This is a genomic window from Enterococcus hirae ATCC 9790 (assembly GCF_000271405.2).
In the GTDB taxonomy this organism is placed as follows: Bacteria; Bacillota; Bacilli; order Lactobacillales; family Enterococcaceae; genus Enterococcus_B; species Enterococcus_B hirae.
Window position 1 is genome coordinate 760,515 of sequence record NC_018081.1, and the last position, 57,671, is coordinate 818,185.

54 protein-coding genes, 3 pseudogenes and 1 riboswitch (2 of these 58 cut by a window edge) are annotated in these 57,671 nt (G+C 36.5%); of the genes and pseudogenes, 18 read left to right on the forward strand and 39 right to left on the reverse strand.

The features are described 5' to 3' along the window. Positions 1 to 443, forward strand: the 3' portion of a protein-coding gene (def, locus tag EHR_RS03665) for a peptide deformylase (RefSeq protein WP_010720354.1). 121 nt of this gene lie to the left of the window's left edge; only the last 443 of its 564 coding nucleotides appear in the window; its start codon lies beyond the left edge, outside the window; it ends in the stop codon at positions 441 to 443. A gap of 209 nt (positions 444 to 652) precedes the next feature. Here the strand turns inward: def and EHR_RS03670 are convergent, their stop codons facing one another. The 4 genes from EHR_RS03670 to EHR_RS03685 all read right to left on the reverse strand — a co-directional run bounded on the left by EHR_RS03670 (position 653) and on the right by EHR_RS03685 (position 6,065). Next, positions 653 to 3,235, reverse strand: a complete 2,583-nt coding sequence (locus EHR_RS03670; RefSeq protein WP_237727780.1) for a hypothetical protein — start codon at positions 3,233 to 3,235, stop codon at positions 653 to 655. Between the two features lie 749 nt (positions 3,236 to 3,984). Then, positions 3,985 to 4,506, reverse strand: coding sequence for a transcription repressor NadR (locus EHR_RS03675; protein ID WP_010720360.1), 522 nt, complete (start codon positions 4,504 to 4,506; stop codon positions 3,985 to 3,987). Further along, positions 4,499 to 5,350: a chorismate mutase gene (locus EHR_RS03680; RefSeq protein WP_010736845.1), complete on the reverse strand. Its 852-nt coding sequence runs from the start codon at positions 5,348 to 5,350 to the stop codon at positions 4,499 to 4,501. The genes EHR_RS03675 and EHR_RS03680 overlap by 8 nt, the downstream gene beginning before the upstream one ends. Beyond that, entirely contained in the window at positions 5,340 to 6,065 is a 726-nt protein-coding gene (locus tag EHR_RS03685) for an NAD-dependent protein deacylase (protein ID WP_010736844.1), read from the reverse strand. Before EHR_RS03685 ends, EHR_RS03680 begins: the two co-directional genes overlap by 11 nt. 221 nt (positions 6,066 to 6,286) lie before the next feature. On the opposite strand from EHR_RS03685, the gene EHR_RS03690 reads away from it, so the two are divergent. From EHR_RS03690 to brnQ, 5 genes are all read left to right on the forward strand, one after another. Continuing rightward, positions 6,287 to 6,589, forward strand: coding sequence for a hypothetical protein (locus EHR_RS03690; protein WP_010736843.1), 303 nt, complete (start codon positions 6,287 to 6,289; stop codon positions 6,587 to 6,589). Positions 6,590 to 6,920: 331 nt separating this feature from the next. Continuing rightward, a riboswitch (Lysine riboswitch) is annotated at positions 6,921 to 7,095 on the forward strand. A gap of 249 nt (positions 7,096 to 7,344) precedes the next feature. Then, complete coding sequence (locus tag EHR_RS03695) at positions 7,345 to 8,940, forward strand: ABC transporter permease subunit (protein WP_010720364.1); 1,596 nt, start codon at positions 7,345 to 7,347, stop codon at positions 8,938 to 8,940. A gap of 12 nt (positions 8,941 to 8,952) precedes the next feature. Then, positions 8,953 to 9,693, forward strand: a complete 741-nt coding sequence (locus EHR_RS03700; protein WP_010720365.1) for an amino acid ABC transporter ATP-binding protein — start codon at positions 8,953 to 8,955, stop codon at positions 9,691 to 9,693. 271 nt (positions 9,694 to 9,964) lie between these two features. Next, positions 9,965 to 11,320 carry an amino acid permease gene (locus EHR_RS03705; protein WP_010736842.1) on the forward strand — a complete coding sequence of 452 codons (1,356 nt, stop codon included), beginning with the start codon at positions 9,965 to 9,967 and terminating at the stop codon, positions 11,318 to 11,320. 407 nt (positions 11,321 to 11,727) lie between these two features. Next, positions 11,728 to 13,083 carry a branched-chain amino acid transport system II carrier protein gene (brnQ, locus tag EHR_RS03710; protein ID WP_010736841.1) on the forward strand — a complete coding sequence of 452 codons (1,356 nt, stop codon included), beginning with the start codon at positions 11,728 to 11,730 and terminating at the stop codon, positions 13,081 to 13,083. 606 nt (positions 13,084 to 13,689) lie between these two features. Here brnQ and EHR_RS03715 read toward each other — a convergent pair. The 8 genes from EHR_RS03715 to treR form a co-directional block, all read right to left on the reverse strand. Continuing rightward, a complete protein-coding gene (locus EHR_RS03715; protein ID WP_010736840.1) occupies positions 13,690 to 14,025 on the reverse strand; it encodes a hypothetical protein in 336 nt (111 codons plus the stop codon). 160 nt (positions 14,026 to 14,185) lie between these two features. Beyond that, positions 14,186 to 14,560 (reverse strand): hypothetical protein, encoded by a 375-nt coding sequence (locus EHR_RS03720; protein ID WP_010720369.1) that lies wholly within the window; start codon positions 14,558 to 14,560, stop codon positions 14,186 to 14,188. Between the two features lie 136 nt (positions 14,561 to 14,696). Next, entirely contained in the window at positions 14,697 to 15,161 is a 465-nt protein-coding gene (locus EHR_RS03725; protein WP_010720370.1) for a low molecular weight protein-tyrosine-phosphatase, read from the reverse strand. Positions 15,162 to 15,174: 13 nt separating this feature from the next. Beyond that, positions 15,175 to 15,756 (reverse strand): TetR/AcrR family transcriptional regulator, encoded by a 582-nt coding sequence (locus EHR_RS03730; RefSeq protein ID WP_010736839.1) that lies wholly within the window; start codon positions 15,754 to 15,756, stop codon positions 15,175 to 15,177. 92 nt (positions 15,757 to 15,848) lie between these two features. Next, entirely contained in the window at positions 15,849 to 16,850 is a 1,002-nt protein-coding gene (gene ruvB, locus EHR_RS03735; RefSeq protein WP_010736838.1) for a Holliday junction branch migration DNA helicase RuvB, read from the reverse strand. A 12-nt stretch (positions 16,851 to 16,862) separates the two neighbouring features. After that, positions 16,863 to 17,465: a Holliday junction branch migration protein RuvA gene (gene ruvA, locus EHR_RS03740; RefSeq protein WP_010736837.1), complete on the reverse strand. Its 603-nt coding sequence runs from the start codon at positions 17,463 to 17,465 to the stop codon at positions 16,863 to 16,865. Positions 17,466 to 17,772: 307 nt separating this feature from the next. Continuing rightward, the gene (gene msrB / locus EHR_RS03745) at positions 17,773 to 18,216 is read right to left on the reverse strand and encodes a peptide-methionine (R)-S-oxide reductase MsrB (RefSeq protein WP_010736836.1); all 444 of its coding nucleotides are present in this window, start codon (positions 18,214 to 18,216) and stop codon (positions 17,773 to 17,775) included. A 77-nt stretch (positions 18,217 to 18,293) separates the two neighbouring features. Next, positions 18,294 to 19,007 carry a trehalose operon repressor gene (treR, locus tag EHR_RS03750; protein WP_010736835.1) on the reverse strand — a complete coding sequence of 238 codons (714 nt, stop codon included), beginning with the start codon at positions 19,005 to 19,007 and terminating at the stop codon, positions 18,294 to 18,296. Positions 19,008 to 19,240: 233 nt separating this feature from the next. Between treR and treP the strand changes: the two genes are divergently transcribed. The 4 genes and pseudogenes from treP to EHR_RS13745 all read left to right on the forward strand — a co-directional run bounded on the left by treP (position 19,241) and on the right by EHR_RS13745 (position 22,684). Further along, positions 19,241 to 21,226 (forward strand): PTS system trehalose-specific EIIBC component, encoded by a 1,986-nt coding sequence (gene treP, locus EHR_RS03755; RefSeq protein WP_010736834.1) that lies wholly within the window; start codon positions 19,241 to 19,243, stop codon positions 21,224 to 21,226. A 442-nt stretch (positions 21,227 to 21,668) separates the two neighbouring features. After that, positions 21,669 to 21,813 (forward strand): annotated as a pseudogene (pepG1, locus tag EHR_RS13735) (type I toxin-antitoxin system toxin PepG1). A gap of 317 nt (positions 21,814 to 22,130) precedes the next feature. Then, positions 22,131 to 22,250 carry a putative holin-like toxin gene (locus EHR_RS13740; RefSeq protein WP_080292483.1) on the forward strand — a complete coding sequence of 40 codons (120 nt, stop codon included), beginning with the start codon at positions 22,131 to 22,133 and terminating at the stop codon, positions 22,248 to 22,250. Between the two features lie 314 nt (positions 22,251 to 22,564). Then, positions 22,565 to 22,684: a putative holin-like toxin gene (locus EHR_RS13745; RefSeq protein WP_071859338.1), complete on the forward strand. Its 120-nt coding sequence runs from the start codon at positions 22,565 to 22,567 to the stop codon at positions 22,682 to 22,684. A 213-nt stretch (positions 22,685 to 22,897) separates the two neighbouring features. On the opposite strand, the gene EHR_RS03760 is transcribed toward EHR_RS13745, so the two are convergent. The 7 genes and pseudogenes from EHR_RS03760 to EHR_RS03790 all read right to left on the reverse strand — a co-directional run bounded on the left by EHR_RS03760 (position 22,898) and on the right by EHR_RS03790 (position 31,036). Continuing rightward, positions 22,898 to 23,464, reverse strand: a complete 567-nt coding sequence (locus EHR_RS03760) for a Maf family protein (RefSeq protein WP_014834351.1) — start codon at positions 23,462 to 23,464, stop codon at positions 22,898 to 22,900. Between the two features lie 28 nt (positions 23,465 to 23,492). Then, the gene (mutL, locus tag EHR_RS03765; protein WP_014834352.1) at positions 23,493 to 25,592 is read right to left on the reverse strand and encodes a DNA mismatch repair endonuclease MutL; all 2,100 of its coding nucleotides are present in this window, start codon (positions 25,590 to 25,592) and stop codon (positions 23,493 to 23,495) included. A 63-nt stretch (positions 25,593 to 25,655) separates the two neighbouring features. Then, complete coding sequence (gene mutS, locus EHR_RS03770; protein WP_010736831.1) at positions 25,656 to 28,268, reverse strand: DNA mismatch repair protein MutS; 2,613 nt, start codon at positions 28,266 to 28,268, stop codon at positions 25,656 to 25,658. Continuing rightward, positions 28,252 to 28,626 (reverse strand): YlbF family regulator, encoded by a 375-nt coding sequence (locus tag EHR_RS03775; RefSeq protein WP_010736830.1) that lies wholly within the window; start codon positions 28,624 to 28,626, stop codon positions 28,252 to 28,254. Before EHR_RS03775 ends, mutS begins: the two co-directional genes overlap by 17 nt. A gap of 15 nt (positions 28,627 to 28,641) precedes the next feature. Further along, positions 28,642 to 29,439 carry a TIGR00282 family metallophosphoesterase gene (locus EHR_RS03780; RefSeq protein ID WP_010720381.1) on the reverse strand — a complete coding sequence of 266 codons (798 nt, stop codon included), beginning with the start codon at positions 29,437 to 29,439 and terminating at the stop codon, positions 28,642 to 28,644. Between the two features lie 167 nt (positions 29,440 to 29,606). Continuing rightward, on the reverse strand, positions 29,607 to 30,380 hold the full coding sequence (locus EHR_RS03785; RefSeq protein WP_010720382.1) for a Cof-type HAD-IIB family hydrolase: 774 nt from the start codon (positions 30,378 to 30,380) through the stop codon (positions 29,607 to 29,609). Positions 30,381 to 30,401: 21 nt separating this feature from the next. Next, positions 30,402 to 31,036: pseudogene (locus EHR_RS03790) on the reverse strand (DNA alkylation repair protein). Between the two features lie 447 nt (positions 31,037 to 31,483). Between EHR_RS03790 and rpsD the strand changes: the two are divergent. The 3 genes and pseudogenes from rpsD to EHR_RS03805 all read left to right on the forward strand — a co-directional run. Then, positions 31,484 to 32,095 carry a 30S ribosomal protein S4 gene (gene rpsD, locus EHR_RS03795; protein WP_010720384.1) on the forward strand — a complete coding sequence of 204 codons (612 nt, stop codon included), beginning with the start codon at positions 31,484 to 31,486 and terminating at the stop codon, positions 32,093 to 32,095. 324 nt (positions 32,096 to 32,419) lie between these two features. Next, entirely contained in the window at positions 32,420 to 32,968 is a 549-nt protein-coding gene (locus EHR_RS03800) for a biotin transporter BioY (protein WP_010736828.1), read from the forward strand. Positions 32,969 to 33,214: 246 nt separating this feature from the next. Continuing rightward, a pseudogene (locus EHR_RS03805) lies at positions 33,215 to 33,367 on the forward strand (transposase); the annotation flags it as partial. Between the two features lie 327 nt (positions 33,368 to 33,694). Here EHR_RS03805 and EHR_RS03810 read toward each other — a convergent pair. The 6 genes from EHR_RS03810 to EHR_RS03835 form a co-directional block, all read right to left on the reverse strand. Then, positions 33,695 to 34,204 (reverse strand): QueT transporter family protein, encoded by a 510-nt coding sequence (locus tag EHR_RS03810; RefSeq protein WP_010720387.1) that lies wholly within the window; start codon positions 34,202 to 34,204, stop codon positions 33,695 to 33,697. Positions 34,205 to 34,396: 192 nt separating this feature from the next. Further along, positions 34,397 to 35,158 (reverse strand): 3-oxoacyl-ACP reductase, encoded by a 762-nt coding sequence (locus tag EHR_RS03815; protein ID WP_010736826.1) that lies wholly within the window; start codon positions 35,156 to 35,158, stop codon positions 34,397 to 34,399. Further along, positions 35,155 to 35,376, reverse strand: a complete 222-nt coding sequence (locus EHR_RS03820) for a DUF2829 domain-containing protein (RefSeq protein ID WP_010720389.1) — start codon at positions 35,374 to 35,376, stop codon at positions 35,155 to 35,157. The genes EHR_RS03815 and EHR_RS03820 overlap by 4 nt, the downstream gene beginning before the upstream one ends. Then, positions 35,366 to 36,901: a helix-turn-helix domain-containing protein gene (locus tag EHR_RS03825; RefSeq protein ID WP_010736825.1), complete on the reverse strand. Its 1,536-nt coding sequence runs from the start codon at positions 36,899 to 36,901 to the stop codon at positions 35,366 to 35,368. Before EHR_RS03825 ends, EHR_RS03820 begins: the two co-directional genes overlap by 11 nt. A 63-nt stretch (positions 36,902 to 36,964) precedes the next feature. After that, a complete protein-coding gene (locus tag EHR_RS03830) occupies positions 36,965 to 37,666 on the reverse strand; it encodes an LrgB family protein (RefSeq protein ID WP_010720391.1) in 702 nt (233 codons plus the stop codon). Then, entirely contained in the window at positions 37,659 to 38,075 is a 417-nt protein-coding gene (locus EHR_RS03835) for a CidA/LrgA family protein (protein WP_010720392.1), read from the reverse strand. The genes EHR_RS03830 and EHR_RS03835 overlap by 8 nt, the downstream gene beginning before the upstream one ends. Before the next feature lie 312 nt (positions 38,076 to 38,387). Between EHR_RS03835 and EHR_RS03840 the strand changes: the two genes are divergently transcribed. The 3 genes from EHR_RS03840 (at position 38,388) to EHR_RS03850 (ending at position 40,411) form a co-directional block, all read left to right on the forward strand. Further along, a complete protein-coding gene (locus tag EHR_RS03840; RefSeq protein WP_010720393.1) occupies positions 38,388 to 39,122 on the forward strand; it encodes an MIP/aquaporin family protein in 735 nt (244 codons plus the stop codon). Between the two features lie 153 nt (positions 39,123 to 39,275). Then, positions 39,276 to 39,971, forward strand: coding sequence for a hypothetical protein (locus EHR_RS03845; RefSeq protein WP_014834355.1), 696 nt, complete (start codon positions 39,276 to 39,278; stop codon positions 39,969 to 39,971). Between the two features lie 26 nt (positions 39,972 to 39,997). After that, entirely contained in the window at positions 39,998 to 40,411 is a 414-nt protein-coding gene (locus EHR_RS03850; protein ID WP_014834356.1) for a hypothetical protein, read from the forward strand. A 158-nt stretch (positions 40,412 to 40,569) separates the two neighbouring features. On the opposite strand, the gene EHR_RS03855 is transcribed toward EHR_RS03850, so the two are convergent. The 3 genes from EHR_RS03855 to EHR_RS03865 all read right to left on the reverse strand — a co-directional run bounded on the left by EHR_RS03855 (position 40,570) and on the right by EHR_RS03865 (position 42,493). Then, the gene (locus EHR_RS03855) at positions 40,570 to 41,469 is read right to left on the reverse strand and encodes a metallophosphoesterase (protein ID WP_010736823.1); all 900 of its coding nucleotides are present in this window, start codon (positions 41,467 to 41,469) and stop codon (positions 40,570 to 40,572) included. Positions 41,470 to 41,494: 25 nt separating this feature from the next. Beyond that, positions 41,495 to 41,851 carry an iron-sulfur cluster biosynthesis family protein gene (locus EHR_RS03860; protein ID WP_010736822.1) on the reverse strand — a complete coding sequence of 119 codons (357 nt, stop codon included), beginning with the start codon at positions 41,849 to 41,851 and terminating at the stop codon, positions 41,495 to 41,497. Between the two features lie 72 nt (positions 41,852 to 41,923). Then, positions 41,924 to 42,493 carry a GNAT family N-acetyltransferase gene (locus tag EHR_RS03865; RefSeq protein WP_010720398.1) on the reverse strand — a complete coding sequence of 190 codons (570 nt, stop codon included), beginning with the start codon at positions 42,491 to 42,493 and terminating at the stop codon, positions 41,924 to 41,926. Between the two features lie 237 nt (positions 42,494 to 42,730). Here EHR_RS03865 and EHR_RS03870 point away from each other — a divergent pair, with 237 nt between their 5' ends. Continuing rightward, entirely contained in the window at positions 42,731 to 43,027 is a 297-nt protein-coding gene (locus EHR_RS03870) for a hypothetical protein (protein ID WP_010736821.1), read from the forward strand. 576 nt (positions 43,028 to 43,603) lie between these two features. Here the strand turns inward: EHR_RS03870 and EHR_RS03875 are convergent. The 5 genes from EHR_RS03875 to EHR_RS03895 form a co-directional block, all read right to left on the reverse strand. Then, a complete protein-coding gene (locus EHR_RS03875; RefSeq protein ID WP_014834358.1) occupies positions 43,604 to 44,557 on the reverse strand; it encodes a hypothetical protein in 954 nt (317 codons plus the stop codon). A gap of 277 nt (positions 44,558 to 44,834) precedes the next feature. Next, positions 44,835 to 45,788: a siderophore ABC transporter substrate-binding protein gene (locus EHR_RS03880; RefSeq protein ID WP_010736819.1), complete on the reverse strand. Its 954-nt coding sequence runs from the start codon at positions 45,786 to 45,788 to the stop codon at positions 44,835 to 44,837. 21 nt (positions 45,789 to 45,809) lie between these two features. Beyond that, positions 45,810 to 46,565, reverse strand: coding sequence for an iron ABC transporter ATP-binding protein (locus tag EHR_RS03885; RefSeq protein WP_010736818.1), 756 nt, complete (start codon positions 46,563 to 46,565; stop codon positions 45,810 to 45,812). After that, positions 46,562 to 47,518: an iron chelate uptake ABC transporter family permease subunit gene (locus tag EHR_RS03890; RefSeq protein WP_010736817.1), complete on the reverse strand. Its 957-nt coding sequence runs from the start codon at positions 47,516 to 47,518 to the stop codon at positions 46,562 to 46,564. The genes EHR_RS03885 and EHR_RS03890 overlap by 4 nt, the downstream gene beginning before the upstream one ends. Next, positions 47,511 to 48,461 (reverse strand): ABC transporter permease, encoded by a 951-nt coding sequence (locus EHR_RS03895; RefSeq protein WP_010736816.1) that lies wholly within the window; start codon positions 48,459 to 48,461, stop codon positions 47,511 to 47,513. The genes EHR_RS03890 and EHR_RS03895 overlap by 8 nt, the downstream gene beginning before the upstream one ends. A gap of 145 nt (positions 48,462 to 48,606) precedes the next feature. Here EHR_RS03895 and EHR_RS03900 point away from each other — a divergent pair, with 145 nt between their 5' ends. After that, positions 48,607 to 49,053, forward strand: coding sequence for a YueI family protein (locus tag EHR_RS03900; protein WP_010720405.1), 447 nt, complete (start codon positions 48,607 to 48,609; stop codon positions 49,051 to 49,053). A gap of 311 nt (positions 49,054 to 49,364) precedes the next feature. Here EHR_RS03900 and EHR_RS03905 read toward each other — a convergent pair whose 3' ends face one another. From EHR_RS03905 to ftsY, 6 genes are all read right to left on the reverse strand, one after another. Then, complete coding sequence (locus EHR_RS03905; RefSeq protein ID WP_010736815.1) at positions 49,365 to 51,716, reverse strand: BspA family leucine-rich repeat surface protein; 2,352 nt, start codon at positions 51,714 to 51,716, stop codon at positions 49,365 to 49,367. Between the two features lie 20 nt (positions 51,717 to 51,736). Beyond that, positions 51,737 to 51,943: a hypothetical protein gene (locus EHR_RS03910; RefSeq protein ID WP_010736814.1), complete on the reverse strand. Its 207-nt coding sequence runs from the start codon at positions 51,941 to 51,943 to the stop codon at positions 51,737 to 51,739. A 152-nt stretch (positions 51,944 to 52,095) separates the two neighbouring features. Next, positions 52,096 to 53,109: a DUF3324 domain-containing protein gene (locus tag EHR_RS03915; protein WP_010736813.1), complete on the reverse strand. Its 1,014-nt coding sequence runs from the start codon at positions 53,107 to 53,109 to the stop codon at positions 52,096 to 52,098. Between the two features lie 109 nt (positions 53,110 to 53,218). Next, complete coding sequence (locus EHR_RS03920; protein WP_010736812.1) at positions 53,219 to 53,932, reverse strand: hypothetical protein; 714 nt, start codon at positions 53,930 to 53,932, stop codon at positions 53,219 to 53,221. 310 nt (positions 53,933 to 54,242) lie between these two features. After that, on the reverse strand, positions 54,243 to 56,522 hold the full coding sequence (gshAB, locus tag EHR_RS03925) for a bifunctional glutamate--cysteine ligase GshA/glutathione synthetase GshB (RefSeq protein WP_010736811.1): 2,280 nt from the start codon (positions 56,520 to 56,522) through the stop codon (positions 54,243 to 54,245). Between the two features lie 261 nt (positions 56,523 to 56,783). Beyond that, positions 56,784 to 57,671 carry the 3' portion of a signal recognition particle-docking protein FtsY gene (ftsY, locus tag EHR_RS03935; RefSeq protein ID WP_010736810.1) on the reverse strand. The gene runs 114 nt beyond the window's last position, so the window shows 888 of its 1,002 coding nt (coding positions 115–1,002); its start codon lies off the right edge, out of view — the gene reads right to left on this strand; its stop codon occupies positions 56,784 to 56,786.

A 57,671-nucleotide genomic window follows, 5' to 3' on the forward strand; every position in this document is an offset into this window, starting at 1 on the left:
TGAAAAATAGCCAAGATCCAATCAAAGCGGAAGAATTAAACTTACGTGGAGGGGTTGGTTTAGCTGCTCCTCAACTAGACATTTCTAAACGCATCATTGCTGTACACGTGCCAAGCCCTGATCCAGAAGTAACAGAACCCACGCTAAGTACGGTAATGTATAATCCAAAAATCCTTAGTCACTCAGTTCAAGATGCTTGCCTTGGCGAAGGAGAAGGCTGTTTATCTGTTGACCGAGAAGTACCTGGCTACGTAGTCCGCCACGCTAAGATCACGGTTTCTTATACAGATATGAATGGCGAGAAACATAAAATCCGCTTGAAAAATTATGAGGCAATCGTTGTCCAACACGAAATTGATCATATCAACGGCGTGATGTTCTACGACCATATCAACGAAAAGAATCCATTTGCCCTTAAAGAAGGCGTATTGGTGATTGAATAAAAATGATTGAAAGTTGTATTTCAATCTAAATGACTCGTAAGAAATTGAACTAAAAAGCAGCATCTTCGAAAAAACAAGTAGCGATTTTCGAAGATGCTGCTTTTTAGCGTGGAGAGACCCACTCCTTTTTTATATTACTAAGAATCAGCGAGGCTATACTTTAAACTGATTAAAAAAACGGATTGGGAATGTTCTGCTTTCTTGATTCATTAGTGATCCCTTCCACTCTGTACTCTACCCGTCTTTTCCTTTGGATCTTTTTGTCGAACGGTTCTCATCCACAAACTAGCTAAACGTTCTTTCAACTTTCTCTTCTTACGTGGACTTTCTGGTTCTCTAAATTTTTTAGAAAGGTAGGCGCCATTCTTTACATAAAATAGGAAATTGTGTGTCTTCTCTAGTTCCTCTGTTAGAGAATTTGACTTACATTGTAATTTCTCCATTCGGTCATTTTGTTTCTCCGGGAGTTGGTTTAACATAAACTCCTTTTTCTCTATTCGATCATTTGATTTCTCTAATGCATTGATTCTTGCTTTAAGTTCAGCAATTTCTCGCTCGAGATTCTTCTTTTCCCCCATTGCTTGGTTTATTCGGTTGGTTGTTTTTAACGAACGTTCTATTTCATCGATCATTTCCATCCATTTGTCTAACTGTTTTTCTCCATTCTGTTGCGCATAGCATTGATTCTCTCGCTGAGCACGAAGTTGCTGAGTCAAGATTTTTAATTGATCTTTGCGTTCTCCTATTGGCTCATCTTCTTGCATTAATTGATTTTTAGTAATTTCTGTCTCTAATTCAGAATTTGATACTTTTAATTTATTGATCCCAACTTTAATTTTTTCAATTTGACCTTCTATTTTTTTTAATATATGTACTATTTCTGGAGTATTTTTGCATTTTATATTTTCAATTATTGTTTCTGCTTCAGATCGTAACGCAAGATCTTTCTCGCATCTTTTTCTAGCCATCAAATTAAAGAGCGTGGTATTATTACTCGGCAATTGTTTTATTTTATCCTCAACTGTATTTTTATCATATAGATCAGGTTGTATCAGAACAGCCTGCGACTTGTATATTTCCACCACGAAACTTTTCCACTTCTCTAATTCTTTTTTTGCAGAATATGGGTCCCGCCAGTCATATTCAGAAGAGTTTAATTTGATTTCTTGTAGTTTTGTTTGTATTTTAACTATTCGTTCTGCTAGTGCTCGTAAAAACGCATTTATTTCTGAAACAGGTCGTTGATTTATCTCAGATTGTAGCTTATCTGCTTGTGCTCTAAATTCTAGATCCTCTTGACAAATGGTAAGATTTTTTTTTAAGAGATTCTTTGTACGCTCACTTCTATCGAAAAACGATCCCCAGTGGTCATCGATCCAACTGATCGTTTGTTCAACGGTGCTTTGTTCGTATAAAAAGGGGAATTCTGCTATGTTTTTTTTCCGCTTTTCCAACATTTCAATACTCTTTAATTCAGATAGTAAACTTTTCTTGCATCTCATCCAAAAACTAATCTGTTGTTCCAGTGCGTTATCTCCAAAATTTTTTGTCTTTAATTCATTGATACGCTGTTCTGCTATATTTGCATATTCAGCAAGCTTTTCTTTCGATAGATAACTAAGCTCTTTCTGTACATAATTTTTCATAGATAAACGTTGAGATTGTTCTTTTATTAGCTTAGATTGAGCATCCTTCCATTTATTTAGGAGACTTTTTACAGTCTGATTTTTATTTAAAGAGCCATTTAACATTGATATTTGTAAGCTAGCTTCCTTTAATTTTACGTTGATTTCATCATCCGAAAAGCAAATCACATTTTCTGACAGTTTATTAACTGCTACTGCTTCTTCGCGCCAAGCTTTTTCCCGTTGCCGTTTATTTAATTCGTTTTCGATCTTTCTCTTCGTATCTTTCCATAAATGACTTTTATTCTCAATTAATTCATTTTCGTTATAATAACTGTAATAATCTATGTAATCTTTCGATAGCTTTAACAGCTTAGCTAATTCAGAAGCAGGGATTGAAGACCGATTTTCAGAAAATTGATTTAAGTCTGCTAAACTTTGTTGCTCAACTTTGCGATGAAGTACTTCAAGCTGTTGTGTTAGTTGAGAAAACTCATTAGTAACAGTTGTAACCATCTTTTGATCTTTTAAATGAGGGAATCGTTCACTTAAGATAGTTAATTTAAATTTTACACTAGTTGTTAATTGCAGAAGTTCAACTGGCGAAACATCTTGACTTAAAAAATGACTATCAATGATTGAAGGTTCTTGCTCAATTTCTGGTCCCAACAAAGTATAGGGTTTCTCCTGTGGGAGGACGTGTAACTGATGGTCGTGATCAAAAGTGAATACTCGTCCGTTTAGTCCTGAATCATTCTGTAGATTGTAAAAACCATCCTCTAGCTCATGAGGAATAAGTAGTTGGGTGTTTTGATTATGCCGAACCAATATTACAGCCACTTCTTCTATCCAAGCATCTAGCCCATCAAAGAAATCGTCACATAAAAGATGTTCAAATTTTGTACTAACTTGCTGAAACTCTTTTCCTAATGTCAGACCATTTTCCTCAAAAGGAACATACAGCGAAAAATTCTTAAGAAAGTCTTGACGAACGTAGGGATTATCTAACACCAAACTATGGTCATATATAAAATTCTCAATCATATTTTTATAATCGTTTATATTTTCCGCTTCTTTTAAATTCAAGCTGGATTCTGGATCATAGAAAAGTGTGGTTTTACCATTAGAAAGAATATTTTCAAGTGACGTTTTTTCTTTCCACGGCAAATTAAGTGAACATTCTCCTTGACGATTGAACACACTCATTCGTTCTTTTAACTCTTCTCGTGCAAGATATAACTGATGTACGGGCATTTCATCGTTAGGAGTATACGCTTTTATTTTAGGATCATAATAACAAAGTAGTTGGACATCAGGAGTTCGTTTAACTACTTCTAAAGCTATTTTCCCCATTTTATCCGTTATTGCTTTTTCTAAACTATCTTTAGACAAATTATGAACGCTGAGACTTCCCTGATCCCACATACTATTGAAAGAAAAATCTTCAGAATTTCGTGTCACCTCTTGAATGGCGTTCCACAAACGTTTTTCTTTTGCAGCTGGAGGTAAATGATCCAAAAAATTCCTGAAAAATTGTTGTCTACGGGTATGATCCATTAGTTTGTCTTGATTGGCAAATAGCACCTCTGCTAAATCCTTCGAATAATCATTTGTGGATTCCACCACCTCAAAGTCACCTTTAATCACTGTTTTTTCAGACTGATAAATCCATCCTATCATGCGCTTCAACTCCTATATTTTATTTATGTCACGAATGCTTCTGTAAGAAGTAGTATCAAAAAATAAATTCAGCTACAAAACTTCCTATTGTCCCATTTTACTTAGAAAATGAAACTAGTTTCTTCCTTCTTTTTCAAAAAATAAAATAACTGGTACGATTCATAAATGGACAAATCATACCAGTTATTTATTATTTAATGTTCTTAAATATTCATCCCAGACTACTCTGCTCTTCATTAGCCTTCGTAGAGAATTCCTGCTTTTATCAACTGTTGCTTAATCGTTCTCAACACATTAGTATCTGGATAACGGATGGTATGCAGATGAATCCCATCGGTCAGCTCAGATAACAACGTAGCATTACTTTTTTTATAGCGTTTCATAAACAATTCAATTTCTTGAGTTGTTTGGATATGAAGCATGCCTGTCAACTCACCATATAAGGGATGTTCTACAATGACATCTAAAACTTCGCCACCAGCTTCAACGATCAAGCGCAACTCTTCTTCTGTTTGCTCACGACCATGTTGGACAGCAATCTTGCTCACTAAGCCGTTCTGTGTTTCATTGGTTTCAAGAACGTAACCTCTTGCCGTTGCAATAATAGCCGCGCCTGATGCTCTTAACAATGCAATGTCTCCGACGATAATTTGACGGCTCACTTGAAACCGTGAAGCGAATTTGCTGGCACTGACCGGTTTTTCTTCATTTGCCAGGGTATGCAGGATTTCTTTACGCCGTGCTTCTCCATCAATCATCCACTTTCTCCCCATTTAATTCATTTTGATAGTCACGAGAATGTTTCATCAGATCGATATATGTCGCTGTGATCGTTTCTTTATATTTCGTATTTTCTAACCGACTAGCGATTTTTTCTAATACTTCTTGCTCCCTTTTTTCGTCATAGACTGCTTTTTTCGATGCTTGTTTGGTTTCGCCAATTTTCGTTACCGTGTCCATACGTTTTTCTAGTAATTTGACGATTTGTTGATCAATCTGATCGATTGTTTGACGTAAGTCTTCAAGTTTTTCTGGTTGTTGATCTTCTAATATTTTTTTGATTACTCGAGCAGGATTACCTGCAATCACTACATTATCAGGAAAAGATTTAGTTACAACAGAACCCGCTCCAACTACGACATTGTTTCCTAACGTAACACCTGGCGTAATGATCACACCACCACCAAGCCAGACATTATGACCAATTTTGATTGGTTTCGCATATTCTAAGCCACTATTTCTTTTCACTGGATGAAGTGGATGAGTGGCTGTATAAAGTTGAACATTTGGCGCAAACATGCAATTGTCGCCGATTTCGATCGTACTTACATCTAAAAATGTACAGTTGTAGTTCGCATAGAAGTTTTCACCTACACGAATATTGTAACCATAATCAAAATTGATCGTTGGCTCCATGTAGATTTTTTCTCCCGTTTTTCCAAAGGTTTCTTTTAGTAATTGAGAACGTAGCTCTGCTGTTTCTGCTTGGTTGATGATCGTACTTTGGCTTCTTGCGTATTGACGATCCGCTACTAATTCCGGATCATTAGCAAAATATAATTCGCCAGCAATCATTTTTTCTTTTTCTGTTCTAATGGTCATAATTTGCTCCTTTTGATAATTTTTCAAATACTATAGCACCGTCCGTTTGCAGAAAATCATATTCTTGGTCTAACTGGATTGGCTCTTGGTTGATTACTAAGATTTGAGACTTCGTATTACGAAATTGGATTAAGTCACAAAACGGGTGTACTTGAAAACTCGTTCCGACGATGACGATCAACTCTGCTTGTTGAACAGCCGATGTTGCTCGCTCTATGACTTCATCATTAAATCCTTCCCCATACAACACGATATCTGGTCGAATTTGTCCCCCACATGTTGCATGTTGATCTGTTTGTAAATAGGTTTCCCAAGAAACGGTGTTCCCACATTTCCTACAATAGCAATGATAAAGATTTCCGTGAAAATTCACAAGTTTTGGACTTCCCGCTTTTTCATGTAATCCATCGATATTTTGGGAAACTACCCAAACTTGCTTTTTTGAGGCTAACTTTGCCATTTCTAAGTGAATAATATTTGGTCTTGCTGTTGGATGATAGATTTTTTTCACAAATGAATAAAATTTTTGTGGCTCATTGTTCATTGCTTCATGACTTAGAAGGTATTCGGGTTGTTCCAATCCATGATAGATTCCTTTTAACGATCGATAGTCGGGAATACCAGAAGGCGTTGATACCCCAGCGCCAGTTAGGAAAGTGATTTTTGAACTAGTGGCTATTGTTGCTACCGCTTCTTCAACGGTTACTTTTTTCATTTCCTTTCACCTCTCTCTTATTATACATCTATCTTTCGTTTATTGATTGATCGTACTTTTTATTCAAACGATTTCATTTTTTGAGAAACATCTCACAATATAGACTGACAAACCAATGAAAACGTGCTACAATACTGCTAGATTCTTCGGTATGATCATCACTATTGCTATCTAATAGTACGATAAACCAAGCATATAGAACAAAAGTGAGGTGAGTTGGTATGGTACCATCCATTATTTACTGGGGCGTGATTTTAGCTTGTATCGCCTGGTTAGCATTAAGTATTTATTTTTCAATTTTTTACCTTGCTCGTAAAGAAAATGGAAATCTTTGGGCATTTGCATTTTTCAATGTACTTGCTGCGATCGTTTTAGCGATTACCTTAGTTATTTTCCGAACATGGGGTTGGGGAATCACTCAATATTCAAGTCTGATTTATCTAATATTGGCTATTTATGGCGTAACGATTATTCTTCAAGCAATCTTAGGTCGTGAAAAAAAAGTAGTTAGTAAAACAGCATAATAAACAGAAAGCCAGGATCGAAAATGATTGATCGGGTCAGCTATTGCTAAGCAGCTCATCTTTTCGACTGCTTTACTTTATATTTATATAATGAGTAGGAATTAGGACACTTAAATAGATTCGTGTCCTAATTTTTATTTATTTAATGAATAATTATTCTTTTACAACTCTCGCTCTTTTTGAATATCATTTTTCTTATTTTTTGTATAATTATAGAAATTTTCTATAGCTATCAATACTTCACAAGAAAACTTCTGTTATAGATTGACAAAGTGCTTTGTCTATCGTAAACTATTTTTTGTATAAATAACTGAATACGAGATACCTCAATCAATGAGGTAGAGGTCGCGAGAATCATTAACCCTGTGGAGTGAAGCAAACACCGTGAAGCAGGACTAGGGAAGATCGCCGAAATGTACTCTTCTTTGCTTGAAGTTTACGTTGGGACACAAGTTAAGAGCTTGTGGACTGTCTTAGCAGTGATGCTAAGTTGCGCTATGTTTTGTGAGAGGTTTATCACTTTTGTGAAATGTTAGCGACCCTTTTATATTCTTGAAGCGGTCGTTTTTTATTTCTCCTGATAAGCTACTGCAACGCATTTGTTTAACCGCTCGTAAAAAAATTATGCGTAAACAGTTAATTTGATAAGTACGTCTATCTGACAGTAAAATTAAGTTAGCTGAAGCGGAACTTCGCCCGTTTCATTCCTGATGAAATCGTCGAGCCGTATGTGTAAAAAGAAAAGGAGAAAGATTATGAAAAAAAGTTCAGTTACACTTACCCTATTGATGGCATTTATTTTTTCATTCTTCACTGTAGGAAGTTTCGTGAATGCCGATGAGAAAACACCAACAGATGAGTTCCGTGTAGGTATGGAAGCGGGGTATGCCCCTTTCAACTGGTCACAGCAAACAGATGCCAACAACGCTGTACCGATCCAAGGTCAAAAAAGCTATGCTGGTGGTTATGACGTCCAAATTGCCAAAAAAGTTGCGGATGGATTAGGGAAAAAATTAGTCATCATGCAAACCAAATGGGATGGATTAGCCCCTGCGTTACAATCTGGCAAAATCGATGCGATCATTGCTGGGATGAGCCCCACAGCAGAACGTAAAAAAGAAATTGATTTTACCGATCCTTATTATGAATCACAACTTGTTGTAGTCGTCAAAAAAGATAGTAAATATGCCAATGCAAAAAGTTTGGCGGATCTATCAAATGCTAAGATTACTGCTCAATTGAATACTTTCCATTATAATGTCATCGATCAAATTCCTGATGTGCAAAAGCAACAAGCAATGGATAACTTCTCTGCGATGCGTACCGCTCTTGCTTCAGGTATGATTGATGGTTATGTCAGCGAACGACCTGAAGGGGTAACAGCAACTAGCGTCAATAAAGATTTAAAAATGTTAGAATTTACTGGTCAGAATGGTTTTCAAACAAATCCTGAAGATGTCCAAATCGCTATTGGAATGCGTAAAGGTGACCCAGATATCCAAAAAGTTAACCAAATTCTTAGCGGTATCTCTCAAAAAGAACGTACAGAAATTATGGATCAAGCAATCAAAGATCAACCCGCTTCAACAAATACAGAGGGAGAAAAAGCTGGTTTGTTCACTGATTTCAAAACGATTTGGGATCAATATGGGAATATGTTCCTTCGTGGTGCAGGACTTACGTTATTTATTGCATTGATTGGGACAGTTATTGGAACTACCTTAGGCTTGTTGATCGGTGTTTTCCGTTCTATTCCTGAGTCTGACAATGCCGTGACACGTTTCTTCCAAAAGTTAGCAAATTTACTACTATCGATTTATATTGAAATATTCCGTGGAACACCAATGATGGTTCAAGCTATGGTCGTCTTTTACGGATTAGCATTAGCCTTTGGAATCTCCCTTGATCGTACAATTGCTGCCTTATTCATTGTATCGATCAATACTGGGGCTTATATGACTGAAATCGTCCGTGGTGGTATTTTCGCTGTCGATGAAGGACAATTTGAAGCAGCGCAAGCAATTGGTATGACACATGGACAAACAATGCGAAAAGTAGTTGTTCCTCAGGTCTTACGTAACATCTTACCTGCGACCGGGAATGAATTTGTTATCAATATCAAAGATACAGCAGTCTTAAGTGTTATTGGTGTAGCTGATCTATTCTTCCAAGGGAACTCTGCTGCAGGAGCAAACTTCCAATTCTTCCAAACATTTACAATCGTAGGTATCATTTACTTGGTTATGACCTTTACGATTACCAGAATCTTGCGTGTAGTGGAGAAAAAAATCGATGGTCCTTCAGCCTATACAAAAATTGAAGAAGTTGACAACGCCAACTTGCAGGAATAAGGAGGAAGAATCATGAGTGAAGAAATCATTAAAATCAATCATTTAAGAAAAAGCTTCGGTGAAAATGAAGTATTAAAAGACATCAGCATGGATATCCATAAAGGTGAAGTTGTAACCATCATTGGTTCTTCTGGCTCTGGTAAATCAACTTTCTTACGCTGCATCAACCTTTTAGAAAAACCTACTGGTGGCGAAATTATGTATAATGGTGAAAATATTCTTGCGCCAAAATATAACTTGCCTAAATATCGAACAAATGTCGGAATGGTATTCCAATCGTTCAATCTTTTCAATAACATGAATGTCTTAGAAAACTGTATGTCTGGTCAGACGACTGTCTTAAAAAGAAACAAAGACGAAGCTCGTAAAGTCGCTCTTGAAAATCTAGAAAAAGTTGGAATGGAACGTTATATTGAAGCCAAACCTTCTCAATTATCAGGTGGTCAAAAACAACGTGTGGCAATCGCTAGAGCCCTCTCAATGGATCCAGATGTAATGTTATTTGATGAACCAACATCAGCACTTGATCCTGAGATGGTCGGAGAAGTATTGAATACCATTCAAGACCTAGCTCACACTGGTTTAACGATGATTATCGTGACACATGAAATGGAATTTGCAAAAGATGTTTCTGATCGTGTCATCTTCATGGATAAAGGTGTTGTTGCTGAAGAAGGAACCTCTGATGATATTTTTGTTCATCCAAAAGAAGAACGTACCAAAGAGTTTTTATCACGTATCTTAAAAAAATAGAAGAAAGCCTTTATCCGAAACGACAGGTTCGTTTTGATAAAGGCTTTTCCTTTTTTGGGAAATGATTCACTATTTTCTCATGTTTATCTGCAATTTATTTGAACATCATTCATTAATTCATCAGTCGATCAATCCTCTCTTCTTAGATTGATTGGTCTGATTGCATTTGTTTGAAAATGAATTTTTGAATATTTTCTGAATTAAGTTGTAATTTTTAGAAAATTCTATTAATATAGAAATTATCAAATTTTTTAGTTAGGATGATTAAACAATGGTTGAAGAGCAACAAGAACTACAGCGTGGACTTAAGAATAGACACGTTCAATTGATTTCGATCGGTGGTGCGATCGGAACAGGTCTTTTCTTAGGAGCAGGAAAAACGATTCAATTAGCTGGTCCCTCTATTTTACTGGCTTATCTTATTACCGGGTGCGTTTGCTTCTTTATTATGCGTGCCTTAGGTGAACTTTTATTATCTAATACAAATAATCATTCATTTCTTGATTTTGTTGCAGAATATCTTGGAAAAAAAGTTGCTTTCGTAACAGGTTGGACTTATTGGTTTTGTTGGGTTGCGATCGCCATGGCGGATTTGACAGCGATCGGGATGTATGTCCGTTACTGGGTTCCAGGAGTCCCACAATGGCTTCCTGAATTGATCGCTCTGATTTTACTGCTTGGTTTAAACATGGTGGCTGTTTCATTATTTGGTGAATTAGAATTTTGGTTTGCTTTGATCAAAGTCGTTTCCATTATTGCATTTATTATCGTTGGTATTTACATGATTCTTACCCATTACAAAACAAGTGCTGGACCTGCTAGTATCACCAATCTCTGGTCACATGGCGGCTTTTTCCCAACTGGTACGAAAGGATTCATTCTTTCCTTTCAGATGGTCACATTTGCCTTTACAGGAATCGAATTAGTCGGTTTGGTTGCTGGTGAGACCAAAAACCCTGAGAAAGTCTTACCCGAAGCTATCAATAATATTCCTATTCGAATCATTCTTTTTTACCTTGGTTCTTTGTTCGTTATCATGTCTATCTATCCTTGGAATAGCTTAGATGCGAACAACAGCCCATTTGTCGAAGTGTTTTCAGAAATTGGGATCACCGTAGCCGCTTCTTTGATTAATTTAGTCGTATTGAGTGCTGCGGCTTCTGCTTGTAACAGCGCGATCTACAGTACAGGACGTATGTTACGCTCTCTTTCACAAGAAGGTAGCGCGCCTAAAAAATTCCGTCAGTTGACTTCTCACCGTGTACCAGGAAATGCGTTAGTTTTTTCAACTATTGTGATTTTTATTTCCGTTATCCTAAATTATGTGATGCCTAGTGAAGTATTTACACTCGTCAGCAGTATTGCGACTACTTGCTTTTTATTTATCTGGGGAATACTCGTTTACACTCACTTAAAATATCGTAAAAGTATGTTAGGTAAAAAAGAGCATACGTTCAAAATGCCTTTTTATCCTTATAGTAATTTTCTTGTTTTTGCCTACATGATTTTCATTTGTCTAGTTTTATTTCTTGGCAAAGACACACGTATTGCCTTACTCTTAACTCCTGTTTGGTTTATTGGGTTATTGATCATTTATCGAATGAAATACGAGAAACAATCACTTTGAAATACAGACAACAATCCATACTAAAAAAAAATAGATTGATAAAAGTATGTTAGGACTCTCTTTTTTATAAGCCGCAAAAAATCTTTAGAATATGAGATTGAGACAAAAGTGTTTCGCATCAAGAATAAGAAGGAATTTCCGAAGATGCCACTTTTGTCTCACCATTTATTCGGTTTTAGAGCTTCTAGAAGCGACTGAGGCAAGTTTTGGCTCAGCCTCCAGATTTTTTGGTCAATTACTTATAGAACATCTCCCCTTCAATTACTCTCTCACAGAACCACTCAGGATATAATGATTATTTCAACTCAAGATCAATACTTTATACTCATTATTTGATTAGAAAAACATTGCTAAACTACGTTATTTTTGTTACTTTAAAAAAGTATAAATAAGTAAAGGAGAAATCTATGACAAAAAAATTGACGTTCAAAGAAAGTATGTTTATCGGTTCAATGTTATTCGGTTTATTTTTTGGTGCTGGTAATTTGATTTTTCCCGTTCACATGGGACAAGAATCTGGCTCTGCCGTTTTCTGGGCCAATCTTGGCTTCTTAGTAACTGGGATCGGACTACCTTTTTTAGGTGTAATTGCCATCGGTGTTTCAAAAACATCAGGGGTTTATGAATTAGCAGAACGGATCGGCAAAAAATATGCTTTGGTTTTTACTGTTTTGCTTTACCTCGTCATCGGACCGTTTTTCGCCTTACCAAGATTAGCAACTACCTCTTTTGAAATTGGTTTAGCTCCATTTATCCAAGCCAAGCAACAACATGTATTTTTAGTTATTTTTAGTATTTTATTTTTCTTCACTGCTTGGTGGTTATCCAGACGGCCTACTAAAATCCTTGATTATGTAGGAAAATTCCTTAATCCTGCCTTTTTGATTTTACTAGGAATCTTGTTGGTACTTGCTTTTATTCATCCATTGGGTGCAATCGATCAAGCTACTGTCCAACCTAGTTATCAAGAACATGCTTTCTTTACTGGTTTTACTCAAGGATACAATACATTAGATGCACTTGCTGCCTTAGCATTTGGTATCCTTATTGTTACTACGATTCGCAATATGGGTGTAACAAAGCCTTCTGAGATTGCTAAGGATACGATCAAATCTGGTGCAATCAGTATCGTTTTGATGGGAATCATCTACACATTACTTGCTTATGTGGGAACAATGAGTCTCGGTGGATTTGCTTTAAGTTCAAATGGCGGGATCGCCTTAGCGCAAATCGCAGATCATTATTTAGGAACTTATGGCAGCATCTTGCTCGCTCTTATTGTGATCCTTGCTTGCTTAAAAACAGGGATTGGACTAATCACTGCTTTCGCAGAAACCTTTACCGATCTGTTTCCTAAAAGAAATTACATTGTATTTGTGACACTAGCTAGTGCACTTGCTTGTTTGGTCGCTACTGTGGGATTGACAAATATCATCCAAATTTCATTACCTGTCTTGATGTTTATTTATCCTTTAGCAATGACCTTGATCTTACTCGTTCTTGTGGGTCCATTGTTTAAACAACGTCCTGCTGTTTACCGCATGACCACTTATTTTACACTAATTGCTTCAATTTTAGACGGTTTAAATGCTTGCCCAGACGGAATCAAGCAAACCAGCTTTGTCAAAACGTTGTTAGACTTCGCAACGAATTATCTGCCATTCTTTAAATTAGGAATGGGTTGGATCGTCCCAGCATTGATTGGTTTAGTAATTGGCTTGATTTGGAGTATGGTTAAAAAAGAAACACCTGTTGTAGAGTAACGGCATCTAGAACGATCATTCTTCTAAAATAAGGAACGGTGTGCTATCATCACTTCTGTGAAATGAACAGAGCATATTTGAAGTAACTTTCCATTATTAGATTGCATCTAACAGTGGAAAAGTGCTTCAAATATGCTCTATTTATATATACAAGAAGGAACCTGTGTATTTTACTTCTATTTTCGGCTCTGAATTTTTTACTAAGTCATTAGAATCAACAGATAACTGACAAAATTACTTTTTGAATGAATCCATTGGATGTATTTAATTATTTAGTCAAATGGCTAGCAGAAATATATTTTCCTAAAAAAATTACCAACTTCCAAAAACTTTCGTCACAAAAAATTCACAACTCCTGAGTAATATATAAGCATACCAACAAACAACCCTAACAACACTTTTTCATTTTTAACTCCTTATCCTGCTAGCTCCCCGGCTAGCAGGACTTTTTTATTGAACTAGAAATGGCTGAGACAAACCTGAAAAATAGTTTTGTCTCAACCATTTTGTGTTTTAGTTTATCTATAACCAACTAGCCAGCTTTTGTCATTCCTGGTAGTCTTACCAATTTTTCAAAGTATCATTCTTGGTTTTCGTTTTATTGTATCAAAAAAACTGCCAATTCATCCAAGTAGGATTATGAAAACCTGTAAAGTAATAGAGGCAGAAATAAATTACCCAAACACTGCCAACTAAGACATCGATTCGTTTTCCAACTTTAGATTTTACTGATTCTCCCAAGCCAACAAACACCATCATCAGACCAATCAAAAATAAATTTAATGCGTTTGTATAATAGTTATCCAAATCTGGAAATAGGACGAACACTATATTTAAAGAAACAACGATTGCAGCTGCAGAAAGGAATAAAGAATCAAATATATTCCATCCGGCTATCTTCCAATTTTTGGTCATATAATTAATCAAACGATTCTTTGGCATCCATAACACCTCTCTATTGATTGATAAAATCCATCTATCCTCATGACTTAATTATGTACTGCTCTAATATTGATTTTAAGTTTTCTCTTCGCCAACATCATATGACAAAAAGCAAAAAGCGACGGAAAATGAAGAATCTATTCCATCGCTGTTTTTGCTTCTATTTAGATAACCGCTCTTGATCTCCTGCTGGAGAAAGACTGGTGATTTTTTCGATTTGATCAATTGGAACCATTCGTATTTGTTGTTCCTTGTTTTGTAGGCGAATCATGACTACTTCTTTTTCAACATTTTTTGTAGCTACCCAGCCTGAAATCGTTTCGTACTTATTACTTTTTCGATTGGCTCTTACTTGTAAAATCACTAAACTATGTTGAGTAGCTGCTTTTTGCAGCTCTAAAACAAACTTTCCTTGCAAACGTACATTCTCTGCTATTTTTTCAGTGTCATTTACAAAAGAATCAAAAAGCTGATACGACGTATGCGTGACTAACTTGGTCAATTTCTTCATTGGTGATACTGTTTCTTCGTTCATTGAATGCACTCCTCCTTTAGCTAAGAAAGTGTTACTTAATTAACTATATTCTACCTAAGATTTAACGAAATAACAAGAATATTATCTATACTGAGCAACAAAAAGAAAGCGTTACCTATATAAATATATCGTTATTTTATTTATCTTTTTTCCATTCTTGCATCCAATACTTGAGCCCTTCAGTCAATAATTGGTAAGTTTCGTCAAAGTTATCGGTATAGTATGGATCAGGAACATTTTGTGTTTCTTTTCCAGGAACCCGACTTAAAAATAAATGGATCTTATGTTGTGCGTCGGTCGGTGCCATCCGTTGTAAATCCTCTACGTTAGATTGATCCATGCCAATGATCCAATCAAATCGTTGAAAATCTTCTTCTGTGATTTGGCGTGCAATCATTTGACTCGTATCCACGTTCTCATTTTCTAAAATTTTCTTTGTTCCTTTATGAGGTGAACGCCCCACTTCATAAGTGCTTGTCGCTGCAGAATCAATCAAAAATCGATCAGATTGTCCGTCTTCAGCTACCATTTTCTTCAACAAACCTTCTGCCATTGGTGAACGGCAAATATTTCCTAGACATACAAATAAAACTTTCGTCATGTTTGCTCTCCTTCTAATCATTTGTTTCCAGCTCTTCTTTTGCATACAACCGATAGGAATATAATTCTGTATCTTTGGCTAAGCGGAACAATTGGACGGCGATTTCTAGAGGCGTCTCTTCGTAATCATGTGTAATCCAATTGATTAGAACCCCACTACATCCATAAGAAAAAAAWCGAGCATAAAACAATTTGTCCGCTTTTGATAACTGCTTTTCTTCATCCATTTGATCAAAAATCTTAATAAATGATTGCTGGATAACAGCAGTAAACTCTTTTTGTAGTATTTCTTGGTCAGAGGTAACAGTGTTCGCATAAAATTCTTTTTGTGTAGCAATTGCCTTCAACATTTTTAATGCTTGCTCTTCCCAGTTGTCTAAAGAAAGAGAATGAGGATCTAAATAGCATAAACAATCTTCGTAATACACCCATCGCAACAAATCGTATTTATCTGTAAAATGGTAGTAAAATGTTTGGCGATTGATGCCTGCCTCATGGGCGATTTTCTGTACACTGATCTTTTGAAAAGACTGCTTTTGACATAAATCAATCAATACGTTTTTAATCAATTGCTTAGTATGCGGTGTATCGCCCATCTCATCATCTCCTATCTTCTTTACAAAGACTTCTAGTTCTACGATTTTCTTGAAAAAGTATTTATATGGACAGTCGATTCAAGTATCCTTTTTTATACTTGATAATCATATCCAAAATGTTCATAGGCATATGGTGTGGCGATCCTTCCACGAGGTGTCCGTTTCAAGAAACCTTTTTGGATCAAAAAAGGTTCATACATATCTTCAACAGTTTCTCTTTCTTCACCAATATTGACAGATAACGTACTCAATCCAACCGGTCCGCCACCATATAATTCAATCATCGTACGTAATAGTTTCTGATCGACATAATCCAAACCTGCCTGATCGACTTGTAACAACGTTAATGCTTGATTGGCAATGGTTTGATTGATCTTGCCATCTCCCTGTACTTGTGCAAAATCACGTACCCTTTTTAATAAGCGGTTAGCGATCCGTGGTGTTCCTCTTGAACGTCTAGCAATTTCCAGTGCACCTTCTTCAATGATCTCTGTTTGAAAAATATCAGCAGAACGAATCACGATTTCTCTTAAATCAGCTTCTTCATAATATTCCATATGAGAAATGATCCCAAATCGATCACGAAGTGGCGCTGAAAGCATACCTGCACGAGTTGTTGCGCCAATTAATGTAAAAGGTGGTAAAGGAAAATGAACAGGATGAGCAGTTGGTCCTTGTCCAACCATTATATCAACGTAAAAATCTTCCATGGCAGAATAAAGCATCTCTTCTGCTACACGAGGTAATCGATGAATTTCGTCAATAAATAAAACATCGCCAGCTTCTAACTCATTTAAAATAGCAACCAGATCTCCTGGTCGCTCGATTGCGGGACCACTAGTTGTTCGTATATTGACTGCCATTTCATTCGCAATCACCATTGCCATTGTCGTTTTCCCTAATCCCGGCGGACCATATAACAAAACGTGATCCAACGGCTCTTCCCTGTGACGGGCAGCTTCAATATATATTTTGAGTTCCTGTTTCACTTTCTTTTGACCAATATATTGGGAAAGTAACCGTGGGCGGAGGGTCTTCTCTAAACTTAATTCATTCTCGCCCGTTTCAGGGGATAATAACTGTTCATCGGTCATCATTTTCCCTCCTTATTTTTTCATCATTAATTTTAAAGCTTGGCGTAAGTATTCATCTGTTGTGAGATTTTCTACTTCTTTTAGTTGTTTCTCGACCCGCTTGACCTCTTTATCACTATATCCAAGTGCTGATAAAGCTTCCATTGCTTCTGATAATGCCGTCGCATCTTGTGCTGTACTTTCATCAAATAAATTGAAGGGCGTATCGATACTTAATTCGCCAAATTTTCCTTTTAAATCTAAAATCATTTGTTGAGCTGTTTTTTTACCCACACCAGGGAATTTGGTCAGATAAGTCACATCCCCTGTTTCAACCGCTTGAATCAATCCTGAATGATCATCACTAGCCATAATCGCTAAGGCACTTTTTGGTCCAATTCCTGAAACACTAACTAACCTTAAAAATAATTGCTTTTCTTCTAAAGAATCAAATCCGTACAGAAGATGTGCATCTTCTCGAATGACCTGATGGACGTAAAGTTTGATTTCTTTGTTTAGCTTACTACTATAACGATAGGGATTGCCTAATGCAATTTGATAACCGATCCCATTTGTTTCGATTACTAAATAATAAGGATTGATAAAGGTTACTACACCTGTAAAATATTCATACATCTGTTATCCTCTTTCTTTCACACACATATGTTCGCATATTTTCTTCCATTGTAGCATACTTTTTCTTTTGAAAAAAGAGAACAGAAGATCGAGCTACGCTTCTCCTTTTTAACGTAAGTTTATCAAGGTTTTTAGGATAAACATTTTTTGCAAGAGATTTTAATTTGAACGATCAGAGTTTCAGCACTTTCCTCAAAACAAAGGATCAATATTCAGGAAACAACGCTTCAATAAAGATAAATAAGAAAAAACCTTGAAACAATCAAAAATTGTCTCAAGATTTTTTACCCAAAAATAAAGCTCTTCCTTATTCAACTTGTGATAGATATTCTCCATATCCTTGTTCTTCCATTTCTTCATATGGAATAAACTTTAAAGCCGCAGAATTGATGCAATAACGTAGTCCGCCTTTTTCAGCAGGACCATCATTGAATACATGCCCTAAATGAGAATCTGCTTGACTGCTTCGCACTTCCACTCGGTGCATACCATGAGAAAAGTCGGCCTTTTCTTTAATATCTTTTCTAGTGATTGGTTTACTGAACGCCGGCCAGCCACATCCCGCATCGTATTTTTCGGCTGAGCTAAACAATGGCTCCCCACTGACAATATCGACATAGATCCCTTTTTCATAGAAATCATCATATTTCCCACTAAATGGTCTTTCTGTTGCGTTTTCTTGCGTCACAGCATATGAAATTGGAGATAATTCCTCTTTTAAATCACGCTCATTTTTCTTGAAATCGTCCACTAAAAACGCCTCCTTTTTCTTTTAATCATAACGACAAAAGTATCAGAAGCAAACATTCTGCTCATAGTAATAATTGCTTAGACTTTACGACGTCTAGCAAACTCGACGAAACGAAATTTATCTAAACGGTGAATTGATTCTGTATACTCGAAACACCTTGTATCTTCGAGGTGAACCAGTCCTCTTACTACCACGACATAGCGATCTCCATGTAGATCCATCATCTCTTCGATTTCAGGAGTTACTTCTTCAACGGTAATTTCTTTCTGGGCGTAAGCAATCGTTAGTTGCAATTCATTTTCAAAGTATTCGTAGATCGAGCCAGCAGCTTGTGTTGCTGTTAAAGTTGGTACCACATTTTTTAATAAATAATCACGATCTAATATGACCACTTCTCCATTGATTTTCCTTTGACGAATCAAATGCCAAACCGGCGTTTTTTTCTTCCAGCCTGTTATTTCACTCAATGATTGGTCCACTTCTGTTTCTTCGATTAATTGAACGATGGTTTCACTTGGGATTCGTTGTGTTTCCTGTAATTCTTTGTAGCTTGTTAATCCTGCAATTGGAAAATCAAATCGATTGCGGTCTAAAACAATCGAACCCTTTCCTTGTTTCTTTTGGATATAACCTTCAGTCGTTAACAAGTTAAGCGCTTTTCGAATTGTTTCTCGTGAAACACCATAAATTTGAATCAGCTGATTTTCACTAGGGAGCAAAGTATGCGGAGGATATTGTTGATCCAAAATTTTTTGCTCTAAATCTAAAAAAATTCCATTAAATTTATTCATTACATTTCCTCCACTTAATATTCAATTTCTTTTATTCGCATATAAACTATACTACAGCTTTTTTGTTATTTCAATCGCCCCCTCTTTTCACATATCCCTACACTAAGCCAAGTGTAACGATTACATTTTTTCATTTTTCGCTTGTAAAACGCTTGCAATAGTAGGAAGAAACAAGTATAGTATGGATAAGATAACTTGTGTATACAAGTTTAAAAAGAAAGGGGTTTATTCCTATGGCAAAGTACCAAGCAGATGCTGAGAAACTGTTAAAGGAAATTGGTGGAAAGGAAAATATTGCTGCAGTTAGTCATTGTGCCACTCGGATGCGCTTTGTCTTAAATGATCCAAAAAAAGCCAATGAAGAAGCAATCGAAGATATTCCTAGTGTGAAAGGGATGTTTACCAATGCTGGGCAATTCCAAGTCATTATTGGTAACGATGTTTCAACCTTTTACAACGACTTCGTTGCTGTATCAGGTGTTGAAGGCGTATCCAAGGAGCAAAGTAAAGTTGCTGCTAAACAAAATCTCCACCCTGTCCAACGAGCAATCGCTGTTTTGGCAGAAATTTTTACACCATTGATTCCAGCCATTATCGTAGGGGGACTGATTTTAGGTTTCCGGAACGTATTAGAAGGAATCCAATTTGAAAGTCTTGGTGGAACAATTGTTGAACACTCTCAATTTTGGAACGGCGTAAACGGCTTTTTATGGCTACCTGGCGAAGCAATTTTCCATTTCTTACCAGTTGGTATCACTTGGAGTATCGCGAAAAAAATGGGCACTACACAAATATTAGGAATTGTTTTAGGGATTACGTTAGTTTCACCGCAATTATTAAATGCCTATAGTGTCGCATCAACAGCTGCGGCTGATATTCCATTTTGGGATTTTGGTTTTGCTCAAGTTGATATGATTGGTTATCAGGCACAAGTCATTCCAGCGATGCTTGCTGGATTTATGTTAGCTTATCTTGAAATTTTCTTCCGTAAATATATTCCACAGTCGATTTCTATGATATTTGTTCCATTGTTCTCTCTACTCCCAACAGTCTTAGCTGCCCATGTCATCTTAGGGCCTGTGGGTTGGACAATCGGTAGTTGGATCTCAAATATTGTTAATACTGGCTTGACTTCTTCAATCAGTTGGTTATTTAGTGCCGTCTTTGGTTTCTTATATGCACCTTTAGTAATCACCGGCTTACACCATATGACGAATGCAATTGATATGCAATTGATTGCCGATTTCGGCTCTACGAATCTTTGGCCAATGATTGCTTTATCAAATATCGCACAAGGTTCGGCAGTTCTTGCGATCATCTTCTTACATCGCGGAAATAAAAAAGAAGAACAAATCTCGATTCCAGCAATGATTTCTTGTTATCTAGGGGTAACTGAACCTGCAATGTTTGGGATTAATCTAAAATATGTTTACCCATTTGTTGCCGCAATGGTTGGTTCAGGTTTAGCTGGAATGTTTGCCAACTTGATGAATGTACGTGCTAATGCAATTGGTGTTGGTGGACTACCTGGTATTCTAGCCATCCAAGCAGAAACTTGGGTTCCGTTCATCATTTCTATGATCATTGCAGTTATTGTTCCATTTGGTTTAACCGTAATCTTCAGACGTCAAGGGATCTTAAATAAAATCGATCCTGCTGTACCCGTAGAAGACACAACTGGCTTACAACTACAAACAGCTGATGGAAACAACGTTTCACCACAAAAATTTGAAGCTGCCAATGCAACAGCAGTTTCTACTCCGACAGAAGAGTTATTCGCTGTAGCAGATGGACAAATCAAGGAAATCACCGAAGTAGCAGATCCTGTTTTTGCTCAAAAAATGATGGGTGAAGGTTATGCTGTACTACCTTCCAACGAAAAAGTTTATGCTCCAGTCGCTGGTAAAGTAACAAATATTTTTGATACACAACATGCGATTGGTCTTTTAACTAATGAAGGTCTGGAAGTTCTCGTTCATATGGGTCTAGATACTGTCGAATTGAATGGGCTGCCTTTTACGATCCATGTAAAAGAAGGCGATTCAGTTACGCCAAAAACACAACTAGCCGACATGGACCTCACAGCAATTGAGCAGGCTGGGAAGAAAACGGACATCTTAGTTGTATTAACAAATAATGAAAAAGTTGCTGCCTTAACATTAGATCAAACAGGTCTCGTTCGTCATAGCGAAAAAATTGGAAAAGCGCAACTAAAATAAAAAATACTACTATATGAAAAATAACCTGAAAAAATTCTTTTAGTGAATTTTTTCAGGTTATTTTTCACTCTTTAAGCGTTGGTACTTTCATCAACACTTTAGTCAGTTTGATCGTCACTATGCTTAAAAACGACAAAAAGAAATAGCCGTCACTTTAACCGAAGTCTGGCTATTTCTCTTTGAAATATCTGATTAAACGGTCACCGTCTTTCGCGGTGCTGTCCAGGGGAGTTGTTAGCGCAACCCCTCTTTCATTTTCATTATACCAATTACTTCAGGTATTTACAACTTTCGCAAAGATAGAATTCCTCTTAAAAACCTTAACTAAAAATAACACTTTTATGTTTTAAAAAACACGTTTCTCGTGGCGATAATATGCTACAATAAATTCGACAGTAAAGTGGATCGACGGTGGCAACTTCTCACAAAGGTGGTGGTGCTTATGGGAATAAGTACTAAAATCTATGAAAGGAGTTCACTTTTTGTCCGCATATGAGATCGTTCAAACCATACTTGGCTTTGGTACGTTCACCATCGCTTTAGTCAGTTTGATCGTCACTATGCTTAAAAACGACAAAAAGAAATAGCCGTCACTTTAGCGAGTATAGCTATTTCTTTTTGAACTATTAAACTAATTCGCCACCGTCTTTCGCGGTGCTGTCTAGAGGAGTTGTTGACGCAACTCCTCTTTCGTTTTCATTATACCAATTACTTCAGGTATTTACAACTTTCGCAAAGATAGAATCCCTCTTAAAAAACCCTAAATAAAAATAACATTTTTATGTTTTAAAAAACACATTTCTCGTGGCGATAATATGCTACAATAAACTCGACAGTAAAGTGGATCGACGGTGGCAACTTCTCACAAAGGTGGTGGTGCTTATGGGAATAAGTACTAAAAACTATGAAAGGAGTTCACTTTTTGTCCGCATATGAGATCGTTCAAACCATGCTTGGCTTTGGTACTTTCACCATCGCTTTAGTCAGTTTGATCGTTACTATGCTTAAAAACGACAAAAAATAGCCGTCACTTTAGCAGGAGACTGGCTATTTTTTGTAAAATAAAAATTCGCCACCGTCTTTTGCGGTGCTGTCCAGGGGAGTTGTTGGACGCAACTCCTCTTTCGTTTTCATTATACCAATTACTTCAGGTATTTACAACTTTCGCAAAGATAGAATCCCTCTTAAAAAACCCTAAATAAAAATAACATTTTTATGTTTTAAAAAACACATTTCTCGTGGCGATAATATGCTACAATAAACTCGACAGTAAAGTGGATCGACGGTGGCAACTTCTCACAAAGGTGGTGGTGCTTATGGGAATAAGTACTAAAATCTATGAAAGGAGTTCGCTTTTTGTCCGCATATGAGATCGTTCAAACGATGCTTGGCTTTGGTACTTTCACCATCGCTTTAGTCAGTTTGATCGTCACTATGCTTAAAAACGACAAAGAATAGCCGTCACTTTAGCGGGAGACTGGCTATTCTTATTCTTTGTCGAATATTTAAATTCAACCGCCACCGTCTTTCGCGGTGCTGTCTAGAGGAGTTGTTAGCGCAACTCCTCTTTCGTCTTGATTATACCAATCACTCATACACTTTGCAATTCTAAATATGACTGAAAGTAGTGGACACAAACTTGAACGTTCCTATCTCAATTTCTGATTTCCGTCAACTGCAGCTACATAAATTTTTTAAACCTTGGTAAACTGCACCGATTGGAAATCCAACAATACTGTAATAGTCGCCTTGGATCTCTTTAACAAATGCACCTGCAAAACTTTGAATACCATACGCACCTGCTTTATCCATATAATCACCGGTTGCTAAATAGGCTTCGATATCCTTAGTTGTCAAAGGATAAAAGGTCACCTTAGCTTGTGCTAAGATTTTTTCTTCTTGGTCACCTTTCGTCAGCACCACGGCTGTATATACTTCATGCGTTTTCCCACTAAGTTTTTGAAGGATAGCTTTTGCCTCTTGTTCATCCGCTGGTTTACCGATGATCTCATCATTGAAAACAACTGTCGTGTCACTTGCAATCACCAATACATCATTATCGTATTGATGTTTGACTACTTTTGCCTTTTCAGTTGCCATTCGCTCAACATAATTTTTAGGTTTTTCTTGAACAAAAGGTGTTTCATCGATATCAGCCGGATGAACATCAAATGCACTAACCAGTCGCCCTAATAATTCTTTTCTTCTAGGGGACTGCGAAGCTAACACAATTTTCATCTGTTTCTTCTCCTTTTCATGAGACTCATTAATGTGGATCTTGGATGCGTTTAAACATTCTTTCCATATCTGAATTAGTAAAATGGATCAACACAGGGCGTCCATGAGGACAATTAAAAGGATTTTCACATTGGGCTAAGTCCTTCAATAAAACCCTCGCCTGAGCTTCATTCAAATAATGATTTGCCTTGATTGAACGTTTACAGCTCATCATGATTGCTGTGGCTTCTCTAAATTTCTTCACGCTAACACTACCCGTTGTTAATAACATATCGATCATTTCTCGAATAATCGCTTCTTCCTCTCCAGATGGATACCAAGTAGGATGTGCTCTGACGATAAAACTATTTTGACCGAATTCTTCTAGATAAATACCTGCTTCTTCAAGCAATTGTTTTTTCTCTTTCAGTTTCAAAGCATCACTATTGGGATAATCTAATACAAACGGCACAAGTAGTTCTTGTAGATCGTTAGAAACTTCGCCAATTTTTTCTCGAAAATATTCATACTTGATTCGTTCTTGCGCTGCATGTTGATCAATAATGTATAAGCCATCCTGACTTTGAGCAAACAAGTACGTTCCATGCATTTGTCCAAAATATTCTAATTGTGGAAAGCGTTGTGTTACCTGCTCATTTTCTAATTTCTGAATCGCTTGATCTAATGAGCGCCCATTTTGACTTAAATCAAACTCTGGATGTAGCGCTAAATCCTCACGATAAACTGTTTCTGAAGAAGTTTCTTCTTCAGCTGTAGTTTCATGCTCGTTGGAAAAGTTTTCAACAGTGGATAACTCATTTTCACTCTTATCCACTGGTTTTTCTACATAGTTATCAACAATATCACCAGAGTTATCCACTGTTTTTCTTTTGCTTTCTGGATAACTAGTAGTTTCTTCAGAAAATACAGGAGAGTTTTCAACATTATCCACAGACTTATCAACAGATTCATGCACAAACTCGCTTTTTTCTTCCGCTACAAAAAATGTTCCGGTTGTTTGATCAAAATTCAAGCTTTGCGGTTTCTTAGGTTTCGCTTCTTCAAAAGCGTAAGATAAATCAATTTCGATTTGTTTCGCTTTTGGTTGATCAGCAACCTTTTTCTTGAATCGCAAGTTGTCAGCTGCACTGGGAATTAAGTTCTCCTGTACCAATGCTTTTTGAATCGCTTGAGTAATTAGCTCAGTTAATTCCTGTTCCTTCGATAAACGAACTTCTTGCTTTGTTGGATGGACGTTCACATCCACTAACAATGGATCCATTTTGATTTCCAGTACAGCGATTGGGAATCGCCCTACCATTAGTTTTGAACCATAGCCGGCTACAATTGCTTTATTCAAGGAAAAATTTTTAATAAAACGTCCATTAATGATGGTTGAAAGATAATTACGACTAGCACGAGTCACTTCAGGTAAAGAAATATAACCGAAGATTTCAAAATCTAAATCTTTCGCTTCAATCTTCAACATTTTCTTTGCTGTATTCAACCCATAGATTCCGGCAATCGTTTGTTTCAATTCGCCATTTCCTGAAGTTGCTAACATCTTATTCCCATCATGGACTAATCGAAAAGCAATTGCCGGGTGACTTAAGGCTAAGCGATTCACAATATCACCGATATTCGCTAATTCAGTATGCAACGTTTTGACATATTTTAAGCGTGCTGGTGTATTAAAGAAAAGATTGCTGACTGTGATTTTCGTTCCTTGCCTTAAAGGAGCTGGGCGGTGTTCCATTACCGCACCTCCCTTAAGCTCTAAATAGGTTCCTTGCGTTTCTTCTTGATTGGCTGTTTCTACCGTCATCTCTGAAACAGAAGCAATACTAGGCAATGCTTCTCCTCGAAACCCAAGCGTACGAATTCGGAAAAGGTCGTCACGATTGTGGATTTTACTTGTTGCATGACGTTTAAAGGCGTTCTCAACATCTTCTGTCAAAATACCTTCTCCATTATCAATCACTTGGATCGTTTTTAATCCTGCTTCTTCAACTAAAATATCGATTTGACTACTTCCTGCATCTATGGCATTTTCCACAAGTTCTTTGACTACCGAGGCTGGACGTTCGACAACTTCACCGGCTGCGATTTGATTGGCTAAGCGTTCTGATAATTCTTGGATTTTCGCCATCATTCTACGCCTTCTTCCTATATAGTATTTATAGTGAGCTTACTCTTCTTATTTATCGTTGATTTACAGCTGTTTTTTCAATTCATAGAGTTGATTCAATGCATCCATTGGTGTCATTTCTAACAGATTCATTTGTTTCAATGTAGAAATAACTGCTGTTTCGGCATCGCTTAATTCACTGAACAAGGACAGTTGTTGCGTTTCTTCTTGTTCTATCGATGCAGTATCAGTTACTGGTTGTGCTATTGCTTCAAGCGGCTCACTTGTAACAGCCACGGAATGATGGCTCACTTCTCCTGATTCTAATGTATGCAAAATATCTGCAGCTCTTGCTAATAAATTAGAAGGTAGCCCTGCAATTTTCGCTACATGGATCCCATAGCTTTTATCAGCTGGGCCATCCATCATCTTATGCAAAAATACTACTTCGCCGTCTTTTTCAACAGCTCCTACATGTACATTTTTTAATTGAGGTAATTCTTCCTCTAGAACTGTTAACTCATGGTAATGTGTAGAAAAGAGCGTTTTTGCTTGTACATGTTGATGGATATATTCAATGATCGCTTGAGCTAATGCCATTCCATCATAAGTCGCAGTTCCTCTACCTAATTCATCAAAAAGAATTAAGCTGTTTGATGTCGCATGCCGCAACGCTTGATTAGCTTCCATCATTTCCACCATGAACGTACTTTGTCCAGCAATCAAGTCATCACTTGCACCAATCCGAGTAAAAATCCGATCAAAAATTGGTAAGATCGCTTTTTGCGCAGGGACGAAGCACCCCATTTGAGCCATTAAAACAGTTAATGCTAACTGACGCATATACGTACTTTTCCCTGACATATTCGGTCCAGTTATCAATAAGATCATTTCGTCTTCAGCCATATCCACACTATTGGGAATATATTCTTGATGTCCTAATACTTTTTCAACGACTGGGTGCCGACCTTCTTGGATTAGTAATTGGTGTCGATCCGAGACCATCTCAGGACGAACATATTGGTATCGCTCACTGATCGTAGCAAAACTTTGCAGAACATCGGCTGTACTGATTGATTTTGCTAAAATTTGTAATGGTTTGATCGCTTTTTTGACTTCTTCTCTCACTGCTAAAAACAGCTGATATTCCAAATCAACAGACTTTTCTTCTGCTTCTAAAATTTGCGTCTCTAACTCTTTTAATTCTGGTGTGATAAAGCGCTCTGCATTGGCCAATGTTTGTTTACGTTCGTATTTTTCCAGTTCAACATTTGCCAGATTCGCTTTAGTGATTTCGATATAATAACCAAATACACGATTAAAGCCAACTTTTAAATTTTTGATCCCAGTCTGCTGACGTTCTCTTGCTTCTAACTCTGCTAGCCACTGCTTCCCATTAGTCATCGCAGAACGGTACGTATCTAACTGATCATTAAAACCATCTTTAATGATATTCCCCTCAGTAATTTGTAGGGGCGGGTCTTCTTGAATTGCTTGATCAATCAAATGAACCAGGTCATCCATCGGTTGCATTTCCTTCAATAAGTCAGTCCACTGACCTTGATCGATCCCTTCGATCAGTTGACGAATCAGCGGTACTTGTTCTAAAGAAGTCTTTAATTGAATCAAGTCACGCCCATTGACATTTCCAAAAGCCACTCTTCCTGCTAGGCGTTCTAAATCATAAACCTTCGTCAATGCACTTTGTAGATCAAGTCGTTCAAAATAGCTATTCAAAAGAGAAGCTACCATTTCTTGCCGTGACTTGATTTGATTGAGTTGAATCAGCGGACGGTCAAGCCATTGTTTCAGTAAACGCCCGCCCATAGCTGTTTTCGTTTCATCTAGCAACCATAAAAGCGTGCCGTGTTTTTTTCCTGTACGTATGGACTGGCTTAGTTCGAGGTTAAACTTAGAATAGTAATCCATTTTCAAATAGTGATCCGGTTGATACTCGATCGCTTTTTGGATATGCGCAAGACTTCTTTTTTGTGTCACTGCTAAATAAGTAAGTAATTTTCCGGTCACTTCTTTTTCAAGTGGATCGGATAGCTCACTGGTTAAGAAATTAAACTCTGCATTTTCTTCACTTGTTTCTTGTTTTGAGAAAACTAATCCTAATCGATTCTTTAATTGCTCAGCAAGTTTTTCACTAATTTCATTTCCTAAAACAAGTTCTTTTGTTTGCAAAGCCGTCGTTTCGTTCAGTACAGCTTCTTCATCAAACAAATGAGCAGTTTTTAACTCCCCTGTGCTTAAATCAGCATAGGCAAATCCAAATTCGTTGCCTTGGCTAACAATTGCTGTCAAAAAATTATTGTCTTTAGCAGATAGTCCCTTACTATCCATGACTGTTCCAGGTGTTACTAATTGAATCACTTCACGTTTAACCATCCCTTTGGTGGTCTTAGGATCTTCTACTTGTTCACAAATAGCCACTTTATAGCCTTTTTCAATTAAAATATCAATATAGCCTTGTGCTGCATGATGGGGTACCCCACACATTGGAATTGGTTCGTCTGCATTACGATTCCTGCTGGTTAATGTTAACTCTAAAATTTGAGACGCATTGATGGCATCTTCATAAAATAATTCATAAAAATCACCTAAACGATAGAACAAAAAAGCATCTTGGTATTGGGCCTTGATGCTTAAATATTGTTCCATCATTGGAGTATTCTTAGTTTTTTGAGGCATTGTCTTCCTCCTCTATCCAATTATTGATTTCATCTTGCAGCATTTTCGTCAAATGATGCAATAAATCATTTGCTTCAAGCAATTGTTTCCGATAAGCTACTACGATCGGATGTTGATCAAATTGTTTCGTCAATTGTTCAACCCGACCATTCGCTTCTTTTTCTGCTATTCTTTTTCCATAATAAGCATAGTTTGCTGCTTCTTTTTGTGCAGATTTGATATCTTCCGTTAACTTTTCTAAATAGGAACTAGTTTGTACTTTTCGCTCTAGTTCGTGGTAGCGGATGATCGTTTCATGTTCACTTAAAAGTTGAGCTAATTTATCCGCTTCTCGTTGAATATTCGGCTCTTTATGCAAAAGATGTCTCACTTTCTATTCTAAAAATGGACGGTCCTCGTTGATCTGGATTAATTGGATGGTTTTCGCTTTACCAGTTGCATCATCAAATTCCAGTAAACAGCCACTCAAAATACCTCGTCCTCGTTCAACGACTTCAAAACGTTTCGGCAAAGCTGTTAAAAATTTTTCGATAACTGGTTCTCGGCGCATACCTAAAATTCCGTCATAAGGACCTGTCATACCTACATCAGTTAAATAGGCAGTTCCCTGCGGTAGAATCCGAGCATCATTGGTTTGTACATGCGTATGGGTCCCAATGACCGCTGAGACTTTTCCATCTAAGAACCATCCCATGGCTTGTTTCTCACTTGTCGTTTCTCCATGAAAATCAACGAAAATGATTGGCGTTCTTTTTTTTGCTTCGGCGATCAAGCGATCCATCTTGCGGAATGGATCATCTAAGTCGACCATAAAAGAACGTGCTTGCATGTTGATTACAGCTAGTTCTACTTGATTGACTTTCACGAATACCATTCCTTGACCTGGCGTTCCTTCAGGAAAGTTTGCTGGACGAACGATTTTTTTTGCTTGATCGATAAATTCAAAAATATCTCGGTTGTCCCAAGTATGATTGCCCATCGTGACAACATCTACACCGTCTTGTAAAAACTTTTTATAAATTTTTTCAGTTATTCCTCTTCCAGAAGCTGCATTTTCTCCATTTACAATTGTGACCTGTGGTTGATATTTCTTTTTTAAACGAGGAAGATAGGTTGTAATCATATCTCTTCCCATTGAACCTACTACATCACCAATAAATAAAACCCGCACACGTTTTCCTCTTCTCTTTTAACATCATTCTATATTATAGTTGTTTTTTTGTAGAAAGAAAAGGGCAGAAAAATCCTCTGCGTAACCCTCATCTGAAACTACTAAAAAACTAGCTGAAGTCAGTCTCCAACTAGTTCTTTTTACTATCCTAGATTATACTTGTTTATTTAAATCATGGAAAGTTGCTTCAATGCTTTCCAAATTCCATCTTCATCATTTGTATCAGTAACCAACTTCGCTTCTGCTTGTACCTCTGGAACTGCATTTCCCATTGCAACACCAATGCCTGACATACGCAGCATCTCTCGGTCATTTTGGCCATCACCGAAACTAATGATATCTTCTTGCGCAATTCCGACTTGTTCTGCTAGGTGTAAAATCGTGGCTGCTTTTGAACCGTCATGTGGAACAACATCCACACTTTTTTCATGCCAACGAACAAATCGAATCTTATCGTAACTAGAAAAATGATGATCGTAATTCTGATCAAAAAATGCTAAAGCTTGATAGATATCTTGTTCTTCCACAAAGTACTGATCAAGTTCAGGTAAAACAGCGCCAAAAGAATGCATTGCCTCTTCCATCATTCCCACATGATTGGAAGAATAACGTTTGATATTATCTAGACTCACAAAAGCAGTATCGATATTTTTATCTTGTGCTTCTTTGACAAAATTGTCTAATTGTTCACGGTCAAGCAAATTTTTATAAACTTGTTCATGATCTAAAAATCCAGCAGCGCCATTACATAAGATATAATTTGTAAATGCTAGATCTCGGATAACCTCTTGCGCATGGAAACGACTACGCCCAGTAGCAATCGTTACCAAATGTCCTGCTTTACGTAACTTATCCAAGGCTTCTCTTGTGCTGTCTAATGCTTGTTTATTTGTGTCCAGTAGCGTCCCATCAATATCAAAAGCAAATAATTTACGTTTCATTTTTTTAGTCGACTCACTTTCTTATAAATACTTGCTTGCTTCTCTTCTTGTCAAAGCAGACCATTCTTTTGTCAATTGTTCTTTTACCCAAGAAACATTTGTCTTGCTGTAATCGCGCAATGCCCACCCAATCGCCTTTTGAATAAAAAATTCCTTTGAGGAGCGATCTTCAGTAATCACTCGATCCAACAACAGCTGATTGGTAGCTTCTTTAAATCCTAACTGTAACGTAATTGCTATTCGCCGAAGCCAAAAATCTTCTTTTTTTTCAAACAAAAGAGAAACCGTCTCTAATTGTTCCATATGAAGTTTACACCATGTAGCATAAACTTTCCGCCAAGCATCAATCGTATCCCACCATGCTTTTTCCGGTACCAATACAGACAATTCGACCAACTCATCCAATGATAAACGTTTGATGTTTTGTTGAATCAAATCAATCGCCAGGTACTGATACTCCCGTTCTTTTTTTCATAATAATAGAAAACAAGGAAAAAAAGGTCTGGAACATCAAGCACTTTGCTTTCACGCAAAAGTGTTTGTTGCAATTTCCAACGTTCTGGTTTGGGCACACCTGCAAATGAGAACTGATTTCTCATATACATTTCCATTGGATGTGCTTTTTCTTCATTTTTTTGAAAAACTAAAAGTTCCAAGACAGTCCTCCTTGAAAAATCAAGCCCGTATCTTAGGTGACAGCTGAAAAATCACTGTCACTACCTTTTAGTGGCTCTGTAGGTTGAAAATAGGCTGTGCTTACACAAGCATGATCCTTCATTTATTTCTTTTTAAGATTGGTACGTTTATTTTTCATGCTTTTAAAAGATACCCTCTTATTTTATAGAGTGAAACAAGGTTTGTAAAGCGTTTTTAAAGAGAAACGTACTTGACAGTTTCACCTTGTTTCCCTTATACTGGACCTTGTGTAAAATAATGCAGCGGAAAAATAATAATTTCGTCCCTAGTTCATTGCCCCGATTCGGGTTCAATTGCGTAACCGCGGCTGCAAAGGTGAAGATTGAAGAATGGACTACACGATTATGAATTTTTTATCGGATTATTTTACTCCAAAAACTAAATTTATTTTATTGGAGGAAATTTTAATGTCTCGTTATACAGGACCATCATGGAAAATTTCTCGTCGTCTAGGTATTTCATTATCAGGCACAGGAAAAGAATTAGCACGTCGCCCTTACGCTCCAGGTCAACATGGACCAAACAGCCGTGGCAAACAATCAGAATACGGTATGCAATTAACTGAAAAACAAAAACTACGTCACATGTACGGAATGAACGAACGTCAATTCCGTAACTTGTTCGTTAAAGCTAGCAAAATCAAAGAAGGTAAACACGGGGTTAACTTCATGATCTTACTAGAACAACGTTTAGACAATGTTGTTTATCGTCTAGGTCTTGCAACTACTCGTCGTCAAGCTCGCCAATTAGTTAACCATGGTCATGTGATGGTTGATGGCAAACGCGTTGATATCCCTTCATACCACGTTGAAGTTGGTCAAGTGATCTCAGTTCGTGAAAAATCACAAAACATGACAACAATCAAAGAAGCTGTTGAAGCAACTGTTGGTCGTCCAGCATTCGTAAGCTTCGATGCTGAAAAATTGGAAGGTTCATTAACTCGTTTACCAGAACGTGACGAACTATATCCAGAAATCGACGAAGCTCTTGTCGTTGAATACTACAACCAAAGCCTATAATTTTCAAAGCTTTGGCTTACAAGCCCACTATCTATTCGATAGTTGGGCTTTTTTTATGTAGATTTCCCTCTCTCTTTTCTAGCTCTCTTCTTTATTTGAATTTGATTCGCCCGTGTAACTCTCCTAGAATCATATGTTGAGACTTGCCAAAAAGTTCAAAATGAAACAATGTTTAACTGAACATATAACCTATCCTCAAAGGAAGATAGACTAATATTTTGAAGGAATACTTCGTTTATTTAAAAAATATATTTTACAAAAAATAATTTTTCTTATACAATTTCGTTAACTTAGAAAATAAAAATGGTTAACAAAGGAGAACTTATGACAAAATCACTCAAAGAACTCATTCTTGCTGCAGAATTTGCAGCGATCATTGCCGTTCTTTCACAATTCACTTTCCCTCTAGGTCTAATTCCTTTGACTGGACAGACTTTTGCCATTGGTTTAACTGCTACTTTCCTTGGTAAGAGAACAGGAACTGTCTCCGTCTTGATCTATCTTTTATTAGGTCTTATTGGGTTACCTGTTTTCTCGGGGATGTCTGGAGGAATTGGTGTATTATTCGGTCCTACCGGTGGCTATCTAGTTGGTTTTATCCTCCAGTCTTGGCTAATTGGATTTATCATGGAGAAAGTCGGTTCTCGCTATCCTCTGACAATATCCGCAAACTTAGTTGGTTCAGCAGCCGCATTATGCTGTGGCATGCTTTGGTTAATGATCAGTAGCAGTCTTTCTCTTCACACTGCATTTTTAAGTGGATTTCTTCCTTTTATAATCCCTGAAGCAATCAAATCGATTGCTGCCGCTTCGGTAGGTCTGTTTCTAAAAAAACGTTTGTCTCGACTTCAGTTGTTTAGTATGGATAAATAACTAGACAAAACAACTACTACGTTGTATTCCTTTACGAAAAATTTTTTAAAATAAAATCGTCACTGATTCAAACTGATTGTGGCATTACCTAAATTCCTTGAATTGATGATAAATAAAAAAAGCTTACAATCGTAAGCTTTCAGACTATAGACAAAGTACTTATTTATAGTGCTTTGTCTTTTTTATACGTTAAAACAGAACGATAAATTGGAGCTGTACCTGATGCTTTCAAAACAAAGTAAGTTTAAAGATCTCTATAAAAAAAGAGAAGAAACGATTGAACGAATATTCAGCACCACAAAAGAATTTCATGGGTTACGTTATACCAATCAAATAGGAATTGTAAAAATGCACATGAAAATCGGGCTTACTTTTGCTTGTCTAAATATGAAAAAGCTAAATCAAAAAATATCAAGCGAAAAAAGAGTATTTTTCTAAAGAAAAGAAGACAAATTTTTCTTTTGTTTTTGAAAATAGACATATAAAAAAGAGGTTGAGACAAAAGTGTTCAGCATCAAGAAATAAGAAGGAATTTCCGAAAATTGCTTCTCAAATTTTTGGTAAATTTCGGCTTATTTCCGAAGATGCTACTTTTGTCTCACCGTTTATTCGTTTTTTAGAGATACTAGAAGAGACTGAGACAACTTTTGTCCCAGTCCCTTCAATCTAAAAGCTTTCAATCGTAAGCTTTTTATCTTCTATTTTTAGACTTAGCTAAATCGTCGTTTATTTTTTTAGATCTACTTTTTGTCCGACCCAATAAATGATGACTCCTCCCACTAGCATGGAAGCTAGCTCACCCAAAGCAACAGTTCCCCAAGTGAAGAAAAAGGGTAATTGATAGAATAGCTTCAATTGTCCAGCAACTGTAAACATAGAAAATGCAAAGACCAAAGCTGTAATCACCATTTTTATTTTCATGTTTCTTACTCGTTTCGTTATCTCATAGTTAATCAATAAGACAAGTAAGGTGCTGATACTACCAACTACTACATCAATCCATCCCAATGGAGAGGAAAGATTGGCTAAAGCAACACCTAGCGTGATAGCCAAAATATACTTTTTATTATAGAGCGACAAATAATTGAACATTTCGGAAAGACGTATTTGAATGGCACCAAAACTGATAACTGACAACACGAATGTAACTGCCACATATAAGCCTGTTACAAGTGCCATTCGAGCAATTTCTGCTGTGGTAAAACGATTAGTAGAACGAATTTTCTTTTGATCCATATTCTTTCTCCTTTACAAGATCGGGATACAATCGATCATCCTTGTGGTCAAAAATGCCACAAAAGATCTCGTCTCTCTCAACTCTTGGTAATAACTACGACCAAAGGATGGGAATTGACTTCCAACTGAAGTGCCGTAGTGCGAATAAATTCGCTAATCATAGCTTATCTGAAAACAATAAAAAAGACAAAATCATTTTAATAACCAACCACCGTCGATTGGAATGATCGTCCCTTGGATATAGCTTGCTTGAGGGGTTGCCAAAAACAACGTTAGTTCAGCAACTTCCTCTGGTTGTGCCCACCGTTTAACAGGCGTTTCATTCGCTACCCATTCCGCCATCTCACCATTTCCTGCAAAATCAGCTGCATTCATAGGTGTTTGAATTGCTCCTGGCGCAATCCCTTTGATACGAATACCTTGAGAAGCATAATCTAATGCTAATTGTTTCGTAAAACCAACGATCGCATGCTTTGCGCTGGTATAGGCAATCCCGCCACCACCACCGACAAAGCCAGCAATTGATGCCATATTGATGATTGTCCCTGTTTCTTCCTCAAGCATGTCTGGAAGGATTAAGTGCGTTAGCTGAAACATACTCTTGACATTAACAGCAAACACTCGATCCCATAAAGCTTCATCTGTTTCCAACAATGGCTGGTACTCATCTAAAATTCCTGCTGTATTCAGCAAGATCGCAACTTTTCCAAACGTTTCGTGACACTGTTCAACCGCCTTTTTTAACAAAGAATGATTCGTGATATCACCTAAAAAATAAGCAAAGGTTTCAGAAAATTGCTGGGATAGATCGTCCATTCGGCCTAATTGCTGATCAAAACCAAACACCCGCGAACCTTGTTCTAAAAAGGCTTTAGCTTGTGCCTGTCCGATACCTGAAGCTGCTCCAGTGACAAAAACAACTTTCTCTGTTAGATCACTGTATCTATTTTTCATTCCACAATGATCCAATCTTCAGCTAAAATGTCACAGACTGTAGGCGCAAAACTGGAAAATCCTTCGTCACTTGTTTTGATTAAAAAGTAAGGGGTAACGGGACAACCGTCAAATTCTTCTCCTGAAACAAGAACGACATACAATTCAAAACCACTCCAACCTTTTCGAATCACTTTATTCCCTTTTTTTAATGCTGGTAAAATTTCTTCAAATGTCATTTATTTCGTTCCTTTCTTTGTCTTTTCGGTCTTGGATCAACACAAATTTTTGGTACAATTGGATATAATCGTTTAACTGTAACTCTCCATTCACGATAAAATATTCTAAATCAGACCATGGTTTACGATGCACTTTGCTCGTTGAAAGTAATAAATCAACTTCTCGTCCCCGATAATCTGTTGGTAAAAATTTCAAACAATAAACATTTCGAAAAAAACGATGTAAGTCTTCTATTAACAACTGCTCTTCAAACAGAGGGAAATCTGTCATCAAAAGAATCGTGATCTGCGGTAACTTTGGTGTAAATGCACCCATTGTCTTTAAAACCGTTAAATACCGCCCCATCAAAAAAGACGTATTTTGAAATGCTAGCTGATCCACTTTTTGCTCGGTCTCAAAAAACAAATCGAGCCACTGGATAATTTCACTGTTTTCGATCATCAAATGATTTATAAAGTCACTGTCGTTCCCATCAATGGTTTCCTTAGCTTCTGGAAAAAGATAGGCAAATAAATGACTACTAAAAAGATAGGTTTCAGCTTCTTTTGTTAAGGGTTCTTCTGACAATCCTTGTTCCACTTGATAGAGAGCTAATGCTTCTTTTGCTTCATAAAGTGCATGGTAGGGTGGTGTTTGTCTCCTTCGATGGAAAGCAAACATTTCTTCTCGGATGTCTTCATCCGTATAGTACTCTTCTCGTGTCATCAAAACTAAAAATAACGCACCTAATTCTTCTTCATTTTGAAAATAGTTAGGAAACACTGGTTGCATCCAATGACAAAATTTTTGAAACATAGGATTATCAGTAATCAGTTGTCGCTTTCGTTCGTTTAACGATACGTAATGCTTCTGAGATTTACGCAAGAAGAAAGCTCCTAACATATACTCTAGTCTTCTTTTTTTGATCTCATTAAGGCGAACATTGAAAAAAGCCATGATTTGTTCAGCAATTTTTTTCACATCTAATTGTGAAATCGTTACAAAAGGCCAAATTTTCCCACGAAACAACTGCCAAAACGTCATGTGAAGGTAAAGCCGGATGATTTCTTCTTCTCCTTGCACCACATAAGTCCCACGTTGTAAATAAATCCCGTAATTTTTTAATTGTTCTCTCCACTCGTTGATCTTTCGACGCGCAGTTGATTCGCTGATATATTGTTTTTGAGCAAATTGATAGATCGTATGAAACTCTTCAAAAAAAATATCGTGCAATAGCTGGTATTTCAGCGTACTTTGCACGAGAAAAATCAAAAAACGCTCATGTTCGATAGAATCAAGCGTATCATAAAAGGAATAGCCAGAACGAGGGGTTTTCATAAACAATGTTTGAGAGCTCTCGTTGAACTGATGGTAATTTTTTGTTAATTCGTTTAAGTACTTAGCGACACTTCTTGCATCTAATTGGACTGTTTGTGCCAGTTCTGCAATCGTGTGCCACTGATGATCCTCGAAACTTTCCAGCAGGAGAATTTTATAATAAAGGTCTTTATCAAATCGTTTTAAATATTCAGATGACAAATACAACTTTTACCACTCCTTTATGCTAGAACGTTTTTTTCATTGTAGCATAAATCCTGGGAAACAACATCAAAACAGGTTAGTAAAAAACTGAAATAATAATGGTAATAAAAAGACGGTCAGCATGCCATTGACGCCAATGGCTAAGCCTGAAATAATCCCTTCGATCTCACCCAATTCGATTGCCTTTGCTGTACCAATCGCATGAGAGGTACTTCCTAACGCAACCCCCTTAGCAATCGGACTGCTGATCTTAAAAAGACGAAAGATATGAGTAGCGATCAACGACCCAAAGATGCCAGTAGAAACAACAATTGCAAGCGTGACCGCATTGATTCCTCCCATCGTATGAGAAAGATCAACAGATATCGCTGTTGTCACTGATTTAGGTAGCAGAGAAATGACCATCGCTTTTTTTAATGTAAATAAATAGCCAATACCCACACTGACTAAGCAATTAGCTACGATCCCCGCTAAGATTGCCGCAATGACTGGGAAAAAATTTTCTTTTAACAAATGAAAATTTTTATATAAGGGAATAGCTAATGCAACTGTTGCTGGCGTAATCATCATGGTCAAAAAATTCCCACCCACATTATAATCCTGGTAACTGATTCCAGAAAAATGAAGAAAAAGAATGATCACTAAAATAGACAATACCAACGGATTGATAATTGGCAATTTATACTTGCGTAAAAATTTATCTGATAATACGTAGACACCTAACGTTAAGCTTAATCCAAATAATGGGTTACGAATAAATTCAGTCAATTTGTTGCTCCTTCCTTTTGATTTTCTGCAACTTTTGGCTACTTGTTTGTTTCAATTGAACAGATTGTAACATTTTTTCTACTACTTCTGCCGTTTTGCCTGCTACGACCATCGTTACGATCGAACAGATCACTACCGCACCTAATAAAATAGGCCAAATTGTCGCAATATCACCAAAATAGTCAAGTAAACCTACCCCTGCCGGGACGAATAAAATCGTTAAATTATTTAATAAAAAATCACCTGTTCCTCCTAAATGCTCAGGCTTTACTAGTCGCATCTCAAAAGCTAGGAACAAAAATAAGATACCTAGGATACTTCCAGGAATTGGTAAATGGAACAATACACGAGTTCCTTCACCTAAAACTGAGAAAAAGAGGATAATAAAAAATTCTTGAAAAAATTTCATCTATGAAACACTCCTTATTGTTAGCTTTCATTTTACTAACAATATTTTTCTGAAATTTTCAAATTGTGCTGTTTCTAAAGTACAATATTTGAAAAATATAATTGTTTTTTTTGGTATATTTATAATTAAGGTTGGTGTTTTGTGGGAAAGTTCCATACGTTGTTTTGGAAGTTGGTCAGATTTCTTTTATACATAGAAATCATTTTTTTATCTGCACTTATTTATGACCAATAAAAACGTCGGATGCGAAGCACTACACCTATTGTGTTGTTGTTTCTTTTTTTTGCATTTTTATAAATTTTGGAGGTATATATGGATTATTCACTTATGACCCGTCTTGTGGCGGAAATGATCGGTACAGCTTTATTAATCATTCTTGGGAATGGTGCTGTAGCAAACGTAGATTTAAAAGGAACAAAAGGTTATGGAAGTGACTGGATGTTGATCGCTGTAGGTTATGGCTGTGGTGTAATGATGCCAGCAATGATTTTTGGTGGTATCAGTGGAAATCATATTAACCCAGCGTTCACAATTGCTCTTGCCTCAAATGGTTTATTCCCATGGGCTGAAGTATTACCTTATATTGCTGCTCAATTGATTGGTGCCGCAATTGGACAATTGATCGTTGTAGCTTGCTACAAACCTTATTATGATCAAACAGACGATGTAAACCATGTATTAGGTACTTTCTCAACAATCAACAGTGTTGGTTCTAAATTCAATGGTTTTGTTAATGAATTCTTTGGATCATTTGTTTTATTCTTTGGTGCACTAGGAATTACTAAAGCACCTTTCTTCCAAGACAATCTTGGTACAGCACACTTAGCTCTTGGTTTCTTAGTATGGACGTTAGTTGCTTCTCTCGGCGGACCTACTGGACCTGGTTTGAACCCAGCACGTGACTTCGCACCACGTTTAGTCCACGCATTGTTACCATTAAAACATAAAGGTTCATCACAATGGGGTTATGCATGGGTACCTGTTGTTGCACCGATTTGTGCTGGTATCGTTGCTGTCTTCTTATACAAATTCTTATTTATGGCTTAATTTATCAAAAAAACTTGGAATCACTTCGATTCCAAGTTTTTTTATTTGGAGAAAAATTTGATTTCTGTCCTCTTTTAACCTATGTCATACTATGCAAAGAACGCAAAATAAATTGCAGACTTTACTATTTATTTTATAAATGGAGGAACTCCTATGCCTTACGAAACAGAGCTTCAGCGACATCTTGATATATTTGCTCTTTCTTTATCATTAAAGAAAAATAATAGATGGTCTCCGGAAGATGATAAAGTGAATTACCCACTTTTATTTTCTATTTATATTAAAATGATCCAACAAGATGAACAAGAATTTTTTGTACGTAAGCAAGACAAATTAAAAATGATTCAGTCACTCAACCGAAGCAAGGATTTCTATTCTTTTACTCGTCACACACAACTTTTTCATACTTTAAAGCGGATGATTTCAAATGATCCTCGAGATTTTATTCTTTTGCCCTTATCTTATAGTATAAAGAAAAATAAAAAAAGTGGTCATGTTTCCGGAGCACTCATCTACAAAGAAACGAAAAACTATAGAATTATTCTAGTGGATAAAAGGAAGCACCTGTCAAACTCATCTGTAAATATGGTTAAAATTCCTTCGGAGAAAATGGCTCCCCTTTGTAAAGAATTGTTTGCACAGAGAGATCATCCTAAACTCGAAACTTGTTATGATATTCTGTACAGAATTATTGACCATTCCTCTTCTAACAGCTTTTCGTCACTAGACTATACGATGCATGAACAAAAAGAAGGAAATTGTGTGGTCAAAGAAATAGAAGCTACTGCAAAAACTGCGCTCTTACATTGCCGCCATAACCTTCTCGCTTCACAAGGTAAAAAAAATTAAAATGGAGTGATGTTCCCGAGTCCACTTTGGAGATGCAAAAACGTTTTTTAACTGTGATCAAATCAAAATACATAAAATCTCCTCTTCCTGATTATTTCTTTGAAATTTACAAATTGAGAAAACGAGCGAATGATGAACATTCGCCTTTAACAATGACAGAAAAAAACAGAATACATGAAATATACAAAAAAATATTTGCCGATCATCCAGAAATTCAAGAAATCTTCAAAGAAACGCCTTCTAGTAACCTTTCAAAAGTAGAGAAACCAATACAGTTAAACAAAGCAATTATAGCAGATCCGAAAATGGGTAAGTATCCAAAAGCTGGCAATACCAAAAATATGATCAATATTTTTGAAAAAATAACTGACGAAAAAAATAGGATAGCTAACGGACTAAGAACCGAAAAAAGGACGCCAAAAGATGAGTTCATTCGCTAAAGGGGATAATGTGAATCAATAATCCGATTGTGCTCAACAAGAAAAAATAAACGAGTGCCTAGCTCCGCAATAAATAGTTAGACCGTGACCGTTCTAACCCTATTTTCAAAAAATGATATTACTCGTTGACAATGGAATAAAAAGCCATGACAACCCTTCTAATAAGAAATGGTCGTCATGGCTTTTGCAAACTCTTCGTACAAATGTTCATTGCGGTAGCGATTAAACTCTGGGTCGTGTTTTCGTAATAGCGTGCGTAACTTCATGGGATGATAACTATCGATCAAGTGATTTTCTCGTACAAACTCCCTAGTCAATTGCCATTCATAATAATAGCCAAAAGGACGGCAACTATAGCGGGTACCATGAATGAGTTTATCTTCAAAACGGCGATGGGTATGTCCAAAAACAACCTGTTTGATATTATCGTATTGATCTAATAGTTGTCCAAAAGAAGCGGAACCTAAAAAAGCATTTAAGTTGTTCCAGCGTTCGTATGGAGCGTTTTGATAGACAATAAAGTCTTTTTTAGGAACAAAATGTGTCGTTAAAATAACGTCCAGTTTTTTTGCTTCTAACTGGTCTAGTAACTTTTTCATTGCTATCAGAACTCGAGCGTTGACTTCAATGTCACTTCCCTCTCGTTTAATAAAACGATCATACCAGTAAAGGTTCTTCATACGCAGAATTTGTTTATTTTCTTTTAACTCTGAGAATTGATAATCATACCAACCATTCATCCCAAGTAGGACTGTCTGCTTATTCAACGCCAGATATCGTTCATTTAAAAAGTGAGAATCCGGGAAATGATTCATCATTTCTTCTCCCTCAACATCTGCCAATTCATGGTTCCCAAAGTTGAACGTTGTAGGAATTCCTTTTTTGGCAAAAAATTCAACAACTGCTTGGCAAAGATCGACTTTATTCGCCACATCTCCTGCTAAGTGAAGCCGTGTGATCCCTTTGTCTGTGAGAACCTTCCACAAAATCAGCCATTCTTGTTCACTAAACTGATTGATATCTACATGTAAATCGCTGATAATTGCCAAGTTTCCCATACGCTTACCTTCTGTCTCCTATTTTCTACTCGTGATGTATGATTTGAAGATTACCTTTTAGTAATCCACTGGGGCCTTTTAACTGTAAACTCTTATAAGTCGGTTCAACTGCAATTGTCGTCGGATCATCTAGATACATCAATGCACTTTTTTTGATGTAGATTGGTCCAACAGCTGTTTCTACTTTGACAGAGTATAAACTCAAATCTTTTGTTGTCTCTTTCTTTACGAGAATCAAACGAAAGGATGTATCAATCTGACAAGTTACTCGACTGTCGGCAAAAGGACCATCTCCGTCTTCAATATCAAGTAATAACTGTTCATCTTCGTTTTGTTGTGCTAATAATTTTTCTTTTGCTTCATCTGTTAGTAATAATTCCATTCTTATCACCTCAAACTTAGCTTAATGATTTTACAACTCAGATGCAACTAACTTGTTTATGCTACACCTTTATCAACTTCTACCTGCTTGCCATTCTTGTCGTGTCAATCCTCGCAAGACAACTGAAACGATTTTTCCTTTGAAACGCCTTGCATCAGGGATGATTCCTTCTTTTTTCATCCCAAGTTTTTCCATTACACGCCCCGACTTAGGGTTTTCTGCATCGTGATAAGCAAAGATTCGGACCAAGTTTAACTCTTCAAATCCTAATTTTATCAATGCTTGACTCGCTTCTGGAACAAATCCTCTTCCCCAATAGTTCTTATTCAGTGCATATCCGATCTCTGCGTTATCTTCATTTTCTTGTACTCTTAAATCAATTGTCCCGATGAATTGTTGATTTTCTTTTAATTCAATACCGTACTTCCCTAAAGGTGCTGACATAAAATAATTAGCGATGCTGTTTTTCGTATCTTCAACGGATTGATGTGTTGGAAATACAAACCGTGTCGTTTCTTCATCATGAGCATAGTCATACATGTCTTTTGCATCATTTAATGTAACGGGGCGTAAAATCAAGCGCTCTGTTTCAATACGTTGATGTTGCGCAAAAACCAAATTTCGATTGATCAATTGTTCCATCGCGATCCTCACCTTTTGCTTTTTCGTTTTCTTAACTGTAGCGAAATTTGTTATAACTTTCAACTACTTCCGTTGAAAGAATTCTTAAACCTGCCTAAAATAAAGGACTGGAAAGTTCAAAATAAAAAATCCTTAATCATTGCTTGAAAAAGAATAATTTTTTGTTCACGTTTTATTAACATCTTTTCGTTATCGTTGAAATAACCAATAAATACAATGGATATCGGAGGAGTTCCTATGAGAGAATATACGAAAAAAATCTATTTTATTGAAGAAACCCAAAATATTGAAGGATCTTATATTGAAGTAAAAACCTTATTTGTCAACGAGGATAAAGAACAAGCCCTCACGACATTTAAACAATTATCAAAAAAACTAATGCCTTCTTTTGGCTTGGTACTAGGTGAGTATAAAATCAAAGCCGGAAAAAGTTATTTTTCCCAATTGTTAAAACGGTGGGCACATTTACCAGCTGAATTTTATCGTACAATGAAGATTCTGAATTACCAAACATTAGCTGAAACGAAAATGTGAAAAAGTTAAGTTTTATTTATGATTCGTTTAGTATCCTTATCAACACCATAGGAGGCGAACGAGATGATAAAAAAATTTTTCACACGATTATTTACCCAGCATCAACCTAGAATTAATCCTTATGAAGTCGAAAATGAATTTATGTTGAAGACAGACTTCCCTAAATGCTACTAATAGCTTGCTTTATAACCAAAAGAGAGACTGACAGATTATTTTCTGACAGTCTCATTTTTTCTCCTATTTAAATCTTCTAAATATATATATCTATATACAAATCCATAACCATTAATCTTCCTTAAAAAAAATGTACTTTTATTAAACAAGCTTATGTTCTAGAAAAGTATTTCTCTTGCTTTACAACATATGATTGTAACGAAGGCTCAGTTCTTTGTTGGCTAGGTAAGGTAAGAATATCTCCCATTTTTTTTAATTGAGGTATAGAAGGTGGCATTTGTTCATTGTTGATTCCTACAATACGAGAATCTTTTTTAAATTCTTCAACAATTTTATTCCGTTTATAAAGCCTCCAATTTCTTTTATAAATATTGTTATATCTTCTTTTTAAAACTATGTATTTTATTTTTTATATATATTATTTTTTCTTTGACTTCGTATTTTTTCTAATTTCATCATCTTCTGTTGTAATTTTACATTTTTTGGATGATTTTTTCGCTTCAGATAATAATTGTTAAAAATATAGTCAAAAGACTTATTTTGTTCATGTTTATTAGTTTTTAAAGCCTTAAGAAATCGTTTTCTCATCTCTAAAGTTGAATGAGGGCAAGAGTTCCATTTAGGTCTCAATGTTGGTTTAGAATGAGAATATGACAGAATACTTTTTTGACAGTTAAAAAGAGCTACTTTAAGTGTAGATTCTACCTCGTTAACAATGCAGTTTCCAACATTTTGAGGTGACATATCAACGTTAAGCCTAGAAACACACTTTTTTGTTGATATGTGAACTAATTTCTTTAATTCTTCGAAAGGTTGTATCGTTGGTAGAGCAAACTTATTACTTAAATAAAGTACATGATTAAGCTGATCTATTCTTTCAGCATAGATGGTTACAAGTCCAACAGGAAATTGATGATTAAATAGTTTCGCTTTATCAACCATTACTACGTCATAACAATTTCCATGTTTATATATTATTAATCCAGAACAATGTCCTTTACCAGAATAAAGAGGATAGGCAAGTGGTACAATCAAAAATGACGTAGGATCATTTGTTTTAAGACTTTCCAGTATTTGTAACGATGCAGTAGTACTTGGTGCATTACAAAAATCTAGTGTTTTTGTTAATGACGAAAGAATGTGTTCTTTCCTATTTTCATCAATAAAGAACCCATCAGTATCCTGTTCAATCATTTTTTTGTAGGTAGAAAGTAGCATCACTTCGTCCTCTGTGCCAGTATCACCGTCTCTCTTGTGCTCTTTGACAGCATCTTCCATTCTATAGTATAAGTTGGTATTACGTTTTAACCCTAAGGTCAGGGCTAAAAGCTCATAACGACGTTGATAATCATCCATATAATTCAATTCCTTTCATATGTAGAGATTAAGATGAATAATTTAAAAAACTTTATTCGATTCATTAGTGGGAGTTGCTAACAAATATAGCATAGTTGAAGATATAATATTCATTAATTTTTTCCTCAAGAAAGAAATAGTCGTTCTAAGCTTACATAAATATGAGCACATCCCGTTATGACTATAAAAAAGATTACTCCACCATCTATAGAATCTAATATTTTTTTATATATAAAGAAAATGAGACCGATAACAATCGTCCCATCTCGTTTTTACTTTATTTCAAGGCTTGAGCAACATCTTCAATCATTAATTTCATGGATTCTAAGCCTCCACCACTTAGATACCAAACGTCTGGCTGTAGCGAAATCACTTTATGATGTTTACCTGCATCCGTTTGTACAATCAACTCATTCGCAGCGACATTATCCTTACTGTCATCGCCACCGATCGCTTTCGTACGATCTACCACAAAAAGAATACCAGGATTTTTGTCTAATACATATTCATAAGAGACGCTTTGTCCATGAGTAGAAGCTTCAATATGTTCATCTGCTTGTTTAAAACCAAAGACATCATGAACAAGTCCGAAGCGTGATCCTGAACCATAGGCGGATAATTGTCCTTCATTGACTAACGTCACTAACGCAGTTTGATCAAGATTACTTGTTTTTTCTTTTATCTCATTGATTTTTTTAGTTAAATCGGTAAGTCCTGCCTCGGCTTGATCTTCTCGATCAAAAATCTTTCCTAAGGTTTGAACATTTTGTTGTATCGATTCCCATGGCTTGCTTGAATCAACAGCTAAATATAAAGTAGGCGCAATTTTGTTTAATTCCTCTTGATAATCGCTTTGTCTCCCTGAGATAATGATCAAATCAGGTTGCATTTGGTTGATTTTTTCTAAATCAGGTTCTTTAAGTCCGCCTGCGGAATCCACTTCTTTATATTTTGCCAAATAGTCTGGTAAATTCTTCGTGGCCGCACCAACGACTTTATCCCCCACTCCTAATGCATCCAAAGTATCTAAAGAACCATTATCAAAGACGACGACTTTTTGAGGTTTTTGTTTAACTTCAATTTTCTCACCGTTACTGTCTTTTACGGTCAAAGAAGATTGAACTTCTCCGCCGCTGGTTTTCGTATTTGACGTAGTACTCCCCGCATTGCTACCACATGCTGCTAACGCTACTGTTGCTACTAATAAAAAACTGACAACTAATTTTTTCATTCCGATTCTCCTTCTGCTATTTTAAAAATAAAGACAGAATCTGCGCCCTTCAATCTCGCAAACTCGAATGTCCATTTCATATAATTCATCTAAGATGTTCTTTTGAATAATTTCATTGGTGGCTCCTTGAAGAAACAGTTCCCCATTTTTCATGGCAATGATCTCATCCGCATAGCTTGCTGCAAAATTGATATCATGAAGCACAATAATGATCGTTTTCCCTAAATCTCGAACTAAGTGTTGTAAAATTTGCATGATCTGAACAGCAAAATTCATATCCAAATTATTTAGCGGTTCATCTAGTAAGATATAATCAGTATCTTGGGCTAACACCATCGCTATATAGGCTCGTTGTAGTTGCCCACCCGAAAGCGTATGGATCATCTGGTTTTTTAAGGAGGTTAAACCTAAGTGTTGCAAAGCTTCCGCCACGATTTGTTGATCCTTTGTAGTTAGCTTGCCTTTTGTATAAGGAAAGCGCCCAAATTCTACCAATTCTTCCACTGTGATTTGCATACTGATGCCATTTGATTGGCGTAAAATGGCTAATTTTTGAGCTAATTCTTTTGATCGCCAGGCTTTCACTTCATTATGATCAAGATAGATTTCCCCAGTATCTTTCGCAATCAAACGACTAATCATGGATAAAACCGTTGATTTACCAGCACCATTGGGACCAATAAAAGCCGTTAATCTTTGGTCATGGATAGAGACATCGACATCTTTGACTACCCGTTTGTCATGGTAACTTTTATTGACCTTTTTTAAATCGATCATCCAATTGTCTTCCTTTCTCGAATCAGTTTGATCATAAAGTACAGTCCTCCTGAAAACTCTACGATGACACTGACAGTGGTATTCCATTTAAAAATTTGTTCAACCAGCAGTTGTCCCCCTACCAAAAACAGTAACGCTACCAAAAAACTACCTAAAAACAACTCTCGATGCCGATAAGTCGCAAATAATCGGTAACTAACATTCGCTACAATAAAACCTAAAAAAGTTAATGGTCCTACTAATGCCGTTGCTGTTCCTGTTAAAAGACTGACACAACACAGGATTAAAAATTGAAATCGCTCTGTATCGATTCCTAAATTGATTGCCTGCTCTTGCCCTAGATGAAAAACGTCTAAATAACGACTTTTATAAAACAAAAAGAGCCATGTACCACTAATCAATATAGTTGCTGGTACTAGATAATGACTAGGGATGTTCCCAAAACTAGCAAATAATTTTCCTTGTAATAAATCATATTCGTTTGGGTCCATCACCACTTGTAGAAATGTACTCACACTACTGAACAAAGTCCCTAAGATGACACCAGTCATCAAAAGCAAAAACAAGTTCATTTGTCCTTTCTTTAGTAAAAAGAAAAAGAGTAATTGACTCAAGCCAACCATTAACGCAATATTTGTCAAAAAAAAGCCAGTCCCTGTTTGCTGAAGCATGGTCACACCCCCAACGATAAAGAAAAGGACCGTTTGAACTAAGACATAGAGAGAATCTAGTCCTAATACTGAGGGTGTCAAAAACTGATTTTGGGTAATTGTCTGAAAACTGATCGTGGCACTACTGGTGGCTAACGCAACCAGTAAAAAAGCAACGATTTTTTTACTCCGTAAGGCCCAAGCAAATTGCCAATTTCCATAAGTGTTGATCGTTAAATAGCTCATAATCACTAAGAGGACAAGAAGCAACAGTCCAATGAATACGCCCCTTTTTTTAAGCATATTTTTTCCTCCTAACCAACAAATAGAGAAAAATAATAGCCCCGAAGATTCCCACGATCACACTTACTGGGATTTCGTAAGGATAGATCACCAAGCGAGCAACGATATCACAAAAAAGTAAGAAAACACTTCCCAACAATGCAGTAATACCAATTGTTTTATGTACTTGATCTCCATATAAACGGGCTGTGATATTTGGAATGATTACCCCTAAAAATGGAATACTTCCCACCATGATCAAAACAATCGCACTAGCCAAAGAAACGAGACCGATCCCTAGTAACTGCATTTTTTTATAGTCAATCCCTAAATTGACCGCAAATGACTCCCCCAATCCAACAATCGTAAATCGATAAGCAAAGAAAGAAATAACGATTAATAATGGAACGGTTACATAAAGCAATTCATAATTTCCACGTATAATCGTGGCAAAATTCCCCTGTAACCAAGAAGACATATTTTGGATCAATTGAAATTGATAAGCAAAAAAAGTGGCAATGGAGCCGATGATATTACCTAACATGACACCGATCAATGGTAACATCAGTTGATTCTTTTGAGGTAACGTTTGTGCCAAAAAAAGAAATAAAAGTGTCCCACCAAAAGCAAACAAAAAAGCGGTAAATGAACGTAAAAGCAACGGTGCATTTGGTAAAAAAAGCATCACCACTAAAATACCCAATCTTGCACTATCCATCGTTCCAGCTGTGGTAGGCGAAACAAATTTATTTTGCGTCAAATGTTGCATGATCAAGCCACAAATACTGCTAGTTGCTCCTGCAAGGATCAGGCAAACCGTTCGTGGCAGACGAGTGGCAAGAAACAATTGCGTGCTTTGTCCTTTGAATTGAAGCAAATCAATTACTTGAATCGTTGAGACACCAATAAATAATGAGCTGATAGTCAGTAAACCTAACAACCCTATGAGCCAACCGTAGCGCATCAAACCCCTCCTGTAATTGATAATGATTCTCATTCTTATTCTAAGTGAACAGATGAACAAAAGCAACCGCTTTTTTTCCTTTCAAACTTCAATTGTTTGTATGTTATACTTTTATTAGCTATACAATGAAAAGGAGGATATTTTGATGTCAAAAGATGATGTACAGAGCCACTTAGATAAGGGGATGTATGGTACACCATTAGTTAATCCAGAGGAACAACATAAATATATGGGGACATTCCGTGAACGTTGCTACTTAAGTATGACTGTAGCTGAGATGAAAGATCCCATAAACAAAGAAAACTTTCTCAAAGAAATCGAAAAACAACCCGATGTTACGGTTCTTCTGAATGGCTCGCTACCTTTAACGATCCAGAATCAATATATCCAACTTGCTACCAAACAAAATGTACGCTTTACGATCGTTAATGATTATGTATCTGATGATCCCAATAGCTTTGGTTTATTAGTCGCTGCTAAAGAAGCGGTCAACGAGCCAGTCATTGATGTAGAAAAGAAATATCCCAAACAAGAGTCTCTTTCTCCAAAAGAACAGCCGAAGAAAAAAAGCTTTTGGGAACGACTATTTTAAGCTTATGCTGACTGTCATATTTCCCATAAAAGGCATGATACTCAAAACAATCTCTAAAAAAGAGAAGATACTAAAATTGACAAGCAATTTAAGTATCTTCTCTTTTTTTGGCGTTGAACACTATTTTCAATCTACAACATACCTCATTCAGTAAAAAATCTTTCACCTATGTTATCCCATAGCTAATTTCTTTTGATCTTCATAACTATTCAATCAATTTTAAGGGGCATTAACTAAATTCCATTCAACGTGCCCCGTATAATTTCCGGGTTGTGCTACCTTTGCATCAGTGATTTTGAGCGAGACATTTCCTAATAATTATAGACAGAGGTATGAATTGCTTGAGTAGCTTTCATTATAACGGTTGGGCTATCCGTTTTTATTTCTGGTGAAATAGTACCTTGGACTTCACTACCACAATCAACCAAGTCCGTACTAGGATTAAATGGCGCATTTCCATCATTGATATTTTTCTTCACGATACCTTGGTTAGTTAGGACGATCGAGCTTGTTGGAATCTCCTGAGCGCTATCCCAAACAAGTTGCGCTTGTAGTGACCAACTATTATTAGTTTGACTCTCATCACATACACCGACATCAAAAGAAGTTTTTTTAATAAATGGAATATATTGCTCTCCTGATTCTTTTAATGGTGTTTCAAGAAAGCTAAATTTCTTAGGGATATAAGAAAGTCCAAATGAACTTGTTGTTCCCGGTCTCATATTGTCTGAAGGAGATGGCATTTCTGGTAATGGTGACCAGATGGCTTGATAAGTCGTATTGAGTAAGTCTGTCACCTGATTTCCACTGCCCCCTTCTTTTATGTTCCAGCCGATAAAAATGCTATTTGGTTTCTCAGCGACTAGAGTAGCTTTGAATTGATCAAGTGTTGCCATTTGTAGTTTAGGATCGGTAGGAGAAACCGCAACAGATTGGAAATAGTGTTTTGTTATACTATTATCTTCAAACGTCCCCCCGTTGGCATCAAAAGTTGGACCAGCGATTATCCGATTATTTGAAAGATAATTATAATTCAATAGTTTATTATCTTTGGCAATAACTAATAGTGGAGTCTTGTTGTCTGTAGTAAAGATATTAGTAGTATCAGTGACATTCGTCAGATCAAATTGTCTTAAATCTAATAAGTTTAACTCATTCATGCCAAGAAACATGCTGTTCATAATCTTTACTTTTTCGGTTTGAAAAGAGCTCAAATCTAATTTTTTTACACTAGATAAATAAGAAAACATATGATCCATATTTACTACTTGACGAACATCCCAATTTGCTAGTTCTAATTCTTGTAATTTTCGATCTGCATTGAACATATAATTCATATCTATAATATGGGAAGTATCCCAACCACTCAGATTTGCTTTAGTTAAAAGGGGATCATTAGCAAACATCGCTCCTGTGTTTGTCACTGTACTAACATCCAATCCCGTCAAATCTACTTCCTTTAAATTCGACCAAAATTGAAAAGCATGTCTTAAATCTGTCGTTTGAATTGGTACTTTATTCCCCGAAGCAATTTTAAAACTGGTAATCGATTTATAATTAGGGAAAACTGCAGTGTTGATATTGTTCAAAATAGTCGGCTTTCCATTGATTACTGTAGGTACAATTATTTCTTGGCTCTTTCCAATGTATTTCGTTAAAAGATAACGATCCTTTTGTGGCGTCAACTGATATTGCCATTCCGATACAGTACCGGTTGCTGCTGTAACAGAGGAAGTTATTTGATCTACAGGCGATGTCGCTACATAACTTCCCTCAATAGAATGTTCATTCATTAGGTCTTTTAAAATGACACTGTTTGCTAGTTGTTCTTGCAATTGATTCTGTAATGAAACAGGCCAATGACTTAAATCTAAATTTTTTAATGCGTGACAATTAGTGACGAATCCTTTGACACTTTTAATCATGGTTGTCTTCCAATTGTTGATTCCCTCAATTTTTGTTAACTGTGGACAATCATTAAACATATCACTCAAATCTTCTGGCATTTCATTTTCTAAGATTGTCACTTGTGTTAAATTCGGACAATTCATAAACATGCCTCCTAAATTAGTCGCATCAAGTTTGTTGATCTTTACAGATTGTAATTGTGCACAGTTTTTAAACATTTCACTTGTATTAGTCACTTGACTAAAATCAGTCTGCCCAAAATCAACATTTCTAAGTGTTTGATTTCTAAAAAATACTTGTGACAAGTTGACACTATTTCCCTGATCACTAGCAATACAAGGGGCGAAAGGAAGATCAGCAGATACCGTCAAAGAATGCACTTCATTTTTGTTGATATCTCTCAAAAATTGTGGAGATAAGATTAGTTTTTTTATATTTGGTTGAATAGCATCTAAAAATGAAGAATTAATCACGATGGCTGGGACTTGGGTATTGTCTGACAATCCTGACAGCGTTAGTTCTGAATCATTCAATAGATAGTTGATGTGTTGATAGACTCCCTGATGAATTCCTCCCGTTGGCGAATTTTCTTTCTTAGTGAGTAGTTTTGGCGATTCTATTACTTGCTTCAAGTCGTTGTTTTCAACGGCAGTCGCTGTTTGCTCTGTTTGGCTATCTGCAAAGCCTGATTGTCCATAATAAACCATATTTCCTAACAAAATCATCATAATCGAAACATATTTTATTTTTCTCAAATCAGTCAGCTCCTCTTCACTTATAATTGTTTCGCCACAACGAAAAAGTAACCAATACCTAATAAGATGAAACAAATTGAAGTAATAAGAATTAGTGTATTAAGATAAAGAATCGTTTTATTTTCTTCTCCTATAATCACTCTTTTATAATTCATTAAAAATAGGTAAATGGCTAAGCTCATGAAGAGAATACCCGTTGAAATAATAAAAATCGGTATCGTATACATAATTGTTCACTCCTTCCAATCAAATAAATATAAGACTTATACTTATTTGATTCCTCCTTTGAAAGTATGTTATTTCTGTTCATAAAGTAAATCATTCATACTCCTATTTTTTCTAAAAATGGATATAAACGAAAAAAGAGAATGAGTACTCATTATTTTTTCTTATATCTTATAGCCAGATAGATGATGCCAGCTACATTGACTAAAAAGAGAATGATCCAACTAATTTGGAGCCATTGAGGAACAACAACGTGATAAAGCGACTGTTCATTGATATCATTAGCCGTTGTTGGATTGATCGTAAATTCTTTGCTAAATAACCATTCCTTGCCACCTGCCTTAACTGAACCAGTAAAAACATATGTCCCTGCTTTTAGTTCATCCTTTTTCCAATCAAATTGAAAAGGATAGACTGAATAAGGTGCAATATTTACATTTGTTTTTTGTTGCTCTTTGATGACTTTATCTGTATTTTTTTCAAGAATTTTACCTGCAACAGTTGCTTGATCAAATATATAAGGGTTAGGATTTAAAATATCTGCTTGAATGATTTTTCTTCCATTTGATAAAATCGGAGCGACTTTTTCTAAAGTAACAGAAATAGGTTGATTCATTTTGGTTTTTGCATTGTTGGTTAAAACTACTCCTAATGTGTAGTTATACGTATTTTCGATTGATACTTCTTTTTTCTGGTCTTTTGGTGTTTTTTCAGCTTTCTCAGAAACCACGATTCCTCCGACGACCACACCGGGAAATTTTTCTTTGGGTAATGTAACCGTAAGAGAGGTCTTTACTTCACTCTTTGCTGGTACTTTGACTTCTGACTGTGTCGATTTGACGATCGAAGTCAATGGTAATTTCAAATCTTTGTTGTCTTTTATCGTACCTGTATAATCTAACAAACCATTCACATTGGTATTTGCGTTTGTAACTTTAATCGTTAATCGTTTCTCCTGATTTGAACTATTGATCAATTTAACACCCAATTGATCTTGTGTACCTGGTTGCTCACATAGATAAAAATAGCCTAAATTAATATCAATTTGATGCACATTGGGAATACGTTCGATCGTATAGCCTCCCATTATTTCTTCTGCTTGAACATCCAACGTACCAATAAACATAAACATAAGAAATAAGATGATTGATTGCACTTTTTTTAACAATACCGTTCTTCCTTCCTTTTTTTGATTATCAGCAGCTCTTTGATCAAAAGCTTGGTCTGCCAATAATCAAAAAAAGGAAAAGAGTAAGTCCTTTCCCTTCTTAAGGTAATTATGGAGCAACCGATAGATTCCATTCGACATGTCCTGTATGTGTCCCTGCTGGCGTAGTTTTTGTATCTGCTATTTTAAGAGACACTTGTCCTAATCCATAATCATAGGTGTCATTATGCACAAATCCCTGTGTTCCTGACATCAATAAAACTTGAGCATCTGATGTAATCTCAACATTAGGCACAGCAGTAACTGAACCAGCTGGAGCGTCCACTAACTGACCATTTCCAGTATTGACCTTCGCATTAGTTCCAGTATGGGCAGTTTGAATCGACATTCCTTTTTCTCCATTATCCCAAACAACTTGTGCTTTTAAAGACCATCCCATAGTTTCCCGAGTTTTGTCTTTGACCCCGACATCAAATGTGCCAGAATTTTGCGGCATGGTCACAGGGATCGTTTGAGAGCCAGTTTCCAATAATTTTGTTGACGGGATTGTAAAAGTACCTGGTTCATAAGCAATCCCAAAGGCAACCGTAGGATTATTTGATTTATTCCCTGGATCAGATGAGCTGGCAGGATCTTTCGTATTACTTGGTGGCGTTGGATTAGTCCCACCATTTGTTGGTAATTCTAGTGGCGCACTGATCGGTGTTTCAGCTGTTGCTGGACTCGGAGTCGTAGTTGTGCTTGCTGCGTATACCCTTGGATTATTAATTGATAAAAAAGAAGCCAACAAGCCAGTGCTGATTAAAAAAGTACTTTTTTTCATTTATTTCACTCACTTTCTTTTTCAAACATCGGGTATTTTTATACTGTCCTGATTGAACAAAAAAAGCGTATCATTAAACTAGATTCAGTTTTTGTTCGTTTTTTTTGATTTCATACTTGTTTTCAAAAAAATCTAAGAGACTGAGCAGTAAAAGTAGTAAACAGGGCGATCATTTGCACATGACTTTTAAAAATAAATCGTGTACTTAGCAACCCGATGCATAAAAAAAACCATAAAATCCGAAAATAACATCCTTATTTTCTGGATTCTATGGGTTATTTTTTAGCTAGTGAGTTTTGCCATAATGTGATTAATTTTGAGTCAGGATATTAAGTTCAGGATACAATAAATTCAACACGTCTAAAGTCAATCTTCTCCCTTTACCTGCAAATGGGTACACGTGCATATGCATCGCTGGATTAAAGTTAGCTTCGATAATCCCATAAGCAGTAGCGCTGTTTTCCGGTGCTACCTCTTTGTCCGGAATAATCAAATCGATTCCACTAATTTTTGCGCCTAAAGCTTCAACTGCAGAAACAGCTATCTGCTTATAACTTTCAGAAAATTCGTCTGTGACATCAATCGAATCGCCACCTGTACTAATATTAGAATTTTCTCGTAGATAAACAACCTGATCTTTCTGGGGAACAGAAGAAACGGTAAGCCCTTGTTCTTTTAACATCAGTTGCTCTAATTCTCCTAAATGAATTAGCTCTAAAGGTGCTCGATGGTTTGTGCCTCTTAAAGGATCAAGATTCTTTTCAGCGACCAATTCAGCAACTGTACGTTGTCCATCTCCAACGACATTAGCAGGTTTACGAAGCATGATTGCTTTGACTTTGCCATCAATCACAAAGAAGCGATATTCCGTGCCTGGCATAAATTCTTCTACTAAAATCGAACGATCTTCGCTAAAGGCAATCGCAAGTCCTGCTTGATAGTCAGCTAAATCAGCACCTTCTTTAAAAATCGTGATGCCTAGTCCATAGTTCGTTGATTTAGGTTTAATGACAAATGCTTTGTTTGCGAATCTTGGATAGGCTTTGACTGCTTCCTCCATTGTCGTAAACTCGGCTCCGTTTGGCACACGATAGCCGGCTTCTCTCAAGACTTTTTTAGTGACCGTTTTATTTTCCATGATCAAGGGAACGATATAGCTATCTTTACTTGTCATATTTGCATTTTTCACGTACTCAATATGATCGTGATGCTGTAACCGCAAAAATTGATCCGATTCGTCAATCACTTTCACTTCAATACCTTTTTGGATCGCATCAAATAACAAGATTTGCGTAGACAACTCCATCTCTCTAAATCCTGCGAGTTGATACGGACGTTCATGCGCTTTTTGATAGTAAGAAAGACCCAAAGAGGTAGCAAACTGATGTTGACTACTTTCTTTTGCTGCTTGATAGATTGTTCCTGCTAGTGTTTCACTTGGACGTTCCAGTTCTTCTAACATTTTTTCAATCAATGGTAGTGCCTCTAGTTGCTCAAGTTCGAGCGCCATTTTCTTCATATCAGTTAAAAGATAACGGCCTTCCTCGATAAACTCGGTTTGATTTAGAGGATGTTCAAGAGAGACGATTTCATTTTTTCTAGTTCCTTCTTCTACCCATTGATCAGCTGCTTCTTTTTCTTCCGTCCATAACATATAAGTTAAAAATAACTGTAAGAAACGAACTTGTTCTTGATCAATTCCTAAACGTGCATTGGGATTTAAATCGATATTTCTTAATTCGATATAACGCACACCCGTTTTAGCTAAATCTGCTACCCGTTTACCACCACGAAAACGAAGTGGCGTATAAAATTCTTTTTCTTCTGATAGTTTTCCTTCTTCAACCATCTTTTCAATGTCGAACAAATATTGCTCCATTGAAGCATACGAAACTTTGACATTTGGATGATTCGTATAACCATACGAACTATTCCGAATACTTCGAACTGGCTCATTAGGAGCTGGTTTATCAATGAAATAGTTTGCTTCACTTAATGGTGATGCCCCATAAAAATAGGTAATCAACCACCGATAGCGCAGAAAATTGCGCGCAGTTTTCAAATATAGCTCTGTTTTAAAAGCAGCAAACTCCGAAAACTCTGTTTGTTGCACAAACAACGATCGAAGCAAATCATCTCCAAATTCAAAATTAAAATGGATACCACTAACCATTTGCTTTCTTTTCCCATATTCTTTAGCTAAATAGCGGCGATATAACACATCTTCAAAATTTGCTAATTTTGCAATCATGATGTCTTCATCTTTTGCTGGCAATGCTGGTGGCATACTTAAAGGCCAGATCATTTCATTTTCAGGAATTGAGCGAGCAGCAACATCATAAATGGCTGACATATATTGGAAAAGCTCATGGATCGAATCGGTGACTGGTGTAATTAATTCAATTTGTGTTTCACTAAAGTCTGTCTGTATATATGGATGAAACGTACGATCGCCAAAAACACTTGGATGATCAGTACGTGTTAGATCTCCTGTAAGGTTCACTCGCTGTCCTTCTCGTTCCACACCAAAACGTGCTTGATCGATAAATGGACGTGAACTAGGATGTTTTAGTAATTGTTTAAAATTCATGTTGATTATCCTCCAGTTCGTATGCCTCTAATTATAGTAAAAAATAGCCAGAAAAAGAATGAAATTGTTTCAAAATATAAAAAAAGCCTGTCCAATTTTATGTACGCTTACTTCGTCGGTTGGGTTGGTTCACTCCCATACCTTACTAATACCATCATTATATGTAGAATTACCGTTACCTTTCTATAAGAAAAAGCATCTAGCTAAAAAGATTCAATTTTTTAGCTAGGTGCTCTTCTTGCTGATAAAAAGAATAACTGCTTACTCTTCTTTCAACAATCCTTTAAATAAACCAATAACAAAATCATTAGGTTCAAATGGTTCAAGATCATCGATTCCTTCGCCAAGCCCTACCAATTTCACTGGTAAGTGAAGTTCATTACGGATGGCTAACACGATCCCACCTTTGGCTGTACCATCTAGTTTGGTTAAAACAAGCCCAGTGACATCAGTTGTTTCTTTAAATTGTTTTGCTTGTACCATTGCATTTTGACCAGTAGTCGCATCTAGTACAAGTAATGTTTCATGAGGTGCATCTGGTAATTCTCGTTGAATGACACGTTTGATTTTTTCCAACTCATTCATCAAGTTGACTTTGTTTTGTAAACGTCCAGCTGTATCTACTAACAACACCTCTGCCTGTTCACTTTTCGCACGTTCCATCGCATCATACACAACGGCTGCTGGGTCGCCACCAGCATTTCCCCGAACCACTTCGACACCAGCACGTTCGCCCCAAACCACTAATTGGTCAATCGCACCTGCTCGGAAAGTATCGGCTGCTGCCAGCAGCACTTTTTTTCCTTCATTTTTGTATTGGTGGGCTAGTTTTCCGATACTGGTTGTTTTTCCAACACCGTTTACCCCGACAAACAAAATAACTGTTAATCCTTCTTCTTGTAGATTTAATTCATTAACTTCGTTGATTCCTTCTTGTTCATATAAATCCACTAATTTTTCAATGATTGCATTTTGGATCTCAGCTGGTTTCTTTGCGTTTCTCAGTTTTACTTCTTGACGCAACGCTTCAGAAATCTGAATAGCCGTATCAAACCCAACATCCGCACCAATCAGTGTTTCTTCTAATTCTTCAAAAAAGTCTTCGTCTACTGTCCGAAAATTAGCAAACAATTCATTCATTCGTTCGCC

Bases quoted from the DNA above. Each gene is read 5' to 3' on its own strand.
- EHR_RS03675 (WP_010720360.1), bottom strand. From the start codon at position 4,506: ATGATTGATGGAGAAGCACGGCGTAAAGAAATCCTGCATACCCTGGCA.
- EHR_RS03680 (WP_010736845.1), bottom strand. From the start codon at position 5,350: ATGACCATTAGAACAGAAAAAGAAAAAATGATTGCTGGCGAATTATAT.
- EHR_RS03685 (WP_010736844.1), bottom strand. From the start codon at position 6,065: ATGAAAAAAGTAACCGTTGAAGAAGCGGTAGCAACAATAGCCACTAGT.
- EHR_RS03690 (WP_010736843.1), top strand. From the start codon at position 6,287: ATGGTACCATCCATTATTTACTGGGGCGTGATTTTAGCTTGTATCGCC.
- EHR_RS03695 (WP_010720364.1), top strand. From the start codon at position 7,345: ATGAAAAAAAGTTCAGTTACACTTACCCTATTGATGGCATTTATTTTT.
- EHR_RS03700 (WP_010720365.1), top strand. From the start codon at position 8,953: ATGAGTGAAGAAATCATTAAAATCAATCATTTAAGAAAAAGCTTCGGT.
- EHR_RS03705 (WP_010736842.1), top strand. From the start codon at position 9,965: ATGGTTGAAGAGCAACAAGAACTACAGCGTGGACTTAAGAATAGACAC.
- brnQ (WP_010736841.1), top strand. From the start codon at position 11,728: ATGACAAAAAAATTGACGTTCAAAGAAAGTATGTTTATCGGTTCAATG.
- EHR_RS03715 (WP_010736840.1), bottom strand. From the start codon at position 14,025: ATGCCAAAGAATCGTTTGATTAATTATATGACCAAAAATTGGAAGATA.
- EHR_RS03720 (WP_010720369.1), bottom strand. From the start codon at position 14,560: ATGAACGAAGAAACAGTATCACCAATGAAGAAATTGACCAAGTTAGTC.
- EHR_RS03725 (WP_010720370.1), bottom strand. From the start codon at position 15,161: ATGACGAAAGTTTTATTTGTATGTCTAGGAAATATTTGCCGTTCACCA.
- ruvB (WP_010736838.1), bottom strand. From the start codon at position 16,850: ATGACCGATGAACAGTTATTATCCCCTGAAACGGGCGAGAATGAATTA.
- ruvA (WP_010736837.1), bottom strand. From the start codon at position 17,465: ATGTATGAATATTTTACAGGTGTAGTAACCTTTATCAATCCTTATTAT.
- treR (WP_010736835.1), bottom strand. From the start codon at position 19,007: ATGAATAAATTTAATGGAATTTTTTTAGATTTAGAGCAAAAAATTTTG.
- treP (WP_010736834.1), top strand. From the start codon at position 19,241: ATGGCAAAGTACCAAGCAGATGCTGAGAAACTGTTAAAGGAAATTGGT.
- EHR_RS13740 (WP_080292483.1), top strand. From the start codon at position 22,131: ATGAAAGGAGTTCACTTTTTGTCCGCATATGAGATCGTTCAAACCATG.
- EHR_RS13745 (WP_071859338.1), top strand. From the start codon at position 22,565: ATGAAAGGAGTTCGCTTTTTGTCCGCATATGAGATCGTTCAAACGATG.
- EHR_RS03760 (WP_014834351.1), bottom strand. From the start codon at position 23,464: ATGAAAATTGTGTTAGCTTCGCAGTCCCCTAGAAGAAAAGAATTATTA.
- mutL (WP_014834352.1), bottom strand. From the start codon at position 25,592: ATGGCGAAAATCCAAGAATTATCAGAACGCTTAGCCAATCAAATCGCA.
- mutS (WP_010736831.1), bottom strand. From the start codon at position 28,268: ATGCCTCAAAAAACTAAGAATACTCCAATGATGGAACAATATTTAAGC.
- EHR_RS03785 (WP_010720382.1), bottom strand. From the start codon at position 30,380: ATGAAACGTAAATTATTTGCTTTTGATATTGATGGGACGCTACTGGAC.
- rpsD (WP_010720384.1), top strand. From the start codon at position 31,484: ATGTCTCGTTATACAGGACCATCATGGAAAATTTCTCGTCGTCTAGGT.
- EHR_RS03800 (WP_010736828.1), top strand. From the start codon at position 32,420: ATGACAAAATCACTCAAAGAACTCATTCTTGCTGCAGAATTTGCAGCG.
- EHR_RS03810 (WP_010720387.1), bottom strand. From the start codon at position 34,204: ATGGATCAAAAGAAAATTCGTTCTACTAATCGTTTTACCACAGCAGAA.
- EHR_RS03815 (WP_010736826.1), bottom strand. From the start codon at position 35,158: ATGAAAAATAGATACAGTGATCTAACAGAGAAAGTTGTTTTTGTCACT.
- EHR_RS03820 (WP_010720389.1), bottom strand. From the start codon at position 35,376: ATGACATTTGAAGAAATTTTACCAGCATTAAAAAAAGGGAATAAAGTG.
- EHR_RS03835 (WP_010720392.1), bottom strand. From the start codon at position 38,075: ATGAAATTTTTTCAAGAATTTTTTATTATCCTCTTTTTCTCAGTTTTA.
- EHR_RS03840 (WP_010720393.1), top strand. From the start codon at position 38,388: ATGGATTATTCACTTATGACCCGTCTTGTGGCGGAAATGATCGGTACA.
- EHR_RS03845 (WP_014834355.1), top strand. From the start codon at position 39,276: ATGCCTTACGAAACAGAGCTTCAGCGACATCTTGATATATTTGCTCTT.
- EHR_RS03855 (WP_010736823.1), bottom strand. From the start codon at position 41,469: ATGGGAAACTTGGCAATTATCAGCGATTTACATGTAGATATCAATCAG.
- EHR_RS03860 (WP_010736822.1), bottom strand. From the start codon at position 41,851: ATGGAATTATTACTAACAGATGAAGCAAAAGAAAAATTATTAGCACAA.
- EHR_RS03865 (WP_010720398.1), bottom strand. From the start codon at position 42,493: ATGGAACAATTGATCAATCGAAATTTGGTTTTTGCGCAACATCAACGT.
- EHR_RS03870 (WP_010736821.1), top strand. From the start codon at position 42,731: ATGAGAGAATATACGAAAAAAATCTATTTTATTGAAGAAACCCAAAAT.
- EHR_RS03875 (WP_014834358.1), bottom strand. From the start codon at position 44,557: ATGGATGATTATCAACGTCGTTATGAGCTTTTAGCCCTGACCTTAGGG.
- EHR_RS03880 (WP_010736819.1), bottom strand. From the start codon at position 45,788: ATGAAAAAATTAGTTGTCAGTTTTTTATTAGTAGCAACAGTAGCGTTA.
- EHR_RS03885 (WP_010736818.1), bottom strand. From the start codon at position 46,565: ATGATCGATTTAAAAAAGGTCAATAAAAGTTACCATGACAAACGGGTA.
- EHR_RS03890 (WP_010736817.1), bottom strand. From the start codon at position 47,518: ATGCTTAAAAAAAGGGGCGTATTCATTGGACTGTTGCTTCTTGTCCTC.
- EHR_RS03895 (WP_010736816.1), bottom strand. From the start codon at position 48,461: ATGCGCTACGGTTGGCTCATAGGGTTGTTAGGTTTACTGACTATCAGC.
- EHR_RS03900 (WP_010720405.1), top strand. From the start codon at position 48,607: ATGTCAAAAGATGATGTACAGAGCCACTTAGATAAGGGGATGTATGGT.
- EHR_RS03910 (WP_010736814.1), bottom strand. From the start codon at position 51,943: ATGTATACGATACCGATTTTTATTATTTCAACGGGTATTCTCTTCATG.
- EHR_RS03920 (WP_010736812.1), bottom strand. From the start codon at position 53,932: ATGAAAAAAAGTACTTTTTTAATCAGCACTGGCTTGTTGGCTTCTTTT.
- gshAB (WP_010736811.1), bottom strand. From the start codon at position 56,522: ATGAATTTTAAACAATTACTAAAACATCCTAGTTCACGTCCATTTATC.